Raw genomic sequence first — 45,435 nt, 5'->3', positions numbered from 1 at the left:
GAACTCCGGCGAGTACTTGCTGGGTGGCGCCACTTCTTCCTCGTTTCCTGTTCAGGACAACCCTATTGGATCCCTGTCCGGAAACTTCGTGGCCCCTCAGAGCCACGTCACTCATGGCCGCCCCCACTCTGCCCGGGGGTTTTCCCCCGGGCTGGGACTGCCCACAGAGTTGCTGCTGCGGGTAGGAGCTGCCGCAGACCGACGGGCCGCGGATCCAGGGAGGACAGGCGCCGTGGAAGCCGTCAGCTGCCGATGGTCTTCCAGAAGCCACACTGGTGTTCCTGGGCGAGATCGGCCGGTTCCGTCTTCCCCGGTTGCAGCGACTGGACGTGCCGCCCGGTTCCGAAGCGGGGCCAGGGCGCCGCGCCGTGGCCGTTCGGGTCGCCCGTGTAGGCGAACTGGGCCCAGTAGCGCACCATCGTGTCCGCGAGTTGGTGCTGAGCGGGTGTGGCCGGACCGGGGAGCTGCTCGTCGGCGAAGAGATACTGCAGTTCACTGCCGTGGAACGCTCCGGTGGGGAAATTGGGTTTCTTGAGGGTGCTGAACCAGGGAGCTTCGTCGTCGTCGAACTCGTAGGCGTAGGTCGGCACTTGCCGGTCCAGGGCCTGGTGCCGGTCGAGGACCGTGCACCCCCAGGCCCAGTCGCTGATGACGGCGGACAGCGCCTCGCCAGGGGAGTGGAAGCGGTCGGTGGGGTAGCGGGCCAGGACGCGGGCCGCGTCGGTCGGGGTGAAGAGTGTCCGGATCTGTTGCCGGTAGCCGGTGTCGGTCGTCGTCTGGCCGGTCACGGCTTCGATGGCCGCGGTGAACAGACGATGTTCGTCCCGGGTGGTTCCCTGGATGACGGGGACCCGGTTGAAGTGGCCGGTGGCGAAGGCCTGTTCGGGGCTCACGGGCAGTATGCCGGCGCCGACCGTGGGTCCGGATCCGAGTCCGTAGTCGGACCACTTGAGGAGTTCCTCCACGGGTTCGGCGCGCAGACAGGCCGCTGCTGTCCGGAGGTCGGAGCAGCCGACCTGGGCCGCTACGTCAAGCCCGTGCTGCTCGCGCTCCGCGCGCGGCAGCGGGAACCAGGTCGCCGGACCCGGTGACCATTTGCGTCCCGTGCACTGGGCGCTTTGCAGGATCGCCTTGTGGAAGAGGCCCGCTGACCCCGGCGCCACGAGATGCGCGCAGACGCTGGTGCCGCCGGCCGACTCGCCGAAGAGCGTGACGTTCGCCGGGTCGCCGCCGAATGCCGCCGCGTTGCGCCTCACCCACCGCAGCGCGGCCTGCTGGTCCTCCAGGCCGAAGTTGCCCGACAGGTGCTTGGCCAGCGTGGTCGAGCGCGGGATGGTCGAGGAATCCGAAGACACCGAGCCGGTAGTTGAAGCTGACGACGATCACCTTGCCCCTGCCGGCCAGGCGCTGTGTGTCGTAGAGGCTCCCGGCGCCGTTGATGAAGCCGTTGCCGTGGACCCACACCATCACCGGCAGATTGCGGGCGCTGCTGCGCAGAGGCGTGGTGACGTTCAGATAGAGGCAGTCCTCGCTGCTGCTCGGCTGGTCGATGAGCCCTGCTGCCTGTGCACACCGGTTGCCGGGTTCGGTCGCGGTCCGTACGCCTGGCCAGGACACGGCCGGCTGGGGCGATGCCCACCGCAGTTGTCCGACCGGCGGGGCGGCGTAGGGGATCCCCTGGAACATCCGGGTGTCCGTGCCGAAGCGGCCTTCGACCAATCCGGCGTCCGTCCTGACCACGGTGGCAGGACCGCCTTGGTCACCCTCGGCGTGATGTGCTGCCTGCGAGGATCCGGCTGCGCCGCTGATCATGGCGCCGCAGAGCACAGCGGTCAGCAGGGCCCGTAGCCGCGGCCGCGCCGTGACCTGCGACCTGCGCTGCCCTGGTGAGAGGTCCGGGCCTAAGGGATTCACGGGCGTTCACATCCTCAAACAGTTCGTGTGGGGTCCACGCTAATATAAAGTGTGAGGCACCCACAAAGTCAATGCCGTGTGGACGAGACATGGAGATGAGCCCGATGCCGACTAGTGACGAAGAGCGGCTGCCACCTGGCCTCGCCCTGGCCTGGGGGCTGACCAGCAAGACGGGGCGACTGGGCCGGAAGCCGTCGCAGAGCGTCGAGGCAATCGTCGACGCAGCTGTCGGGCTCGCCGACGAGGAAGGCTTCGCGTCCCTGTCCATGCCGAACATCGCCAGACGGGTCGGGCTCACCGCCAACGCGATCTACCGGTACGTCAGCTCGCGGGACGAACTGCTGGTGCTCGCCGCCGAGACCGCTTGGGGCCCGGCGCCGGACCTGGAAACCGGCACGGACCAGTGGCGAGCCGCGGCCGCCAGGTGGACCAGGGCAATGATCGAGCGATGCGACATCCATCCGTGGCTGCCCGACCTGCCCATCCGAGGGGCGCCCGCGACCCCGAACCTGCTGCGCTGGACAGAAGTGCTGCTCAAAGCACTCACCGGCGCCGGGCTGAGCTCTGCCGAATCGCTAGGGTGCGCGCTGCTGCTCGACGGCTACGCGCGGCGCATCGCCAGTGCCCGCCGCGACGTACGCAACAGCAGTGCGGCGCCGGTTCAGTCGGCCGCCGTGACACGGTTCCTTCAACCGCTCCTGCATGAGCACGGATATCCGATTCTGGCGTCCATGATGACGCACAACGAATACGACGACGCCATCGGCGACGACGACGTGGACTTCGGCCTGACCCGGATCCTGGACGGAATCGAGGTCCTGATCGCTCAACGAACGAAGGCCCGCTGAACTGCGCCTCAACGAGCGGGAAATCACAGCTATGGCAGCCGAAACCACGGAGGGGCTGTCGTGTTGCCGGCACGGCCCGGTTCAGCCGGGAAAACCCATGATCAGGCTGCCGCCCACTCGAGCCCGAGCGCGGCCAGCGCATGGAGCTTGTCGGCGGTGAGCTTGGCACGGCGGCTCTTGCTGTTCGACAGGAACACTCCGAGCTTCACAGGGTGTTCCTGGCCGTCAACCACGATCGTCTCGACGTGTCCCCTGGGGACGGTGACGGTACCGGTGCGGGTCTTGTACTGCGCCAGGGCCGCCACGCCCTTCTCGAAGGTGCCGGAGGCCGCCTTGGCGGGCGCCTCCTGCTCCGAGGGAAGCGGCGTGATCCTGATGCCGGCTCATGGTGTGCAGAAGCGCGGCCTGGAGCGTCCCGAGCCGCTGACCGCGCACTTCCTCGCTGCGCCGCTCCTCGCCCATCAGCAGCTCGGGCGTGACGACCGGGCCCTTGAGCTCCAGCACGATGATCTGGTAGCGCGCCAGCAGACCGCGCGAGACCGCCGACGCGAGGCTGAGCTTGTACAACACGGGCCCGAACACGGCCTCGTCATCCATGGACGCCGCCATCTCCTGCGCCAGCGCCACCCGCACCCCCTCAGCAACCTCCCAGTTCGGCCGCTCCTGCCAAATCCGCGGCGTCGCCGTCATGTACAACCGCCGGTACGCCGGGATGACCGTCTGATCGTGGACGTCCGCCCACGCTTTACCCATCGAACCCGACGTCCGGTGCGCCTCATCGACCACCGCGAGGTCCACCGGAGCCAACTGCTGCCCGTACGTGCCTTCGAAGGCCTCAGCCAGCACACCCAGGCTGGCGTACGTCGCGTAGATGGTGACCGGCCCTTGGCCGTGCCACAGCGCCAACTGCACCGGGTTAGTCGTGCAGCGCACCTTCAGACTCCACAGCTCCGGATCGTCCTGCAGTGAACACACCGCAACCGCCGGCCCCTTGTGCCCGGCCTCGTGCCACGCTTTCACCGTCTGCGCCAGCAGATCCAGCGTCGGCACCAGCACCAGGACGCGCCCCCTGGGCACCAGCCGCTTCGCCGCCGCGGCCGCCATGAGCGTCTTCCCCGTCCCGCACGCGGCGTGCACCTGCCCGCGCAGCCCATGAAGAGGGATACCGCCCGGCGGGACATCGAGACCGCGCACGATGGCGGCAACGGCCTCGATCTGGTGGTCACGCAACTTCACTGTCATGCCGCCATGGTCTCCTCATTGTGGAATGCGGCGCTTCGTCAGAAGAGAAGTCCAGCGCATGGTCGACGTAGGAGCGGCCGGTGCCGGGGCTGATGCCGGGCGCCGCGGCAGGGATAGCCAGAGTGCCGCTCGCCGGGCGGGCCGTGCATCCCGCTATCGAACGTCGACGTAGTCGCCCGCCGTCGTGAGGGGGGCCGTCGTCGAGGTGCCCGCGAAGGAGTAGCGCCAGTAGCCGTCTGTGGAGGCGGCGACCGTCGTCCTCAGCGTGCCGGACGCGTCGGTGTGCACGGACTTGACAGTGTTGTATGTGCTCGTCCCCGCTTTGCGGAACTGCAGCTTGACCGGCTGGCCGGCGTATCCGTGGTACGCGAGTTCGTCGTACCACCAGGCACGCGAGAGCTTCCCGGCGACCGTGATCGTCCTGCCCTTCGTCACCGGCTCCGGGGACGCGTTCACGGTCAGCTTCGACGCTCGCAGTACACGCAGGGCCGGATCGGGAGTCAGTGTCGTGTACGAGCTGGGGCCGGCGTATGCCTGGGCATAGACGTGCCAGGTTCCGGCGTCGGAATTTTTGATCAGGGTCGGATTGCCGTTGATGAGGAGGCTGCACTTCCAGGTGTGACCGCTCACTCGGGAGCAGGACGCCTGGTTCTTGGTCGCGCGGAGGACGGCGTCGAACTCGTCGTCGTTCATGTCGGTGCCGCCGTGGAACAGCGTCACCGAGCCGTTGGTGATCGTGGCTGCGTCGCTCGCGGTGACCGTGGCGGTGATCAGTTTGGTGGAGGTGCCGATCACCACGTCCTTTCCGCCATTGACGGTGACATCGAGGATGACCGGCGGCGCGCCGTCCGCATGAGCGACCGGCACACCGACAGCGGTGACTGCCAGGGCGCCGATCGTGGCACCGAGGACGGATATGCGCATGGCTTCCTCACAGGTCGAGTTACGACGGAACCCGCGTCGCTCCGGGGTGGGCGCATCGTATGCGCCCGGTCGTCACAACTGCCGCCCGGGGTACGACGACCGCGGTCCTTTGCACCCTCCCGTAAGGGGCGCCAACATGTCTGCGCCGTAGGTCACGTAGACCGCGCCGCCGGGCGCGCCGCGGCCGTCCAGGCGCCGCCGTCGTAGACGCGATCCGCACTGAAGCTGGGGCCCGGCCTCACCGATGCCGGTTGGGCCTGGACTGAGGACCTTGTCGCACCACGATCCGGCGGGGATCATGACCGCGTGCAGCACCAAGAGGAACTCCACGAGCTACTCGCACGCGCCGGACTCACGGTCGTCGAGGAGGTGTGCCCGGGCAGCCTGTTCCCGCCGGAGGCCGGCTGGCGGATCGCGCGGGGGATCGCGGCGCCGGACGGCGTGGTCCGGGAAGGGCTCGATGCCGCGTGGTGGCGCCGTCTTTGCGATGTCGACGGCGAGTTCCTGGTGGCCGTCCTCAGGCACCGGATCGGCGGCAACGACTCCTGGTGGACCCGGGTCCGGCATGCCGGTAGCAGCGTGCCGGAGTTGACCGGCGACCCCGGGTTCGTGGCGCTCTCCCTCGACGGGCAGGTGCTGCTGGCGGAGGTGCCCGACGTGGGCGGGCCTCGGGTGACGGCCCTCGACCGACTGCCGCAGCGGCTGGACGAGGCCGCCGCGGCCGCCGGGCGCGAGACGGAGGTCGAGCGCGCCGAGGTATGGGCGGCGGTGCCCGGCCGACGTGCGTGGCCTCTGCACTGGGCGGAGGGCATCGGGTTCAATTCGACCGCGACGGACGAACTGCTGATCCGGCTGCTGGATGTGGAGGACGGCTTCCTGCACGGATGCGACCGGCCCGCCGTCCTCGACGCCGCCCTGGCACACCCCGATCCGCGGGTGCGGTCAAGGCCCGCCGACACCTTCCGGCCCAAGCTCACGTCCGACCAGTGGGTACACCTGGTCCGCGCCGAGCCGTCGCCCAACCGGCGCGTGCTCTGGGCGGAGCGCGCCTGCCTCTGGGGCGCCGAACTCCCCGAGGCTCTGTACGACGACCTCCTCGCCGGCCCGTCCCGCGCGCAAGCCGCCGAACTCCCGGGGCTCCCCGCACAGCAACTCCCTGCCCTCGCGGCCGACACCGATCCCCGTGTGCGGGCGGCGGCCTGTGCCCGGTGGGAAGACCTCGCTGCGCCGCTGCGGGAGCGGCTGCTCGCCGACACCGACTACGCGGTGCGAACGGCTGCGCTGCTCGCCCACCACACCGGCGTACCCATGCCTCGCGAGGTTTTCGCCGCGCTGCCGGACCCACGGCGAGCCCTGGAACGGTGCCGGCTCACGCCCGGGCTGGAGGCGGAGCTGGTCCGGGACGGGGACGCGGAGGTACGTCGGGCGCTGGCCGCCAACCCGGGCCTGGGCCGGCCTGGCGTCGCCGCGCTGGCGGAGGACCCGCAGGACGACATCCGCTCCGCGGTGGCGCTGCGCCCCGACCTTACCGAGGAGCAACGTGCCACGGTTCGCCATGACTTCGACCCGACGTCGATGTCGCACACCGTGCCCTGGGTCGAGGCCCTGCACGGCGACGCCGACGCAATGCGCCGTCTCGCCGCGTCGTCCCACCCGCTGATCCGCCGCAGTGTTGCTCGAGCCCGGCACCTCCCGCCGGATGTTGTGGCGCGCCTGTCGCGGGACGGGGACCGGGTGGTCCGTCTGTTCCTCGCCGAATCGTGTGAGGACGCGCCGGCCGACCTGCTGCTGGAAGTCTGGCGCTGGTGGGACGGCAGCTTCAGCCACCCCGACCGGCCCCGCAGCCATCCCAACTTCCCCCGTGCGGGCCTGCTGCGCTACGCCGCCGACCCCAGCGGGCGAATGCGCCGCCTGGCCCTGGACGATCCGGAGTCGACACCGGCCGACGTCGCACGCCTGGCCCGGGATCCCGAAGCCGAGGTGCGTCGCCGCGCGGCTGAGGACCCCCGGCTGTCACCGGCCGACGCGATGCGGCTGCTGAACGACCCGCAGGCCCACGTCCGCGACACCGCGGTGCGCAATCCGCGGCTGCCGGCCCGCGTCCTGGCCGGGCTGTTGCACGACCGCGACACGGCATGCGCAGCGGTCACCAACCCGGCGATCCCACTCCCCGTCCTGCACCGCATCCTGTCCGCGGCCGAAGCGGCCATGGCAGCGCCGCGCTGAACACCGACACCCCGCACTGAGGCCGTGGCGGTCCGATGCCGAACTCCGGCACGCCGCAGTGGACCCCTGCCACCCAGCGGCGGTCCAACGGGTGATGTCGCGGCGCCGTGTGTCCTGTACCGCAGAGACCCGCGTCCGCCGAGCGGCATCACGCGAAGATCACGAGGAAACCCCTCGCGCCAAACATCTTCGAATGAGGTCGGTGGTAGAGACGCCCGCCGTGTACTCCACAAGCTGCAACTTCCCCGCAGCGGCCACCGGCCCGAAGACCTCATCGATGGCATCTGGCGAGATGTCGTCCCCGTGCACGACCACCGCGATGTCGTGTTCGTCCAGGAACTCAGTCGTCACGCGTTCCGGAGCGTTCGGTATCACTGCATCGACGTATCGGCATGCCTCGATCACCGTGACCCGCTCGGCCAGGGTCATGATGGGTCGTCGCTTGTACTCGGTCACGACCTCGTCCGAGAGCACGCCGACGATCAGCCGTTCTCCGAAGGTGCGCGCGGCCTTGAGGAGCGCCACGTGTCCCGGGTGGAAGAGATCACCCACCATGTCGACGTAGACATTCGTCTGGTTGCTCGTCTCAGCATGGTCGGCCACGGCTGTTGTTCCTCTCCGCATCGTCCGGCTGGCCAACGGCGAGATGTAAACCCTGTCCGCAACTTCCGCTCGCCCGCCCACCCTGGCAGCAGAGCAGGGTCGGAGACAGGGGCGGCGAGCATTGGTTCCGGCAGTGTCCACGTCACAGCCCCATGCGTCCCACTCAGCCAGCCCGTCGGCAAACCGAGTGCTCGGCATCAGCGGCGTCGCGCCGTCCGCGTCTGCCTCGGATCCAGTGTCGTTACGGGGTCTGCCGTCGCGGTCGCCCACCGTCGGCAACGGATCTCACCGAACCGGTGGTGCCGCCGGTACGGGATCAGGCCGCGACGAGTTCCCGCTCGCGGTCCGGCGTTTTGACCTGGGGCTTCTTGTTCGGCAGCGAGAGCCGGAAGACCTTGTGCCACGCGGAGAACACCTGCTTGGGCAGCGGTCCGGTGACGTACTCCAGCTCGTACTTCTCGAACAACGCGCGCACCTTCACCGCGACCTCGGCGTACCGGTTGCTCGGCAGGTCCGGGAACAGGTGGTGCTCGATCTGGTGCGACAGGTTGCCGGTCATGAAGTGCATGGCCTTGCTGCCGCTGATGTTCGCCGAGCCCATCATCTGGCGCAGGTACCACTGGCCGCGCGTCTCGCCCTTGATCGACCTGCGCTCGAAGACCTGTACGCCCTCGGGGAAGTGCCCGCACATGATGACCGAGTGGGTCCAGATGTTGCGGACCAGGTTCGCGGTGAACGTGGCGGCGAGGGTGGGGAGGAACGACGGGCCCGACAGCAGGGGGTGGATCACGTAGTCCTTGAGGACCTGCTTGCGGATCTTGCGGCCCACGGCCCTGGCCCGCGCGCGAAACTCCGGGCTGTTGCGGCGGCGCTTGTGCAGGTTCTTGCCGAGCTCCAGGTCGTACGCCGCGATGCCGTACTCGAAGAAGCAGGCGTTGAGGAAGTTCCACAATGGCTGGCCGAGGTGGAACGGGTGCCACTTCTGGTCCTCGTCGACGCGCATGATGCCGTAGCCGAGGTCGTTGTCCTTGCCGATCACGTTGGTGTACGTGTGGTGCAGCTCGTTGTGCGAGTGCTTCCACTGCTCGGACGGCGAGACGTGATCCCACTCCCAGGTGGTGGAGTGGATCTTCGGGTCCCGCATCCAGTCCCACTGGCCGTGCAGGATGTTGTGGCCGATCTCCATGTTGTCCATGATCTTTGCCACGGACAGACCGGCGGTGCCGATCAGCCACGCGGGCGGGAAGATCGAGAACAGGAGCACGCCCCTGCTGACCAGCTCGAGCCTGCGCTGCGCCGAGATGACCTTGCGGATGTAGGCAGCGTCCTTCTCGCCGCGGGCGGCGATCACCTCGTCGCGGATCGCGTCCAGCTCGCGGCCGAGCTCCTCGATCTGCTCCGCGGTCAGGTGGGCGGTGGGGTCGATGGCGGTCAAGGTGCTCCTACCGTTCGATGTCGCAGGGGCCCGCCGCGGCGGACACGCAGGTCTGGATGAGGACGCCCGGCTCGGCCTCGGTGATCTCGCCGGTGCGCAGGTCGCGAACGGCGCCCGCCTTGAGCGGCGTGACGCAGCCGAAGCAGATGCCCATGCGGCACCCGGACGGCATGAGCACGCCGGCCTCCTCGCCGACGTCCAGCAACGGCGTGGCGCCGTCCGCGTCGACGGTCTTGCCGGTGGTGCTGAACGTGACCTCGCCACCGTCGCCGGTGACGACGATGCTGGGGCGGAAGCGTTCGGTGTGCAGGCGCTCTTGGACGCCGTGCTCGGTCCAGTGCTCTTCGGCGGCGTCGAGCAGGCCCGCGGGCCCGCAGGCCCAGGTCTCGCGCTCGGCCCAGTCGGGCACGAGTTCGTCGAGACGGGCGATGTCGAGCATGCCGTCTGTGGCGGTGTGCAACTCGGTCAGACGCAGCTTCTTGTCCGCGACCAGGTCGTGCAGTTCGTTGCGGAAGATCACGTCGTGTGGCTGTGGCGCGCAGTGGACCATGACGACGTCGTCGAACTCGGTGTCGCGCAGCATGCCCATCACGGGCGTGATGCCGCTGCCGGCCGTCAGGTAGAGCACCTTGGCGGGCTTGGCCTGCGGCAGCACGAAGTCGCCGGTCGCCTGGTCGAGCTGGATCAGCGTGCCCGGTTTCGCCCTGCGGACCAGGTGGTTGCTGACCTTGCCGTCCGGGATCGCCTTCACGGTGATCGTGACGCGGCCGTCCGGGCGGTTTGTCGGCGAGGTGACCGAGTAGGCACGCCACAGGCGCACCCCGTCGACGTCGACCCCGATCCGCACGTACTGACCGGCCGTGTGGCCGCGCCAGCCCCGTCCCGGCCTGATCACGATGGTCGCGGCGTCACCCGTCTCGGGGTGCACGGCCTCGATGCGCCCCCGCAGGTCAGCGCCCGCACGCAGCGGGCTGACCAGGTCGAGGTAATCCGACGGCAGCAGCGGCGTCGTGACCATCTCCAGCAGTTTCCACGCCCTACTGCGGAGGGCTGCACTCGTCATGGCTCCAGCTTGCTGCGCCTCAAGGCGTAAAGTCCTGACCGCAGGACGTAAATCTGGTCGACTGAATTGTTCGTAGGGAACAAAAGATGAGCCATGCAATCCGCAAGGCCACCGAGCTGGCCCTGGATGAGACGACGGTCACCGTGCTGCGGGCCGCGCTGAGGACCACCGCCGACGAAATCGTTCAGGCGATCATCGACGAGGTCCCTCCCTACGCCAACGCCCTTTCGGGCCGCATGGGCGCCACCATCCGACGAGCCGTCCGCACCGCCCTGGGGCACTACCTGGATCTCGCGAGCGGGAATGTCACGGGCGCCGACGCCGGTGACGCGGCTTACGAGCTGGGCCGCGGCGAAGTGCGCGACGGCCGTTCGATGGACGCCCTGCTCAGCGCCTACCGTGTCGGCGCCCGCGTGGCCTGGCGATGCCTGGCAGCGGGTGCCGTACCCGCCGGTCTGCCCGCCGCCGAGGTCGCCAAGTTCGCCGAGCTGACCTTCGCCTACATCGACGAGCTCTCTGCCGCGAGCGCCGCGGGCCACGCCGACGAACTGGCAGCTCGGGGCCGGGCTCATGAACGCCACCTGGAGCACCTGGCCCGCGACCTCCTCACCGGCGCGAGCCCGGACGTGCTGCTGGCCTCTGCTCAACGGGCCGGGTGGCAGCCTCCGGTTTCGCTGACCGCGGTCCTGCTGCCCGCCGCCCAGGCCCGGCCTGCGTACCGCACCCTCGACCCGAGCACCCTCGTCCTCGACGATCTGCCGGACGCCCTTGGCGTGCTGCTCGTCCCCGATGCCGACCGATCACATCTCCTGCGGCGGCTGACCGACCGCACCGCCGTGGTCGGGCCCGCCCGGCCATGGACTCGTGCGTCCGCCTCCTACGCACGAGCCGTACGCGCGCGCTCCCTCTCCTCTGATATCCGCGACACCGAGGACCACCTGCCCGAGCTGGTGCTGAGCGCCGACGTGGAGGCGTTCGCGGACCTGCGTGCCCGAGCCCTCGCACCATTGCGGACCCTGCCTGACGCGACCGCGCGGCGGCTGGAGGAGACGTTGCGGGCGTGGCTGCTGCACCAGGGCAGGCGGGAGGAGGTGGCGGCGGCGTTGTTCGTCCATCCCCAGACCGTCCGGTACCGGATGTCGCAGCTGCGGGAGCTGTTCCCGGATCTCGCATCGCCGCACCGGGTCCTTGAACTGACGCTGGCGGTCGGTCTTCGGGGCAACTGACGCGTTCTTCGACCATCCGCGAGCGGTCCAGCTGTCCATGCCTCGTGCTCGGTGCCGTCAGCTGGCTCATGCGGCCCGGGGAAGAGCAGTAATAGCCGGGTGAGACTGGGGGCGTGGTGGCCGCAGAGGTGATGTAGCGGTGTGCGGCGGCGGTCCCGGTGCCGAACCCCGCGGCGAGCTGAGCGTACGAGCGACCTTACGCAAGTGGGCGCACGTGAGCAGGGTTTGCCGGCCTGCCTTCAAGCGTCACCCTCGGGTACCGAACTCCCTGCGGTGGTGGCGCAGTTCGGCGGACAGGAAGCGCAAGGCAGAGCTGGGCAGAGCTGGGCACGTCGGTGCTCGGACGGTGGAGAAGCATACGAAGCCTCTGGTGGAGACGGATTTCTTGGTGGAACACCCGTCTACCAGGGGCTTCACCGGTCTGTCAGCCCAACTCCCTAGGCGCTGTTTCTCGGATCTCCTTACGCGAGCAAGGTGTTGGGGTCAGGCTGGATGAATGGGACGCGGTGACCTGACGAACACGGAGTGGGATCGGCTGGAGTCGTTCTTACCGCGTGGTGGTGCTCGTGGTGGCCGGTGGAGTGATCACCGGCGGGTGATCAACGGGGTGTTGTACCGGGTGCGGACCGGTGTGCAGTGGCGGGACCTACCGGAGAGGTTCGGGCCGTGGGAGACGGTCTATAAGCGTCATCGCCGCTGGTCAGCGGATGGGACCTGGAAGATGCTGCTGTCGAAGGTCCAAGCCGCCGAGGACGCCGCCGGCCGGATCGACTGGGACGTGTCGGTGGACTCCACAGCGGTGCGAGCTCACCAGCACGCCGCCGGCGCGAGGAAGGCACCGCCTGCCGCGGTTGCTCAAACGGGGGCCCGTCAAGGGACGAACCATGCCGATCCGGTACTTCGGAAACTGGCCGTCCGACTGGAGGAGGTGGTCAGATCGGCGAATGCCTGGGACGCTCCCGCGGCGGCTTCACCACCAAAATCCATCTCGCCGCCGAAGGGCGATGCCGGCCACTCGCCCTCGTCCTGACACCCGGACACTACGGCGACGGCCCCCAGCTCGAGCGCGTACTGGAACAGGTGTCCGTGCCTCGCAGCGGAGTCGGACGGCCACGCACCCGCCCCGACCATGTCCTGGCGGACAAGGCCTACACGTCCCGAAGCAACCGCCGTTACCTGCGACGACGTGGAATCCGGCACACCATCCCCGAACGCCTCGACCAGCAACAGCACCGCCGCAACCGCGGTTACCGAGGCGGTCGGCCTACCGCTTTCGACAGCGAGCGCTACAAGAAACGAAACACCGTCGAACGCGCCATCAACAGGCTGAAGGGCTTCCGAGCCGTCGCCACCCGCTACGAGAAACGCGCCTACATCTACCTCGGCACCATCACTTTCGCAGCCCTCATGATCTGGCTCCGCACATGATCCGAGAAACAGCGCCTAGTGGTCGTTGCAACGCCCGATGTCAGGGTCGGGTCGTGGGCTTCGTTTCCCGGTCTGAGGCGGGATCCGGCCATGGGTCGGGCCGGGGTTCGTTGAGGCGGCGGAGTCTGGCCCGTATCTCCTCGGCGTCCGGGTGGTTGACCTGGTTGAGGATCGTGAGCGCCTGCTGCCAACTTGTGCGGGCCGCGTCCGGAGCGCTGGCGGCCAGGTGGACGTCACCAAGGTTGCCGAGTACGTGGGCTTGTCCCCACTGGTTGCTGATGTCCGCATGTGTGTCGAGTGCCTGACGGTAGTACGCGAGCGCGTCGTCGTGGCGCCGGATCTGGTGGTGGACAGTGCCGAGGATGTCGAGTGCGACGCCTTCGCCCCAGCGGTCGCCGATGGCGCGCAGGACGGTCAGTGCCTGTTCTAGGCAGTCGATGGCCTCGTCGAACCGGCCGAGTTGCTCATATGCGTCACCCAGGTTGTTCAGGATGGTGCCTTCGCGGCCCCAGGTTTCGCCGAGTATCCGGTGGATGGCCAGTGCCCGACGGCAGTACTCGACGGCTCTGTCCGGCCGGCCGATGCGACGGTAGGAGTAGCCGAGGTTGACCAGGGCCTGGTAGCGGAAGTAGGTGTCCCCGAGTTCCCGTCCGAGGGTCATCAGCTGCCGCAAGTGGTCGATCGCCTCGTCGAACCGGCGTAGCTGCGTCAGGGCGCAGGCCACATCGCCGAGGCTGTATGCCTCGCCTGTGCGGTCGTGGGCGTCGCGGGCGGCGTCCAGGGCGGTTCGCGTGGTGTCGAGCCAGTCGTGCAGATGGCCGCGGATATAGAAGAACCCCCACAAGACGGCGGCCAGTTGCCACGCGATGCCCGCCCGTCCGGCCGCGACGGCCTGGTGGACCGCGGCGACGAGGTTGGAGCGTTCGTTCTCGCACCAGTCAAGGGCCTGGTCGTAGGCGCCGAACGCCAGAGGGTGGCAGGAGGCGGGCAGGGGGTCGAGGGGAACCCGCCGGCGGTGCGGGGCGAGGAACGGATAGGCGGCGTCGGCGGTGTGCAGGTACCAGGTGAGGAGCCGCTCGAGGGCGCGGTCCCGCTCTGCCGCTGTCTCGGCCACGAGGACACGTTCGGCGGTGTAGACATGCAGCAGGTCATGCAGCGTGTAGCGGCCGTATGCGTGCTCGGTGAGCAGGTGAGCGCGGGTGAGTTCGACGAGCAGGCCACGGGTCTGACGGAGCGAAAGCCCGGCCAGGGCGGCCGCGGCGGGTGCGGAGAGGTCGGGCCCGGAGTGCAGGCCCAGTAGGTGGAACAGGCGCGCGGCCGGGGCCGTCAGGGCGTGGTCGGACCAGGAGAAGACAGCCCGTGCGTTGGTGGTGAGATCGCCTCCGTCGAAAGCGTCGAGGCTGCCGTGGCTGTCGCGTAACTCCGCGGCGGCAGCGCTGAGGGGGAAGCCGGGGTTTGCGGCGACGCGGGCGGTGGCGATGGCCAGGGCCAGCGGGAGTCTGGCGCACCGGGTGATGATTTCCTGAACGGCGTCCGGTTCGGCCGTCACCCTGTGTTCGCCGAGCCGACGGGCCAGGAGGTCGCGGGCCTCGGCCGGTGAGAGCCGGTCCAGGACAACGGCATGGGCGCCCTCGGCGGCGACCAGTCCCGAGACCTGGTTGCGACTGGTGATCACGGCGAGGCAGCCAGGAGCGCCGGGCAACAGCGGGCGGACCTGGTCAGTGTTGCGGACGTTGTCCAGCACCACCAGCACCCGCCGCCCGGCCAGCAGGCTCCGGTACAGACCCACCCGCGCCTGAAGGTCCGCCGGGACGCGCTGGGTCGGCACGCCCATAGCGTCGAGGAAGCCCCTCACCGCCTGATCGGGCGTCACCGCCGACCCGGACGGGTCGAAGCCGCGCAGGTTCACATACAGCTGGCCGTCCGGGAAACGCTCGGCCACCCGGTGTGCCCAGTGCACCGCCAGCGCCGTCTTGCCCACCCCCGCCGTCCCCGACACCACCACCGCGGCCGGCCGCTGCGCGGCCTCGGTCAGGATCGCGTCCAGCCGGGCCAGTTCCTCCTGTCGGCCGGTGAACCCCCGTACCTCCAACGGCAACTGCGCCGGAACCGGGTGGCCGGATCCCGCCTCGGCGGGCGGCAGCGTACCGCCAGCCGTGGGCGGCGCGAATTCGCCGCGCAGAATCGCCTGATGCACCTGCTGCACCTCGGCACCCGGGTCCGCTCCCAGCTCCTCGGCCAGCCGTTTCTGCAGCACGGTGTAGCAAGCCAGGGCCTCCGGGCCACGTCCGGTAGCCTGCAGCGCCCGCATCAGCGCCACGGTGAGCGGTTCCACCAGCGGATACTCAGCGACCAGACTGGTCAGCGCATCGATCACCCCCGCGTGATGGCCCACCCGGAATTCGGCTTCAGCCCACGCCAGCACCGCCTGGATGCGCTGCTGTTGCCAGCTGTGCCGGGTGCGCTCCGCCCACGCACCGGCAAGCCCCGCTAGCGGCTCACCGCGCCACAAGCCCAGCGCTTCACGCAGCATCACCACCCGTTCGGCATCCGTACGGCCCACGTCTCGGGCCTGGTCGACCAGGTGCCGGAACCGGTGCGCATCGACCCGGCCGGACGACACGTCCAGCAGGTACCCGCCGGGACCGCGCCGCAGCTGCGGCCTTGCGTCAGTGCCGCCCGCGCTCGCATCGACAGGCGCTGTCATGCTGGCCAACATCCGACGTATCCGGGCAATATGTGCATAGAGGGAGGGGCGCACCTTAAGGGGCACATGCTCCCCCCAGGCCCGGTCGATCAGCGTCTGCACCGCCACCCAGCGGCCCGCATCCACCAGCAACGCCGCCAAGACCGTGCGCTGTTTGGCCGGACCCAGATCCACGGCCGCGCCATCCGCGCCCTGTAACTCAACCGTGCCCAACAGCAGAAAATCCATCATGCACTGCCCCCGAAGTCACTCTGCACCATCCCGTGCACCGGGCTGCGGCGCGCGCCAGCCGACGCACGCTGACCAGTGAAGCAAGGTTTTCACAAGGTTCCTGCCCACGTTCACGCCACACCGTGTGTTCAACGCCCCTGACAACGAGGGGCACCAGCCCTCTTGCCCCGCCAGCTGGAAGGAAATGTTGAGCATGACCACACCCAGCGCTCCGCACTCGCTCTCGGCACCGCTGTATGCGCCGTAGTGATGGCCCCGGGGCCGACCACCGGTGCCTTCGCGAACACCGAACCGCAGGCCCCGACCCAGCAGCACGCAGAGGCCCACCAGATCAGCAGCGGCGCCCCGGGCGAGATACAGACGCAGCCTACGTACCCCTCATGCCCCCGCAAAGATCGCGCCCGGCCATTGTTTGGCCGTTGGGTCATCCCTGCCGAACAATGCGCCGGCCGCTGAACTCGATGTCGCGGGCCCCGAGAAGCACCGTCTGACGAGGCACTGCCGGACGGTCACGGGGCTCGCGCTTCAAGGGGGGAGCGGGATCGGCCTCCGCCGTGCAGAGATGTCGGCGGAGGCCGATCCCCAGTACGCCTCGCAAAACAGGATCGGAAACAAGTACTGACTCCGCAGAGCGGCGTCTTCTTCAAGATGCCGCCGACAGGAAAACCAGGGGGTGTCGCAAATGGCACGACCAGTCTGGCTGAAGAAAGCGCTCCTGCCGTGTGCTGTTGCCGTCACGGCAGTGATGATGCAGGCGGCTTCAGCGAGTGCCGGCACGTGGGAAAACAAGATCATTGCTGACTGGGGGTCGATGAGCGGTTACATCTCGCACGGCTCGTCCTCCAACACAGGCTGTTCCTACGCGAAGGTGAACAGCACGCAATACCAGTACCTGCATGACGGCGATGCAAACGACGGGTACGGAGTCGTCGGGTACCTCATGTACACCGACTGCGCCACCGGCAAGATCAAGCACCAGGTGATCGGTGAGGCCCACTACGGGGGCGACGTCCAGCTCAGCACCAGCCCTGTCTACAACGCCAAGCTCCCTCGGTTCATGCTGTGCAAATCTTCGACGGATGGCGGCAAGTGGATCGACTGCAGGACCTGAGGGGGACAACGATGAAACGAATTGCCCAAGTGATCGCAACGCTCGGGGTCGTTGTCGCCACCCTGTTCATCACGGCCACAGCGGCGCAGGCCTACTCCCGCCATTTCGGTCTGCACTCGACGGATGATGGCTACTCCGGAGCATGGGGGCAGGGGAATCTCAACACGAGTTCCGATGACTTCTCCAGGTGCTCCAGGCTCTGGGTCACCAGCGGAAAACTCTGGGACCTGGACGCTGACGGCAGCGGAGCCATCGCTTGGCTTGCCTACACCGACTGCGCCACTGGCGAGCGAGAATACTTCAAGCTGGGAAGCATTGCAGGAGACGGGGAGAGCACCGCGCTGACCACCGCTTCGGTGTACAACGCCAAACATCCGACAGTGATGGTCTGTCTCTACAAGGGGTCGTCTCAGATGCGGGACTGTGGCTCCAGTTGGTAAAAACCGCGAGCCAATACCAATGGGCATAGCCCGCCGATCTGGTCGGTCTTCCTGCGGCAGGTCCCTCGGTCCGAGGGACCTGCCGCAGGTCATTTTGTCTGCCTTGGCCCGTGCATCCAGACCGCGGGTCGCGGGCAGCGAGGAGAGGACCAGGTCGGCGTCCGCGCGGGCGGACGTCTCCCAGGCCACGACCCGCCGCGAGAACGCGTCGCGGATCGCGGACAGCCACAACGGGCCCTCGCCGGTGGCGATCATCGTCAGGTCGGTGACCCACAACCGGTTCGGCGCCGGTGCGGTGAAGTCCCGCTGGACTAGGCACTGTTTCTCGGATCATGTGCGGAGCCAGATGATGAGGGCTGCGACGGTGACTGTGTCGAGGTAGGTGTAGGCCCGTTTCTCGTAGCGTGTGGCGACCGGGCGGAAGCCTTTGAGACGGTTGATGGCACGTTCAACTGTGTTGTGCTTCTTGTAGCGTTCGCGGTCGAATTCGGTGGGCCGACCACCTCGGGAACCGCGGTTGCGTCGGTGTCTGCGTTGGTCGAGTCGTTCGGGGATGGTGTGCGATATGCCGCGTCGTCCCAGGTAGCGGCGGTTTTCGCGGGATGCGTAGGCCTTGTCGGCCAGGACGTGGTCGGGTCGGCTGCGAGCCCGGCCGACGCCGCTGCGGGGTACCGACACCTGCTTCAGGACGGGCTGCAGTTGGGGGCCGTCACCGTAGTGCCCAGGCGTCAGGAGAACGGCGAGCGGTCGGCATCGTCCGTCCGCTGCGAGGTGGATCTTGGTGGTGAAGCCGCCGCGGGAGCGTCCCAGGCACTCCCCGATCTGACCACCTCCTCCAGCCGGACGGCCAGTTTCCGAAGCACCGGATCGACCTGGTTCGTCCCCGGGCGAAGCCCCTTTTGAACCGCGGCGGGCGGCGCCTTGCTTGCGCCGGCGGCGTGCTGGTGAGCCCGCACCGCCGTGGAGTCGACGGACACGTCCCAGTCGATCCGCCCCGCGGCGTCCTCGGCGGCCTGCACCATGGATAGAAGCATCTGCCAGGTACCGTCCGCCGACCAGCGACGATGGCGTTTGTAGACCGTCTCCCACGGCCCGAACCGCTCGGGCAGATCCCGCCACTGAACCCCTGTACGGACCCGGTACAACACCCCGTTGATCACCCGTCGGTGATCACTCCACCGGCCCCCACGCGCACCACCGCGAGGTAAGAACGACTCCAGCCGATCCCACTCCGCATTCGTCAGGTCTCCGCGTCCCATGGAGTCAGCCTGCCCCCAACACCCCACCCGCGGAGGGAGATCCGAGAAACAGCGCCTAGCCCAACTGCCCACCCCAACTGGCAAGTTGGAGAACGCTCAATGGCTCCGTTCGTTGGCAAGCCCGCACACGACTGCCGTAGTCGATGCAACACTGGCTGCCTCGGCGACCTTCGTGCGCCCTGGCACGAGCGAGAGGGATTCGTTCTTGGACGAGGAGCGGCGATGAACGAGATCGAGTTGGTGGTTGCGGCGCTGGGGGCGGGAGCTGCGGCGGGACTGTCGGAGTCCGCCAGCAGTGCGGTACGGGAGGCGTACGAGAGGTTGCGCGTTGCGGTTCAGCGTCGCCTCGACTCACGCGGGGACCAGGACCTTGAACTGCCCGTGATGGGCGGGGAATCCGGGATCGACGACGAATCGCTCCGAGAAGCGCTTGTCATGTCCGGCGCCGACCGGGACGTGCAGGTTCAGGCTGCGGCGGAGGCGTTCTTGCGGGAAGTCAACGGCAGCGGTCCCGGTGCCGGAATCGGCGTGGTGCACGTCCATAACTCCCAAGGCGTGCACGCGGGGCAGGGGTCGCAGATCAATTTCTTCAACGCCGGAGGAGCATCCGGTGACACACCGAGGGACTGAAGTTCCCGTCGGCGGTGGGGACAATGATCCCGACGAGACCGTGAACCAAATCGAGATCACCGGCTCCAAGGGAGTGTTGGTACACGGCACGCAGATCAATCATTACCCGAGCGAACGGCAGCGTGCCCGGTCGCCATACCTTTATCTGGTGCGACAGATCGCCCCCGAGGAACTGAAGGACCGGGACAAGGAACTGAGGCAGCTCACAGCCTTCTGCTGTGAGTCCGAGCCGTCGCACGACTACCTCTTCTGGAAGGCGGGTCCCTGGGCGGGGAAGACCGCTTTGCTGTCCTCGTTCGTCCTCGACCCCCCGAAGGAGGCGGAGATTGTCTCGTTCTTCATCACCCGCCGCTTCCCAGGGCAAAGCGATCACGGCGCCTTCCTGAACGTCGTCATCGAACAGTTGGCAACGCTTCTTGGCGAGCCCATACCGGCGAACCTCGTCCCCGAGAGTCGACCGGCGTATTTCCTGCAGTTGCTGGACGCGGCGGCCAGGGCGTGCAGGGGGCGCGGAAAGCACCTCGTAGTGGTTGTGGACGGGCTGGACGAGGACACCGGAGCCGCCCAACACAGCATCGCCGCGCTACTGCCTCACCGGCCCCCGGCCGGCGTACGCATCGTGGCGTCCGGCCGCTCCATCCCCGCCGACGTGCCCCCCGGGCACCCGCTCCGTCCCTCCGAGCAGATCCTGGCGCCGTCGGTGCACGCCGAGGGCATTCGCATCGCCGCCGAACCCCAGCTGGATCGCCTGCTGCAGGGAGACAAGACCGAGCAGGAACTGCTGGGCCTGATCGCCGCGGCCGGGGGCGGCCTCGACGGAGAAGATCTCTCCGAGCTCACGAACCGCCGACTGAGCGAAGTCCAGGAGACGCTTCGCTCCTCGTCGGGGCGGGTGATCACACGTACATCAGTTGCCAGCCCCATCAGATCCGTGGGGTCCCGTGAGATCTATCTTCTCGGTCATGAGGAGCTCCAGCAGGCCGCAGTCAAAGGATTCGGCCGAGAAGGAATTCAGGAATACCGTGAGCAGCTCCATGTCTGGGCCGAGCGTTACCGCGAGCTGAGCTGGCCCACGGATACTCCCGAATACCTGCTGCGCGGTTACTTCTCCATGCTGCAGGCCGATGGCGATCTGTCCCGGATGGCCGATTGCGCTCTGGACGTCGCACGACACGACCGATTGTTCGAGGTGACCGGCGGCGATGTCGCCGCGCTTGGTGAAATCAGCGCCACGCAAGACGGGTTCCTCAGCCGGAACGAGCCCGACCTGCGCGCCTTGACCCTGTTGTCAGTGCGCAAAGAACAGATCACCGGCCGCAACAGCGACATCCCCTCCAACCTGCCGGCTGTATGGGCGCTGACGGGGAAGCCCGAACGCGCCGAGGCACTCGCCCGGTCCATTCCTCATCGTGGTCCTCAACTCGTCGCACTGGCCGCTGTTATCCGCGCCTTGAACGACCGGCAAGAGGACGCTTACGTGCACACGCTGGTCGAGGAAGTGGTCACGTTCTCGGCGACGGTTCCTGTGTCGGACAGGGGCGCGTCCTCGGGGCTCATCGATGTCTCCATCGCGGTCGCGAAGGCCGGCTACCACGAGGAAGCGTACAAAGTCGCCGCGGCGATCGCCGACCTCCTGGATCGGTCCAGCGCCCTGGCCGGCGTGGCACGAGCGGCGGCCGAGGCGGGCCATATCGACTTCGCCGAGCGAACAGCCCGGAGCGTCAGCGCGGAAGACCGGCTGGGGATGGTGCGAGCGCAGCAGGAAATCGCGGAGGCACTGGCCGGGACGGACGCAATCCGGGCCAGGGCAGCGGCACGCAGGGCCGAGACCATCGCGCAAAGCATCACCGACCCGCTCCAAGGGCCCTGGGCGTTGGCGCGGGCCGCTTCGACGCTGGCGGCGGTGGGGCTGGACAGGCGAGCCGCAACGGTTGCCGAGCGAATGGAGAATCTCGCGAGGAGCAGGGCGACCTACGTCAGACTGGACCATTTCGCAGGGCAGTTGGGCAATGCGGCGAAGGCGTGGGCGCAGGCCGGTCGCGCCGAGCGCGCCCACGCGGTGGCTGCCGAGGCCGAGCACATCGCCAGGAGTATCACCACGGGCGATGCGTACGAGAGTCTGGCCTGGGGGCACGTCGTTCGGGCCTGGGGAGCTGTCGGGGACCCGGGCCGAGCCGAGCAAGTTGCCCGGAGCATCACCGATCCGCGGACCCGGTTGCTGGATCTGGCCGCGGTGGCCCCGGAATGGGCCAAGAAAGGTGACTTCGACCGCGCCGAGGAGATCATCCGGAGCATCAGCCGTTCGACGCACCGCTCGGGGGACTCTGACGCCGTGGACAGAGCCACGGCTCAAGTGGTGCAGACCCTGACCGAAGCAGGGGAGATCGCACGCGCCGAGGAGACCACCAAAATCATCACCGATGCTCGTCAGCGGGCACGGGAGATGGCCGGGGTGGCGTGCGCGTGGGCCGAGGCAGGAGAAGCTGCCCGCGCCAGGGCCGTAGGCAGGATGGCCGAGCAACTCGCCCGCGGAAGCACCAAGCCCAGCCGAATGCTCTGGGACCTCGAGGCAGTGGTGGACGCGCTGGCTGCATCGGGACATATGGCTGAAGCGAAAGTGATCGCCCGACGCATCTGGGATCTGGCGAACCGGATACCCGAACCCAAGAACCAGGTGCGGACGCTGAGCCGCACAGGGGGAGCGGTTGTCGCGACCGAGGTGGTGCAGCGGGCGGAGAAGGCCGCCCGGACCATCACAGATCCTGAGGAACTCGCGAGCGCTCAGAAGGAGATCGCTATGGCCTGGGGGAGGCTGGAGGACTTCGACCGCGCCGAAGACATGCTGTCCGACATCTCGGAGAGTGACGGACTGCCTTGGGCGTGGCAGGAGGTTGCTTGGTCGGCTGCCCGGACAGGTGACTTCGACCGCGCCGAGGAACTCGCCTTGAGCATCACCATGGCCGACTCACCAGAACACGCCCTGGCAGTGGTAGCCCACACACTGGCAGGTGTGGCGCGGGCGGCAGCCAAGGCGGGCGACGCCGATCGTGCCACCGCTCTGCTGCGGCGGGCCGATCAATGCGCGAGGGATGCCGCAGACCCGTTGGAGCGAGCCCGGGAACTCTCGGAGGTCGCTCGGGCATGGGCTGATACGGGCGACACCGACCGAGCAAGAGCCGCGGCCCTCGACGCCGAGGCCATCATGGCCGGGTTCACCGATGCACTGCTTCGCTCTCGGGACTCGGCGGGCCTGGGGTGGGATCACGAGATGGCGGATTGGACGTGGTCGACGGTGGCACCGGCATGCGCGGCCGCAGGAGACATCGCCCATGCCGAGGAGATCGCCTGGAACCTCGCCGAACCCGCCTACCGCGCGGACGCCTTGGTGGGCATGGCCGAGTACGCAGCCCCGACACAAGCGCGCAGGCTCGTTGCGCACGCGCTGCAGACGGGCAGATGGCAGCGAACGGTCCGAGCCCTCGCCACCATGTCCCCCGAAGTGCTCACGGACATCGCTCAGGAAACGCTCACCAGACTGCACGAGACCCTCCCAGCGTGAGGGCGTACAGCACCGAGGTGGCCGGGGTGATGGAGCGGAGCAACCACCCATCGTCTGCGACGCCACCGCCTTCACCCACTCTTGCTCCCCGCCCCACACGGCCACTGAGTGCTCGATTGGTCTGTCCAGCCGCACTTTTCGGTTCCTGGGCCGGGCAACTGGTGGCCAGGCGGCGGGAGATCGGGGCGCGGTGGCGGTGCTCCCGCCGCGCGACAGGCTTGTTGCCCATGCCCATCTGCGTGCGGTGACACCTACGGCCAGCCGGCAGCTCGGCATCGGGACCGTCTACCGCTACATCCGCGAAGCCCGTCGAGGCCCTGGTTGCCACGGCATGAACGTCCAGGTTCTGACCGATCCGTTCGGGCGACTACTCTGCCCGGCTCGACTCACGACCTCACCGCCGCCCGAAGAGATGGAAGCGCCGCCCCCCGGGGTCGACCGGCCGTGGCCTGTTTGATCATTGCGTGACTTGCGTCCGGAACTGAGACTGCTGTGAGCGCAACAGGGACGTGTAGGACGGGGTGCTCGGTGAAACGCATTCACTTCACAGCGGAGGACTTGGCGCGGACCCGTGTGGCCACGACGATCGGCGTGGCGGCGGAGACGTTCGACAGTGTGAAGCTGTTGAAGGACCGCGATACCTCGCTTGCCTTCCGCCGCTGGCACGTATCGGTACGTGGACGGCTGGGCGGCCAAGCCGGTCCACTGGCCGCGTTGATGCCCCTGCGCGGTCCGCTGGTCGACGCGATGAGCCTGATGGGAGACACGGCGTCCATCGACGAGGCGGTGGACAACCTGATGGCGGCTCCCCGTGCCCTGATACGCCTGGAACTGGAGAACATCGACTTCCATCCCGCGCATCGCTCCTGGGCCCGAAACCTGGTCGGCGGCGACCGGGAAGCTCGCCGCCAGGTGGCCTTGGCACTGCGGGCCTGTCACAGCGCCACTGTCGCCCCCTACTGGAGCAGTGTGCGCTCGCGTCTGAGCGAGGTCCGGGCCGCGTACGTGGGCACGATGGCCGACGGCGGAGTCGAGCAACTCCTCACCACGCTCTGCGGTCCGTTGGTCCGCTGGCGGCCGCCCGTGCTCGAAGTGGTCCACCCGCGCGATGCGGACATCCACCTGAACGGGCGAGGTCTCGTCATCGCGCCGACGATGTTCTCCACGCAACAGGTCGAACTTCTGCAAGCGCCACTGGACCCGGCCCGGGCACCCATTCTGGCCGTCCCCACCGTCAGGACCACGTCACTCGATACCGCGTTGTGGGAGGGCACCGGCGAGTCCACCACCCCGTCACTCGACGACCTGTTGGGGCGGACCCGGGCCGCGGTGTTGAGAGAGACCGTCGACGGGTGCGGCACCACGGAGCTGGCCCGCCGCCTGAACATCTCACCGGCGACCGCGAGCCACCACGCGACGGTGCTGCGCAATGCCCACCTGGTCACCAGCCGGCGCGAGGGCAAGGCGGTCGTCCACGCTGTCACGTCGCTGGGCATCGCCCTGCTGGACCAGCGGCACCCCCTGACCTGACGGGACGACCGGGTCGAAACGGTGCCTTCCAGGGCGTCAGGACCCGCCGCGGCATTCCCGAGAGGGCGTGGCCCTGTTGCGCGGTCGCCGTCGCCGCGCCCGCTGTCGTGGACGTACAGAGCCGATCAGCTCACCGGGTCACACGGGGGAAGAGCCGTTCGACGGCGGTGACCACGGCGACGCGGCGAGCGGCAGGGGACGGATCCGTGGCGTGTTCCGCCGCGACGGCGCCGATCTCGGTCTGGGCCGCCCACGTGGTGGCGATCTGGTTGACCAGGGCGAGGATGTCGACCGGGTCCCAGGCCGGATCGAGCCGACCTGCCCGCTGCGCGTCGCGCAACTGGCCGATCTTGCCGGCGATGGTGTCCCGAACCGTGTCAGCGCTGGACGAAGCGGCGGTGCCGGCGAGTTCGAGGCGCCCCCAGGTGATCAGCCGGTGGTGGTCGGGGCGGGTGATCGTGAAGTGGTCGTAGAGGCGGCCCGCGTAGCCCGGCAGATCGGCCGGGTCCATGGGGGTGGCCTGCGCTACCCGGGCCATTTCAAGCAGGGACACGTATGCGTAGAGCGCCTCCTTGCCGCGGAAGTACGCGTAGACGCGCTCCTTGCTGGTCCTGGCCTGTTTGGCGATGCGGTCCACCCGGGCGCCGGCGATTCCGTGGCGGGCGAACTCGTCCGTGGCCGCGGCGACGATCCGCTCACGGGTGGAGTCGGCGCTTTCCGGAGCGGCGGGCAGGGAGGTCGGGTCGGCTTTCGGGCTGGGCATAGGGCCAGGATAAGTGACCAAACTGTTTGGTTTGGAAATGTGGTGGGTCGGCGTTACAGTCAAACCGAACGGTTCGGTTTGGAACTGGCCGGACTCGTACCCATGTCTGGAGAGAACTCATGCACCACCGTGATCTGGGATCCCAGGGCCTGCGCGTCTCGGCGCTCGGCCTCGGCACCATGGGGATGACCCTCGCCTACGGCTCCTCGAACGACGACGAGAGCACCGCCACCATCCGCCGCGCCCACGAACTCGGGATCGATTTCTTCGACACCGCCGAGCTGTACGGCCTCGGCACCGGCAGCAACGAGATCCTGCTCGGCGAGGCCGTGAAGGACTTCCGCGACGAGGTGGTCCTGGCCACCAAGTTCGGGTTCGACATGACCGCGCAGCAGATCGGCGCCGGCTTCAACAGCCGACCGGAGAACATTCGCAAGGTCGCCGAGAACAGCCTGCGCTATCTGCAGACCGACCGCATCGACCTGTTCTACCAGCACGCCGCCGACCCCGATGTGCCCGCCGAGGAGGTCGCGGGCGTGGTCGGCGAACTGATCGCCGAGGGCAAGGTCAAGTATTTCGGCCTGAGCAACGTGGGCCCCCAGTACATCCGCCGCGCCCACGCCGTCACCCCGGTCTCGGTCCTGCAGTCCGAGTACTCGCTCTTCGAGCGGGCGGTGGAGGAGAAGATCCTGCCGGTGCTGCGGGAGCTGGGCATCGGCCTTGTCCCGTACTCCCCGCTCGGCCGCGGCTTCCTGACCGGCGTGGTCAAGCCCGCCGCCGAGTATCCGGCGGACGACATGCGCAGCTGGGACGAGCGGTGGCAGGGTGACAACTACACGTACAACCTCAACGCCACCGAGCAGCTGAAGAAGCTCGCCGCCGCCAAGGGCATCACCGCCGCGCAGCTCGCGCTGGCCTGGCTGCTCGCCCAGGGCGACGACGTGGTCCCGATCCCCGGCACCCGCAACGCCGGCCGCCTGGCGGAGAACGCCGCCGCGGCAGACGTCGAACTCACCGACGCCGACCTCGAGCAGATCAGGCAGATCCTTCCCCGGGGCTCCGCGGGAAGCCGTTACCCGGCCGCCATGCTGGCCACGATGTCGACCGACTGACTCCGAGCGCCCGAGGAGCGTTCGGGCGTCAGCGTCCCGTACGGCCCTCGATGCGGGGGAGCCGGCAGTCCGGCTCAGGAGAGGTGGACCGGCAGCTCGTCGCAGGCGGCCGGACGGTCGGTGCGGACCTCGAGCGGGTCGTCGGCGAGCTCGACCGAGGAGTACCGCTCGGCGGGCACCGGCCGCGCCGCGCCCGAAGAGGCGCACGAAGCGGGGTCGGCACGCATCGCACGGCGGTCTGGAGAGACGGGCGGCTTCTGTTCATCGGCGCGATGGCGATGGCGCTGGCCGAGGGGTCGGCGAACGACTGGCTGCCGCTGATGTGGCCGATGGACATGGCATGGACGCTACGGCGGGCTCCCTCGTGTACGCCGGTTTCGCCGCAGTGATGACGCTGGGCCGCTTTGGTGCCGCCTTCTTCCTTGACCGCTTCGGCCGTACCGTCGTCGTGCGCGCCAGCGCCCTCTCCGGTGCGCTCGGCCTGCTCATCGTGATCGTCTCTGACAACGCTGTCCTGGCCGGAGTCGCCGTGCTGCTGTGGGGCTGGGCGCCTGGCTCGGCTTCCCTCTCGCGCTCTCGGACGCCGGGGAGTCCGGCCCGGACCAGACGGCCCGGGAGCGGGCTCGGCGTAGACCGCACCGGACCGCTGCTCGGGCTGTTGCTTGATCAAGGGCTTGCGTCGGCCCATCGCTGGGCGGTGGTGAAGGCGAGAAGAGGGTCGCGGCCGTCGTGACCCCAGGGGAGGGGGGTGACGATGCCGGCGATGGTGCGGAAGACCGGGGCCGCGCGGGCTGGTTCTCTGGCGGCGCAGAGGGCGTAGGCCACAAGGTTGAGGTCGGCGATGGCCGCCGCGTACGGCAGATAACCCGGCCGGGGCCAGTCGGCCTGGGCCGGTTCCAGAATCCGGGTGGCTTCGTACCCGCTCCACAGGTGGTCGGCTGTGAGTGCGTGGACACCGCCTTTGGACCGAGCGGTGTGGAAACGGTCGATCAACGCCAGCAGCGTGAGGCCGACTGTCGGTGCCGTGGCCGGTGCCGTGGCCCTTACCTGGTCGACGAAGTCCATGGACTGGGCGAGGGAGCCGCACTCCCGGGGCGAGAGGTATCCGTACATCTGCAGATGAGCCTCGCGGTGCCAGGCGTCTCTCGCGACGATCTCCCTCCACACGGGGAAGACCTCCGTGCGCGGCCTGCGCCACTGGCGGAGCAGCCCGAGGCGCACCACCCACGGATTGGGGTCGTAGGGATCCAGGCGGGCCGCCGCCGCGCAGGCGCGGAAGGCCTGCTCGAACTCGTCGTGGTGCAAGGGTGTGCGGGTGCCGCGCGCCATGATTCCCCAGGCGAACAGGGTGTGCGCGTCGGGGCGGTCGGGACGCAGTTCGGCCCAGGAGCGCTGGACGCTCGGGCGCGTCACGGCGGCCAGGGCGGCCAGTCGATGGGCCTGGCGGTCCCAGTCGCGACCGGTGTCGTCGAGCAGCCGCTCGACAATCGGGGCGGCGAGCGTCCGTGCGGTGGCTCTGCCGGTGAGTTGCCGGCACGCGCGGCCCAGTTCGGCGTCGTCGAGTTCCGCGGCGAGGCGCGGTGTCGGCTTTCTGCCCAGGCCGCGGATCATGACCGTTCACGCTCCTCGTGGGGCGTCTCGTGGGTCGGACGTACGGTGCGGGACGGTCCCGTGTGCCGGCCTGAGGCCGGAAGCCGGGACCGCCCCTGTCCTCACGTCAGGTGGCGTCGACGTCGGTGGTGGCCAGCTTGGCGTAGACGTCGGGCCGGGTGCGGCGGATGTGCGCGGCGAGGGCCATGCCGGCCAGGAACACTGCCGGGGTGAGCGCGACCAGCGCCCAGTTGACGGTCGGGCCCGCGCCGGTGAACAGGTCCAGGCGCTTGCAGACCAGCACGGTGACAGCGGTGAGGAGGACGCCGGCCGCGGCGGGCGCGAGGAGGGTGCGCATGCGTCCCTCGCCGTGCTCGGCGGAGTTGCGGCGGAAGAAGGAGACCACCGCGAAGGCCGCCAGCGCCTGCAGGACGAGGATGCCGACCACACCGGGAGTGTTCACCCACAGGAAGAACTTGGTGTAGGGGTCGACGCCGATCATGGCGAAGACGGCGACGACCACGACCGCCAGGAGGCTCTGGGCGATGCCGGCCATCCACGGCGAGCCGTGCCTGGGGTGCACGCGGCTCAGCGCCGCGGGGGCGACACTCTCGACGGACAGGGCGTAGACGTAGCGGGTGATGGCGTTGTGGAAGGCGAGCAGGGCGGCGAGCACGCTGGTGACGATCAGGACGCGCTGGACGTCGGTCGCCCAGCCGCCGACGTACTGGGTCATGGCGGTGAAGAACATCTCCGCCGGGTTCTTCGCGGCGACGGCGACGGCCTGGTCGCTGCCGAAGGCCTGCACGATGATCCAGGCGATGAAGGCGTAGAAGAGGCCGAGGAAGCCGACGGCGAGGTAGGTGGCGCGGGGCACGGTGCGGTCGGGGTCGCGGGCCTCCTCGCGGTAGATGGCGGTGGCCTCGAAGCCTATGAATGCGGCGACGGCGAGACCGAGGGGTCCGCTCATCCCCGAGACGAAGATGTTCGAGGGGGCGAAGGAGTCGAAGCTCAGGCCGTGCGCGCCGCCCTTGACCAGGACGGCGCCGGCGAGCAGCACCAGGATGGCGGTCTCCGCGATCAGCAGGGCGGCCAGGACCTTGGCGCCGAGGTTGATGGAGCGGAAGCCCAGGAACCAGACGACGGCGATCCCGGCGAAGGCGTACACCGGCCAGGGCAGGTCGACGCCGAGGAGGTCGTTCGCGGTGGTGGAGGCGAAGAAGCCGAAGGCGCCGAACATGCCGATCTGAAGGGAGTTGTACGAGAACACCGCGAGGAGCGCCGCCCCCAGCCCTGCCGGACGTCCGAGGCCTCGGGCGATGTACGAGTAGAAGGCGCCGGTGTTGCGGATGTACGGCGTCATCGCGGTGAAGCCGACCGCGAAGAGGACCAGCACCACGCCGATGGCGAGATAGGCGACCGGGGCGCCGATGCCGCCGAAGAGGATGGCGAGGGGGGCGACGCCGGCCATCACGGTGAGCGGGGCGGCCGCGGCGACGACGAAGAAGACGATGTCGGCGACGCCGAGGCTGCCGCGCTGGAGGTGATGGCCCTGATCGGTCCCGGCGGCCGGTGGGGGCTGCTGCGGAGCGGTGGGGACGAGGGGCTCGGTCATGGAGGTCTCCGCGTGGTGTGTGGTCGGGGAGCGGGTGGAACGTCCAGGAGACGCAGACCGGTCGTGACGACGACGTGGGTCTATCGTCTCCCGGCACGCGTGCTGCGGGGGGTGGTGGCGTCGTGAGTACGCCGGCCGGCGAGCCAGGTGCCCAGGACGGGGAGGCGCGCGAGGTCAGCTGGGGCGGTCTCGGCCGGGTCGGCGGCGAGATGCACCAGGTCGGCGCGCATTCCGGGACGCAGCGCGCCCCATTCCTTCTCCTCGAACGCCTGGTGGGCGCATCCTGCGGAGTAGGCGGCGAGAGCGGTGTCGAGGTCGATCCGCTCCTCGGGGAGCCAGCCGCCCTCGGGAACACCCTCGGGCGTCTGACGGGTCACTGCGGTGGCGATGCCCCGCAGTGGTTCATGGGCGGTGACCGGCCAGTCGCTGCCGAACGAGAGCCGGGCGCCGGAGCCGAGCAGGGCGGCGATCTGGTACTGCCGCCCGCCGCGTTCCGGGCCGATCCTCGGCAGCGTCAGCTCGGTCATCAGGGGGTCGGGCTGGGCCCACAGCGGCTGGAGGTTGGCGACCACGCCGAGTGCGGCGAACCGGGCCAGATCGGTGGGGTCGATGAGCTGGGCGTGGGCGATGACCGGACGGCGGTCGCGGGCGCCGTTGGCGCCGACGGCGGCCTCGATTGCGTCCAGAGCCGTCCGGACTCCGCCGTCGCCGATGGCGTGGAGGTGCGCGCGGAAGCCGAGTGCGTCGACGGCGGTGACGGCCTCGGCGAGTTCCCCGGGGGTCCAGTTGGCGATGCCGTGCGAGTGCGGGCAGTCGGTGTAGGGCTCGAGGAGGGCTGCGGTGCCGGACTCGATGACGCCGTCGGCGAAGAACTTCACGGACCGCGCGGTCAGTAGCCCGGGAGCGGAGCTCTCCACCTTCTCCCGGTCCGCCGTGAACCGGAGGAGGCGCTCGCGCCAGCCGTCGGGTTCCAGGACGAAGGCGAGGTCGGCTCGCAGGGGAAGCCCCGGCTCTGTGGTCGCGGCGGTGACCCAGACGTCGGCCTGGTGCGGCTCGACCCAGGCATCCTGTACCCAGGTCACGCCGGCGGCGGCGAACCGGGCTGCGGCTTCGCGCAGCGCCGCCACCTGTGCCTCGTGGGACGCCGTGGGAATGAGGGCGAGCACCGGGCCGAGAGCTCCGAACTCGCGCAGGGTGCCCAGCGGCTCGGATGATCCGTCCCGGCGCAGGATCTCCCCGCCCGTCGGGTCCGGGGTGCAGGCGGTGTAACCGGCCCGGCGCAGGGCCTCGCTGTTCACCCAGGCGGTGTGGTGGTCCATGGTGCGCAGGACGACGGGACGGTCGGGTACGGCGGCGTCCAGCCTCCGGGCGTCGAACCGGCCGTCGGGGGCGAGCCACGGGTCGAAGCCGTCACCGGTGATCCACTCCGTCTCCGGGTGTTCGGCGGCCCAGGCTCGTACGGTCTCGACGATCTCCTCGACGCTTCCACGGTCCCGGACCGGCACGCCGGCCAGACCCAGTCCTCCCATCACGGGGTGCACATGTCCGTCGCCGAACGCCGGCAGCAGGGCCCCGCCGGCCAGGTCGACGACGGTGGTACGCGGTCCCCGGGCGGCCAGCGCCGGTGCTCCGAGGGCGGTGATCCGGCCGCCGGTGACGGCGAGGGCGTCGTGGACGGGGGCATCTGCGGCCCCGGTCCGGACGGTCCCTCCGGTGAAGACGATGTCGGCGTGCATGGCGTGTGGCGGTGCCTTTCCTTCGGCCGGCCGCCTAACTGAAAGGCGTTCGGTTTCCGGTAATGTAGGCGCCGTCCAGGCGGCTGGGAAGAGTTTTACTGAATGCCATTCGGTAACGTCTGGGTTACGACCAATGAAGACGATTTCTCCGAGGAGCCACCGTGGGACGGCCGCGCACACCCCTGCTGGACCGCCGGCGCATCGGTGCCGCGGCACTGCGTCTGGCCGACGAGAAGGGCGCCTTCTCCATCCCGGCCCTGGCCAAAGCCCTGGGCGTCGCCCCGTCCGCGCTCTACCACCACGTCGCCGGCCGCGACGACATCATCTCGCTGATGCGCGAGGAACTCGCCCTGACAACCGGAGACGACCAGGACTGGTCACAGCCCTGGGACAAGTCCCTGGAGGGCTGGGCCCGTTCCTACCTCGCCGCCTTCGCCGCCCACCCGGGGGCGGTACCCCTGCTCGCCACCGCCCCGCTGGCCGAGCCGTTCATGCACGCGATGTACGAGAAGGTCGCGGAGCTGCTCCTGGATGCCGGTTTCGCCACGCATGAGGTCATGCCGCTGATCACCGCACTGGAGAGTTTCGTTCTCGGCTCCGCCCTCGACCTGGTGGCGCCGCCCGTGATGGTCTCCGACGTCGCCCGCGACGCGACTCCGCACCTCAGCGCCGTACTTGACCAGACCCCCGCCGACCGCAGCCGCGCCACCCTGGCCTTCGACCTCGGGCTGCGCGCCCTGCTCACCGGATTCCGCGACCTGCTGCGTCACTGACGGCAGTCGTGCACGTCGCCAGGCTCGGCCGGTCAACACAGCACCACGGCCCCCTCGGCCAAAAGGCTGCGGCCTGCCTCGCCACCTGGCGTCCGCATCTGCTCAGGAGGTCGATGGCACGTGGCAGCATCCAACAGCTGCTGCCCAACGGGACCTTCTTCTCGTACGTGGCCGACTGGGCCTTCTCGACCGCGGCCACCGGATCATCCGCATCTGCGAGCGACAGTCTCAGTCCTGGCCGACCGGGCTTACCAGGGCGCCAGCCCGCGGGTTTGGCGCCGATCGCGACCTGGTGAGTGCCGCAGCTTGAGCGGGTGTGGCCCGCTCGGATCGGGGAGTTGCGGCGGCTTCTGCCCCGTGACGGGTCTGGTCGTTCATCGCGTCCAGGAGCGCGGCCTTGACCTCGGGCTTGTCGTGGACGAACCAGGTCGACACGTTCGCCTCCCGTGAAACACGGGCGAAGGTGATGCGCTGTCCGGCTTTGAGCAGGTCACTGATGGCGCTTGGGGCCCGTGTGGTCTTGGCGACGCTGTCTGTCTGTCTGGCGCGGCGCAACCGGGCCACGCGTGCGTCTCGGTACGACTCGGTCCCACTCACCCGCTGTTCGCGCGCCGGCGCAGGAGGAAACCGCCGTCCGCCATTGTGAGACCCCGAACGAAGGTCACTACGAGTGCGGCAGCCGGGCCGCCGCCCTCGCGATGGTCTTCAAACTCATCTAGTTGACTTCTCCCGCGGCTGAAGCAGGGGGATTCTTCCCTCGCGGGTTGAGCTTTCTGCTTCTCAGGCAGCAGCTGCCCCGAATCAACGGCAAGGGACGTTGGTACGTCCAGCAGTCTTACGCCAGCTCCACAGACCTGACATCCCGCCAGCCCGGCGGTAGGCCCAGCCAGCTTGGTTATCGCCGACCGGACGGCATGCAAACCACCACCCGCCTGCGGGTCGTTGGCAGTGAACGCCGATCCTCCCTGGCGGCGAATCGGCTATCCCTGCCCTGCTCCGCAGGAGTCCGTTTCCTCCCCCACCCGAAGGCGGGGGTATCCACGGAGGAATCCCGATGATTGAGTCCAAGGGCTCGTAGCCGTAGGCCGCCAGTGAGCGGTGTCGCATGTCGCTGGCATCGCTCGCCCAGCACGTGCAAGGCGTGCCCGATTCATCCTGGCGGCCCGCGGAGAGCACACGACGCATGCTTCAGCAACGCGGAGGACGTCTCGGTCGGGGCCCCGCTTGGGAATGGTGTTGAGTCTCCAGTGACTGGAGACAGCAGAGTGGGGGACATGGACGTTACGACCCTCTACTCGATCGGGGAGCTTTCCCGGCGGACCGGCTTGTCCGTGAGGACCATCCGGTTCTACTCCGATTCGGGGGTGGTAGCGCCGACCACCCGTAGTCCCGCCGGTTACCGGCTCTACGACCTCGACGCACTGCTTCGTCTGGAACTCCTCCGCACACTGCGCGAGCTGGGCATGGACCTGGCCACGATTCAACGGGTACTGGACCGCGAGCTCTCGGTGGCGGAAGTCGCCGCGGCGCACGCCGACGCCATGGACGTCCAGATCCGGGTGCTGCAGCTGCGTCGGAGCGTTCTGCGAGTCGTGGCCAGACGCGGGGCCAGTCCCGAGGAGACCACACTCATGCACAGGCTCACGCAGTTGTCCGGCGAGGAACGCCGACGTTTGATCGACGATTTCGTGGATGGCACCTTCGGCACAGGGGACGCCGACCCGGCCGCGGTGACCATGGTTCGCGCTGCCACTCCCGACCTCCCCGATGATCCGACCAGCGATCAGATCGCCGCGTGGGTGGAGCTCGCCGAGCTGGTCGGCGACGAGGATTTCCGTACCAGGATGCGCCGGACGGCCGTACGTCAGGCCGCCGGGCGCCCGCTCGGCATCGAATGCGATGCCGGCGAGGAACTGATGGAATTCACCCGTCAGAAGGTGGCCGAGGCCATGGAGTCGGGCATCGACCCGCTCAGCGACAGGGGCGCACCCGTCATCGACGACCTCGTGCACCGCTTCGCCGAGGTGCTCGCGCGCACCCCTGACACGGAATTCCGGGACTGGATGGCCCAGCAGTTCGAAGAGGCGCACGATCCCCGGGTCGACCGATACTGGCGGCTGGTGTGGATCGTCAACGGCTGGCAGATCGTACCGAACCTGATCCCGGTGTACCCCTGGCTCATCCAGGCCCTGCGAAAGGACCGTGACGCATAGTCACCGCAGTGGGCACGCCCTGGATCCCTGAATGAGTCCAGGGGATCGCCTGCGGACATGGGACGAGGGCGTCCAACGTCAATGTGTGACGAACGACCTGGACACCCTCGCAACGGCACTCTCTGCCCGGATTGACGACGAGCTGAAGGCTTCGCCGTGGCTGGCGCCGTGACGGCCTACCGTCGGAATCACGCCCACGCTCAGTGACGCCGAGCCGACAGCCGCGCAGGGCAACTCCCGAGGAGGCATCGAGCGATGAGTTCCGATACGAAGAGAGGTCTCCTTGGGCGGACGTGCTCATGAGGTGCCGGTAGAGGCACCGGTCGGTCCTCGGATCGTGGGCACGTGCGAACTCGACCAAGCTTGATGACTGGTGAGGAGATTCCAGCGTGAGCGACATTGTGGTCCAGAAGATCGTCCGACCTGAGCGCGCAGTATCGGGCCCGTGGCTGGAGGTGATCGCCTCGAATCTCGACTACCACCGAGCGACTTTCTTGTGGAAGTGCGAGGGCCTCTCGGAGGCACAACTGCGGCTACGTCCTGTGCGGTCGTCGGCGTTGACCCTGCTGGGGCTCATGCGCCATCTACAGGGGGTTGAGCGTGCCTGGTTCCAGCGGACGTTGGCCGGCACGACGCCTCGCTTCTTTCCCTATCGGACCTACGTCACCGCTGACAGTGGCGAGTGGTACGACGAGTCGGACGCTACGCCGGCCAGGGATGTCTACGAGGACTACCTCAAGGCGTGCGAGGAGTCGCGGCAGGCATTCGCGAAGGTGACCGTCGACGTCGCGCGTATCGTGCCGAACCCGGAATTCGGTGACACCGATGTGCGGTTCGTCCTTGAGCACGTGATCGAGGAGTACGCCCGCCACGTCGGCCATGTGGATCTCCTCCGTGAGGCCATCGATGGCGTCACTGGCGAGTAGCCTGCCGCTGCGCCCCACGAAGCATGCCGCAGCCCAGCATGCGATGAATCGGTACCGTACTGGCCGGCTACCGCTGAGCAAAATTGCCAACCACCCGTGAGTACAGGCTGGTCATCAGGAGTCTTGCGGACCGAACCTGGCCACACATCGCTGACGGTCACACCGCCGGGGCGAGGGGCCGACCGCCCCAGCGGATGCCTTTCTCGCAGCGGATGCGGGCGCGTTCCTTGCGTTCGGCGGCCAGGACGTCGCGGTGTCGGGCGTTGGCATTGCGCCACCGCAGGTAGGCGTGCAACGCCCGGCTCTGCACGGTGTGTTGGGGTAGTTTGAGTTGGCGCTGGTGGACTGCCCGTGTCGTGCTGCACCTGCCTGATCGACGACACGATCGTGAACCTGGGGAACGTGGGCACACTCACTTCGGCGGCAGCCGTTCGGCGTCGCGCTCTCGCCTTCCAGCCGCTTCGCCTTGCGGATGACGTAGTCGCCGCGCAGGAACTTGAACGCGCCGAACAGCAGCATGCCCCAGGATGTAGAGGCCGGTCACGGGGCGAGCACCAGCTTTCGCAGGGATTCGGTGTCGGGCTGGTCCGCGACGGCCGCGTCCAGGGCCAGGCCGAGCTGGTCCTCGAAGCCGTCTGCGGGATAGCGCAGGGTGGCTGAGTCGGACCAGGACAGCTGCCAGCGTGCGGCGCCGCGGGCCGTCAGTTCCCTGGTGACCAGCTGGTTCAGGGCCCGCCGCAGCGCCAGGCGGGAGAACTCGCGGGCAGTGCTGCCGGTTGCGGCCGCCGCCTGCTCGGACTTCGGGAACCGGTCGGCGATCCGCCAGCGCACGGCCGGGTCGGCGTCGATCGCGTCGAGCAGAGCCTGGAGGTCGGGGCCCGCGCCCTCGGCGGAGAGGGCCTCCCGGATGTCCGCCGTGCCTTGGGTGACGTACAAGGTCATCGACTCGTGGACCAGGTCCTCCCAGTCCACCCGCTTGAGTGCGAGCGCCTCCGGGGTGAGGACGGCCTGCTCCAGCGCGGCCAGCACCGCGTCCGGGTCGGCCAGCAGCTCCAGAGCGGGCCGCGCTGCCTGTCGGCCGCGGCCGTCGTCGGGCATGGCCTCGATCCGGGCCACCCGCTCGGCGAGCGAGGGGTGGGAGTCGTACGGGGAGGCGGGCTCGGTCGACAGCTCCCGGCGCAGCTCCTCCAGCTCGGCCGAGCGGGCGTCGAGGAGCCGGCGCAGGCCGCCGAAGACCTCGCCGGGCCGGGGCAGCAGACCGGCGCCGACGCCGAGGGTGGCGTACGAGCTCATGTAGAACGCGTGCGCCGAGCCGAGGGCATTGAGCTCGCGCAGCGCGGACGCGGCGGAGTCGCGTCCGGCGACCCGGGCCGAGGCCAGGTCGGCGGCGAGCTCCTGGCGGCGGGAGGTGGTGAGTGTGGCGCGCATGTAGAAGTTGCCGTACGCCGTGTAGATCCTGGCCATGCCGCGGTACGTCGCCCCCAGGCCCGGGGTGTCGACCATCAGGGTCTTCTTGCCCTTGGCCGCCCGCTTGGCGGCCTTCTTCTCCTGCCTCTCGCGCTCCTTGGCCTGCTTGGTGTCGGAGCGCTCGTGGAAGTGGGCGACGGTGTGTATCAGTTGGGCGCGACCACGGGCGATCAGCGGGGTGAGGAGGGTGTCGAAGTTGGCGTAGTGGCCCATCTCGTGTGCCAGTACGGCGCGCAGCTGCATCTCGTCCAGGCCCATCATCAGCGGCAGGCCGAGGTAGAGGCGACGGGCACCGGGCCGCAGGCCCAGCAGCGAGGAGTCCTCGCTGACGGCCGCGTTCACGTGCTCGATCAGCACGATCTCGTCGGGCGCTCGCGTGCCGACCTGGCGTGCGACATCGCGCATGGCCTCCCACAGCGCGGGCTCCTGGGCCTCGCTGACGGTGACGGTGATGCCGGCCGGAGGCTCGACCTTGGGGGTGCGCAGCATGAACAGGCCGCGCACGACCGGGATCGCGAGGACGACGGAGAAGACGACGATGCTGTCGGCGGTGTCCTCCGGCATGCTCCTGATGGCGGCGTAGTCGATGCCGGCCAGCGCTGCCAGCAGGACGACGCCCAGCAGGTAGAAGCCCGCGAGCAGGACAAGGGCGCGCAGAGCGCGCAGCGAAGCGCCCATATGGACAGATCCCCCCCCGGGATGAAGTGCGGTGCGGATCGCATCATGCGGCCCCAGGGGCGCTTACGGCAACTTGATCGGCGGGCCGTTCCCCCTGGTGGCGCCCTGTGCGGCGGGGACGCCCCGGCAGGCCGGGCGAACCTACCGCCTGGGCGCGACCGGCCGGTTGGGGCGGTGCCCCGCCGGAGTGCCTCCTCGGCCGTCGTCCTCCAGGGCCCGACCCCGGTGGCCGCCCGGATGCTCGGCTATAACGACGACACGACAGCCCGCCTCGCCGAAGAGGCCGGAGGAACCTGGCGCCACGATGCCCCCGGCGACCACTCACAATGACCACGAGCCCTCAGCAACTGAGGAATACGCGACTCCCGATTACGCGAGGTCGCCAGTCACACCCCGACGCCACAGGGGAGGGGCCGCCCGATAGCCAGCCAGGTCCAGGGGCGGGTCGGACTGTCCCGGGCGGGCGGAGCCCAGCGCGGAGGGCCGCCGAAGGCGCCCTTGAACGCCCCAACTCGTCGCCCTCGTCGCGCCGGAGCCCGCTTCGAACGGGGGCAACTCGTCGAACGCCCCAAGGATCAGGCAGCCTGATCTTCAGCGGGTTGGAGCCCCGTCTCGCTGATCGCGGAAGTCCACGGATACGGGCCACCGTCACGCTGCCGTCATGCCGAGTCAGACGCCTGACCGACGCCCGTCGGGACACCGACGAGGGATTGCAAGGTGCGGATCAGGTGCGCGGCGTCGGTGCTGGAGAGCGGGGCGAGGAATCGACGTTCCATCTCCTGGCGGGCCGATTCGGCATCACGCAGGCCCTCTTGTCCGGCCGACGTCAGCTGCACGACGTTTTTGCGTCGGTCCTTGGGGCTGCGCCGCCGCTCGACGAGTTCCTTGCCCTCCAATGCGTCGATGAGGCCCACCATGGTGGTGCGGTCGATGCCCAGCTTGCCCGCCGCTTCCAGTTGAGACAGCTCGTCATGTGCGTCGAGGACGGCGAGAACCGCCAGTTCGCGGCCGTCGATGCCGTACGGCGCCAAGGCCCGCGCGGACTCCTCGGTCAGACGCAGGTACGTGTGCTTGAGCAGATAGCCGAGACGGGAGGAGAGGACCTCGGGCGGTGCGTCGCGAGTCATGGCCGAAGCGTATCCGTAGGGCTGATAGTCAGCGATACTGACGATCCGCTACGGTGATGATGGCATCGCCGTCAACGGCGACGTGTCGACTCGAAGGACGCGTGGCAACCCATGTCCGACCAGAACCTCCCTTCCGTAACGTTCGGGATCAAGACCACCCCGATGCGGGTCCCCTACAAGGACATCCTCCGTGTGTGGCAGGAGGCCGACGAGCTGCCCGAAATCAAGGACGCCTGGCTGTGGGACCACCTCATGCCGATCGCCGGCCCGAAGGACGGGCAGATCCTCGAAGGGTGGACGCTGCTGAGCGCCCTGGCCGCCAGAACTCAGCGGCTGCGTCTGGGCCTGCTCGTGACGAGCAATCGGATCCGGCCGCCCGCCGTCCTCGGCAAAATGGCCACAACAGTCGACGTGATCTCCGGGGGCCGCTTGATCATGGGCCTCGGCGTGGGCGGTACCGTGCAGCCACCCAACGCGGGTGGCATCCCCGGCGACAACCCGGCCCTCGCGGAGTACGCGGCCTACGGCCTCACACTCGTGCCGCCCGCCGAAGGCATCGCCCGCCTGGAGGAGACCATCAGCATCCTCCGTGGCATGTGGACGCGGGATGTCTTCGACTTCCACGGGCGCTACTACACGCTGACCGGCAACTACAACGAGCCGAAACCTGTTCAGCAGTCAGGGCCGCCCCTGTTGATCGGCGGCTGGGGAAACAGGACGCTCCGCCTGGTCGCCGAGCAGGCCGACATCTGGAACATCCCTGGACCGCCGCACAACACGCTGGACTACATCAACGAGCGCAGTGCCGTCCTCGATGACCACTGCGCCGCCATCGGCCGTGATCCGCGGACAATCACCCGCTCCGTGCAGTACATCGTCTCCTACGACGACCCGGCCACCGACCGCAAGGCAATCACGGAGCTCATCGCCGCAGGCGTGACGCACATCGTGCTGAGCCTACGGAGCCCCTACCCCTCACGAGCCGCCCGGTGGCTCGCCACCGAGATCATCACACCCGTACGCAGCGCAACGGGAAGATTCTTATGACAGGGCCGCCCGCCACCAAAGGTGCTCCTCCCGGCCTGTCCGCCCGAGCTGACTCACCTCAACTGATCCACAGGTCTTGACTATTCCTGTGGTTGTGGCGAAGGGCGGCGGTACTGCTGCAACCGCCGCTTCCCACGACCAGAAGCTGCGCCTGCAGGCCGGACCGACGAGAAACACAATCGGCGGACGGTCGGCTGTCGGCTGTCGGCTACGCCAGCGCGATGTCCGCCTGCGGGGCGTTCAACCGGCCACTGCCGCTGTCTTGTGCCGAGGCTCGGCCGCAGCGGACTCCGCAGTGGCTGCAGCGGTGTAGAAGACGGATGAGCCCTGCTTGGCGCGATGCGCACGGCTTTTGGCGACCAGATTTTCGAGGGTGGTGCGCACGACGGTCGCCTTGATGTTGCGGTCGGGGTGGGCCTGCGCGAGCGCTGTAGTGATTTCGGCGGCGGAACGCGGCTCGCTGTGCTGCTCAAGATGGCCGTGGATCAGATCGACAAGGCTCGGCTTGGCGGCTGTGACGGTGGCCTTGGCGGCTGAGGAGGCCTTGGCTGCGGTCTTCTTGGGCGCCGCCTTCTTCGGCTTGTTCTGCCGGGGCGTGGGTGATGCCTGGCGCGGCATGGTCTGGGCGCCTGCGGAGTTGGCCCCGGTGGTGGGGAGTGCGCTGCCGAGGGCCTGCTGCATGTTCACCAGTACGGAGTGGTCACCCTGCAGGGCGCGCATCTGCTCCTGCAGTGCTTCGATGTCCGCGGCGATACGTTCCTGCTCCTTGGCGTTGCGCTCAAGGTCGCCGGTCACCTGCGCGGTGTACTGCGACATCAGTTCTGTGGCCGGGGCTTGCACGTCAGACATGACAGGGGGCCTTTCTTCATTCGCGGCCACGGCGGTGAGAGACGATGAGCCGAGGCCGCGCATAGATGGGGGAGCGGGTTCCGCTAGTGATGACGGGGATGCCCGCGGGAAGCAACTGCGCGGCTCGCAGCCGCGTAGTGATAGTACGCACGAACGGAACCCAACGTTCCAGCCGGGCGAAATGCCGCACATGCTCGTCCAAGAACAGCGGCCGGCGGTTGCGGGGCATCGTCAGCGCCGGCGTGGTCTGCACGGCACCACGCCTTGACCCGTGGTCACAAACGATCACGATGCAGATGGCCGCACCTCTGCCCTCAGGCACCCCACCCACCAAGCTGACCAGCTACGGCTTTCTACGCCTCACGAACTACAGCTGCCGTGTCCTTGCGCCAGGCCAACTGCCTGGCCGATGCGGGAATTCGGAAAGGCTCACGGCCTCAGCTGTGGCGGCAGAAAGGAGTAATTGTGTGCCGGGCTGCGCAGAACATTAAGCATGGCCAGTTCAGTGCTTCTCTCCTTCATGGGATTGATCGGAACCTTGATCGGTAGTGGCCTGACGGGGTTCCTCGCCCTTCGGTCGGAACGCACGAAGCATCAAGCCCTGGAGCAACAGGAGGAGCGTCAGTCTCGTAGGCAGGAGAGGCTGCAGGCATTGGATCTTCGCCTGGAGCATCACCGGTGGAGACGAGACCACAGGAAGATGATCTATCAGGAGTTCGCCGAGAAATCTCAGATGGCCCGGATAGCGGCCCTTGACCATCACCGGTCATGCCTGCCGGATGCTTCCGAATCAGAGCACGTGGGAGAGATTCGTTTGCGGGGTCGGAACGCATACAGGAATGCGTTGATGACTTCCTACGCGGTCGAGTTGCAAGGGCCTGAAGAGGTGGCTGCTCGGGCGAACGAATGTATCTCGAGTCTCCGGGACCTGCTGAACTGTGCGGAGGAGCATGAGTCGAGGTCCACGTCAGGGGTGCTGACCCCGGAAGACGTCGCGGAAATGGATGAGCAGATATCAGTGCGCTTCAACGAGGCGCAGAGGAAGCTTCAGCTCTTCATCCGTGCTGGGTGCGCGGCTTTGGATCGGCCCATGCCGCCCAATTGACCCGTGGCCGAAGCCTTGTATGTGCGATTCAGGTCCCATGCCGGTACATGTGACGGGTGCCGCACCGGGGGCGTGCCGACGTATGCGGAGGCTGTTGGTCAGCTCGGCTGCGGAGACCGATCCGGGGGCGGGGGCGACGCTTCGCACATGGCCAGCGCGGTTCGCGCCAGCCCGCGCAGCCAGGCGTGGGCGTGGTCGGTGTCGTAGCGCTGATGCCACGACAGGTATATCGGTGCCGACGGCAGTTCGAGCGGGAGGGGGAGCACGACCAGGCCGAGGTCGGCGACCGCTGACCGCGTGGTGGCTTCGGGGACGCTGATCAGGAGATCGGAGCCGCGCACGAACTCCAGCGCGGCCGCTTCCGTGGGCGCGGTCGCCACGACGTGGCGGGTGAGGCCGAGCTGCGCGAGGGCGTCGTCGAGGGCATTGCTGAGGTTGCCGCGCCGCGAGACGGTGACGTGCTCGGCGGCGGCGTACTGCTTTGCGGTGACGGTCCTGACACGGGTGAGGGGGTGCCCCTGCCTCACGACGATGACGAGGCGGGCCTCGCCCACGTTCTCGGCACGGATCTCCGGTGCGCTCGGGCGGTTGGCGTTGGCCTCCAGGTCGACCTCGCCGCGCCGCAACTCGGGGGTGTCGATGCTCGATTCCGCGACGAAGCGCAATCGCACGCCCGGTGCCTGTCCGCGCACGGCCGCGAGCAGTGCGGGGCCGCTCAATGCGACCAGGGAATCGTGCCAGCGGAGTGTGAATGTGCGCTCCAACGTTGCCAGATCGAGTTCACGGCTGGGTGCCAGCACCCCCTGGACCTGGTGCAGCAGCTCGTGCACCTGTTCCCGGACGGCGATGGCATACGGGGTGGGGGTCATCGTGCGTCCGGTGCGCACCAGGATCTGGTCCCCGGTCGTGCGCCGGATTCGGCCCAGACTCCGGCTCATTGCGGGGGCGGTGACGTGCAGGCGTGCGGCCGCCCCAGCCACACTTCCCTCCTCCAGCAGTGCGTCGAGCGCGGCGAGCAGGTTCAAATCCAATTGCATGTGAGTAATCCTAGCCGTGCTTTACATGCATTTGAAGTTAATCAAAGGGCTCTATACCTTCGAAACAAGAGCGCAAGACGGAACGCAGAGCTCGGCCCGACCGGCCTCATCACCCCTCCTCGACACGGGAGTTCCACCATGTCCGAAATGCTTCAGACCACTGACGCCGCCGCCTCCGACGCCGACCTGCTCGGCCAGACCGCGATCGCCGTGCGCGCGGCCGGTTCGGCGCTGCGCGAGCGCTTCGGCGAGGTGGTCGGCTACCAGACCCGTGAAGAGCTGATGCGCGCACTCGCCGCCAACGACAACACGGCCCTCGACATCCTGCGCCCCCGCCTCACGCACCTGCGCCCGGACGCCGGCTGGGTGGAGGACGAGCTGGACGGCGGGGCGCTGCCGCCCGGCGAATGGTGGGTCGTGGATCCGGCCGAAGGCAACGTCAACCACCTGCACGCCCTGCCGGAGTGGGCGGTGACCGCCACCCTCGTGCGCGAGAACCAGCCGGTACTCACCGTGGTCCACCTGCCGTTGACCGGCGAGACCTACACCGCGCTTGCCGGTGCGGGTGCCTACCTCGACGGCCGGCCGCTGCGCGTCTCCCAGGCCGCGGACCTCGGCCTGAGCATCGTGGCCACCAGCCAGGCCCGGCCGGACGAGGACGAGAAAGTCGTGCGGCGCGTCGGCTCCTCGATCACCGCGATGCTCTTCGACGCGCTCGTCGTCCGCACCGCCGTGCCCGCGACCCTGCACCTGGTGAACGTGGCCGCCGGCCGGATCGACGCCTTCTGGCAGTTCGCCGGCGCCCGCGCGGACCTGTTGCCCGGGGCGCTGCTCGTCACCGAGGCCGGCGGACAGATCTCCGACGCCGAGGGCCGCCCCTGGACCCCGCAGAGCGAGAGCTTCCTGGCCGCCGCGCACGGCGTCCACGCCGAAGCCGTCGCCACGCTCTCACGCTGACCGCGCACCACAACCTGCACGCATGGAAGGACCAGATCACCATGACCACGATCGCAGTTCTCGGAAACGGCCGAGTCGGCGGCAACCTGGCCACAGCCCTCACCCGGGCAGGGCATGAGGTGACCGTGGCGGACCGCGCGCCGGGCGCCGCCGCCGACGCAGCCCGGACCGCCCAGATCGTCATCAACGCCACCCCGGGCGCCGGCTCGCTGGACGGGCTCGTCGCCCTGCGCGAGGAACTGCGCGACAAGATCCTCGTCGACGTCTCCAACGCCACCGTCGACGGACCGGACGGGCTGCCCGCCGACCTGATCTACCCCGGCTCGAGCCTCGCCGAGCAACTCCAGGAAGCGCTCCCCGAAACGCGCGTCGTCAAGACACTCAACACCATGCTCTTCCCGGTGATGACTGCGCCGGCCATGCTCACCCGGGCGCCCGACGCCTTCCTCTCCGGCGACGACCCGCAGGCCAAGCAGACTGTCCGCGAACTGCTTGCCAGCCTCGGCTGGCGCAAGGAGTGGATCACTGATCTCGGCGGGATCCAGACCGCCCGCGCCACGGAGGCCGCAATACTGTTCGTGCCGCACGTGATTCGGTCCAGCGGGTTCGCGCCCTTCGCGATCTCGATCGCCCGCTGATCCGCACACAGTGGACCGCCCCCGGCGGGCCCACCGCGAGGCCTTCGGCATACCCGTCAGAACAATCAGCTCATCGCGAACCTCCCCCTCCGCTCGGCGCCACGACGACCCCGCCGGTTACCCCGGGAGAGGGAATCCGGCGGCACGCATGTGACGGACAAGGGTCCCCCGAGTACATCGCCCCGTGATGGTGAAATGGCCCCGAGGTGTGCTGTGAGCAGCAGTTTCATGCCGCTCCCAGCCCCGCGGCGGGAAACGTTGCACGGCTTTGACGCGCCAGCCGCTGTCAGACCCCCTCCCTAGGTTCAGCTGCGGCTGCCCCATCCCGGCGGCAGGCACCTCTCATCCCGGAGACGAAGATGACACCCCGTCAGCCCGCGACCGTTCCCACCGACGACCTGCCGACCGTGATTCGGCAATGGGCCGAAGACCGCTCCGTGTATCTGCTGCCCGCTCTGGCAACGGCTGACGAACAGCACACAGTGCACCTGGAACCCGAGGACATGACGATCGACGCATACTGCGGCCTGGCCGACGCGTTGGGCGTCAAGGTGGTCTACCAGAACATCGAGCGCTTCGAGGCCGACTCCTTCGCCCAGGTCGTGCTCACTGCGACGGACAGCGACGAAGAGGAGCAGACCCCCGACATGCTGCTCGACGAAGCCTCCCTGAGGCAATACAAGAGCCTGCGTGCACAGGCGCGCCCTCACGACGGCCGCACCCTTGGCGTCGAACTGTGCTTCGTCCACCACGGTGTCGCCCACCTCTGGGAGATGACAGCACCCTGGTACGAGGACCTGGACGCCGGGTTGCAGGACCTGCTGGCGCTGAAGGAACACGCCGAGGAGGAACGCCTCAACCAGACCGAAGACCCTGCTGTCGAGGAGGCGCGGCAGACGGCCATGACCCAACAGCTCAGGCAGCTGCCCGAATTCCGCTCGGCCAGGACCGCCGCCGACCGATGTGAGATCGCCGAACGCCTCTTCCCCGAACCGGACGACGAGGACGACTACCACCACAGCCGGCGAGTGCGTCGCGTCCTTGCCGACGCCCACGCCGCAGTGCAGCGCGACACCAAGACCGTCTACGAGGACTACGAGAACGGACTCGATCAGCTCGCAGAGGAGCTGATCAGCAGCGGCCTGCTCGACCTCACGCACGGAGCCGCGCCCCGGCGGATCAAGACAGCCGACTTTCTGACGGCGCGCTCCGGCGGCTACCCGCCTCCGGTGCGCACTGTGACGCTGCTGATGGACCGGCTGAAGAACAGCAAACTCCCGACCCAGGGCATCCTGCCTTTGTAACCCCCGGCCCGGACCCGCGGCGGTGACGGTGAGCACGAGAACCGTGCCGACCGGCCACAGCCGCAGGCCGCTCCGCCCGGTCCGGCGCCTGGGCAGATGTGCGGGAGGGGGGGCCCGGGATC

At 68.6% G+C, this 45,435-nt stretch carries 35 protein-coding genes and 6 pseudogenes; 19 read left to right on the top strand and 22 right to left on the bottom strand.

The features are described from left to right. Positions 1 to 242: 242 nt before the first annotated feature. A complete protein-coding gene (locus tag ACN6LB_RS37945) occupies positions 243 to 1,355 on the bottom strand; it encodes a carboxylesterase family protein (protein ID WP_445029825.1) in 1,113 nt (370 codons plus the stop codon). A 40-nt stretch (positions 1,356 to 1,395) separates the two neighbouring features. Then, a pseudogene (locus tag ACN6LB_RS37940) lies at positions 1,396 to 1,686 on the bottom strand (carboxylesterase family protein); the annotation flags it as partial. A 332-nt stretch (positions 1,687 to 2,018) separates the two neighbouring features. Between ACN6LB_RS37940 and ACN6LB_RS37935 the strand changes: the two are divergent. Continuing rightward, positions 2,019 to 2,762, top strand: coding sequence for a TetR/AcrR family transcriptional regulator (locus ACN6LB_RS37935; protein WP_445029824.1), 744 nt, complete (start codon positions 2,019 to 2,021; stop codon positions 2,760 to 2,762). A gap of 101 nt (positions 2,763 to 2,863) precedes the next feature. Here the strand turns inward: ACN6LB_RS37935 and ACN6LB_RS37930 are convergent, their stop codons facing one another. The 3 genes and pseudogenes from ACN6LB_RS37930 to ACN6LB_RS37920 all read right to left on the bottom strand — a co-directional run bounded on the left by ACN6LB_RS37930 (position 2,864) and on the right by ACN6LB_RS37920 (position 4,928). Next, entirely contained in the window at positions 2,864 to 3,067 is a 204-nt protein-coding gene (locus ACN6LB_RS37930; protein ID WP_445029823.1) for a helicase associated domain-containing protein, read from the bottom strand. Between the two features lie 70 nt (positions 3,068 to 3,137). After that, positions 3,138 to 4,004, bottom strand: a pseudogene (locus ACN6LB_RS37925) (DEAD/DEAH box helicase family protein); the annotation flags it as partial. A gap of 153 nt (positions 4,005 to 4,157) precedes the next feature. After that, entirely contained in the window at positions 4,158 to 4,928 is a 771-nt protein-coding gene (locus tag ACN6LB_RS37920; RefSeq protein WP_445029822.1) for a calcium-binding protein, read from the bottom strand. Between the two features lie 306 nt (positions 4,929 to 5,234). Here ACN6LB_RS37920 and ACN6LB_RS37915 point away from each other — a divergent pair, with 306 nt between their 5' ends. Beyond that, on the top strand, positions 5,235 to 7,154 hold the full coding sequence (locus ACN6LB_RS37915) for a hypothetical protein (RefSeq protein ID WP_445029821.1): 1,920 nt from the start codon (positions 5,235 to 5,237) through the stop codon (positions 7,152 to 7,154). Between the two features lie 159 nt (positions 7,155 to 7,313). On the opposite strand, the gene ACN6LB_RS37910 is transcribed toward ACN6LB_RS37915, so the two are convergent. The 3 genes from ACN6LB_RS37910 to ACN6LB_RS37900 form a co-directional block, all read right to left on the bottom strand. After that, the gene (locus tag ACN6LB_RS37910; RefSeq protein ID WP_445029820.1) at positions 7,314 to 7,757 is read right to left on the bottom strand and encodes an adenylyltransferase/cytidyltransferase family protein; all 444 of its coding nucleotides are present in this window, start codon (positions 7,755 to 7,757) and stop codon (positions 7,314 to 7,316) included. A 316-nt stretch (positions 7,758 to 8,073) separates the two neighbouring features. Continuing rightward, positions 8,074 to 9,192, bottom strand: coding sequence for a fatty acid desaturase family protein (locus ACN6LB_RS37905; RefSeq protein ID WP_445029819.1), 1,119 nt, complete (start codon positions 9,190 to 9,192; stop codon positions 8,074 to 8,076). A 7-nt stretch (positions 9,193 to 9,199) separates the two neighbouring features. Continuing rightward, positions 9,200 to 10,255: a ferredoxin reductase gene (locus tag ACN6LB_RS37900; RefSeq protein ID WP_445029818.1), complete on the bottom strand. Its 1,056-nt coding sequence runs from the start codon at positions 10,253 to 10,255 to the stop codon at positions 9,200 to 9,202. Positions 10,256 to 10,341: 86 nt separating this feature from the next. Between ACN6LB_RS37900 and ACN6LB_RS37895 the strand changes: the two genes are divergently transcribed. After that, the gene (locus ACN6LB_RS37895; RefSeq protein ID WP_445029817.1) at positions 10,342 to 11,481 is read left to right on the top strand and encodes a PucR family transcriptional regulator; all 1,140 of its coding nucleotides are present in this window, start codon (positions 10,342 to 10,344) and stop codon (positions 11,479 to 11,481) included. A gap of 496 nt (positions 11,482 to 11,977) precedes the next feature. Next, positions 11,978 to 12,909: pseudogene (locus ACN6LB_RS37890) on the top strand (IS5 family transposase). 40 nt (positions 12,910 to 12,949) lie between these two features. On the opposite strand, the gene ACN6LB_RS37885 reads toward ACN6LB_RS37890, so the two are convergent. Beyond that, a complete protein-coding gene (locus tag ACN6LB_RS37885) occupies positions 12,950 to 15,847 on the bottom strand; it encodes an AfsR/SARP family transcriptional regulator (RefSeq protein WP_445029816.1) in 2,898 nt (965 codons plus the stop codon). Between the two features lie 682 nt (positions 15,848 to 16,529). Here ACN6LB_RS37885 and ACN6LB_RS37880 point away from each other — a divergent pair. Beyond that, complete coding sequence (locus ACN6LB_RS37880) at positions 16,530 to 16,958, top strand: hypothetical protein (protein ID WP_445029815.1); 429 nt, start codon at positions 16,530 to 16,532, stop codon at positions 16,956 to 16,958. Between the two features lie 11 nt (positions 16,959 to 16,969). Next, positions 16,970 to 17,398: a hypothetical protein gene (locus ACN6LB_RS37875; protein ID WP_445029814.1), complete on the top strand. Its 429-nt coding sequence runs from the start codon at positions 16,970 to 16,972 to the stop codon at positions 17,396 to 17,398. A 147-nt stretch (positions 17,399 to 17,545) separates the two neighbouring features. Here the strand turns inward: ACN6LB_RS37875 and ACN6LB_RS37870 are convergent. Together ACN6LB_RS37870 and ACN6LB_RS37865 are read right to left on the bottom strand one after the other, a co-directional pair. Next, a pseudogene (locus tag ACN6LB_RS37870) lies at positions 17,546 to 17,677 on the bottom strand (DDE-type integrase/transposase/recombinase); the annotation flags it as partial. 51 nt (positions 17,678 to 17,728) lie between these two features. Beyond that, positions 17,729 to 18,657, bottom strand: a protein-coding gene (locus ACN6LB_RS37865; protein WP_445029813.1) for an IS5 family transposase whose coding sequence is annotated in 2 segments (ribosomal slippage) — positions 17,729 to 18,259 and positions 18,262 to 18,657 — 927 coding nt in all. Because the reading frame shifts where the segments join, the coding sequence is not laid out codon by codon here. Positions 18,658 to 18,879: 222 nt separating this feature from the next. Between ACN6LB_RS37865 and ACN6LB_RS37860 the strand changes: the two genes are divergently transcribed. From ACN6LB_RS37860 to ACN6LB_RS37850, 3 genes are all read left to right on the top strand, one after another. Beyond that, a complete protein-coding gene (locus ACN6LB_RS37860; protein WP_445029812.1) occupies positions 18,880 to 19,287 on the top strand; it encodes a hypothetical protein in 408 nt (135 codons plus the stop codon). 40 nt (positions 19,288 to 19,327) lie between these two features. Beyond that, positions 19,328 to 22,846, top strand: a complete 3,519-nt coding sequence (locus ACN6LB_RS37855; protein ID WP_445029811.1) for a hypothetical protein — start codon at positions 19,328 to 19,330, stop codon at positions 22,844 to 22,846. A 528-nt stretch (positions 22,847 to 23,374) separates the two neighbouring features. Further along, complete coding sequence (locus tag ACN6LB_RS37850; protein WP_445029810.1) at positions 23,375 to 24,376, top strand: ArsR/SmtB family transcription factor; 1,002 nt, start codon at positions 23,375 to 23,377, stop codon at positions 24,374 to 24,376. A 130-nt stretch (positions 24,377 to 24,506) separates the two neighbouring features. Here the strand turns inward: ACN6LB_RS37850 and ACN6LB_RS37845 are convergent, their stop codons facing one another. Beyond that, positions 24,507 to 25,139 carry a TetR family transcriptional regulator gene (locus tag ACN6LB_RS37845; protein WP_445029809.1) on the bottom strand — a complete coding sequence of 211 codons (633 nt, stop codon included), beginning with the start codon at positions 25,137 to 25,139 and terminating at the stop codon, positions 24,507 to 24,509. A 119-nt stretch (positions 25,140 to 25,258) separates the two neighbouring features. Here ACN6LB_RS37845 and ACN6LB_RS37840 point away from each other — a divergent pair, with 119 nt between their 5' ends. Then, positions 25,259 to 26,251: an aldo/keto reductase gene (locus tag ACN6LB_RS37840; RefSeq protein WP_445029808.1), complete on the top strand. Its 993-nt coding sequence runs from the start codon at positions 25,259 to 25,261 to the stop codon at positions 26,249 to 26,251. Positions 26,252 to 26,325: 74 nt separating this feature from the next. Here ACN6LB_RS37840 and ACN6LB_RS37835 read toward each other — a convergent pair whose 3' ends face one another. Next, positions 26,326 to 26,478 (bottom strand): hypothetical protein, encoded by a 153-nt coding sequence (locus ACN6LB_RS37835; RefSeq protein WP_445029826.1) that lies wholly within the window; start codon positions 26,476 to 26,478, stop codon positions 26,326 to 26,328. 6 nt (positions 26,479 to 26,484) lie between these two features. Here ACN6LB_RS37835 and ACN6LB_RS37830 point away from each other — a divergent pair. Continuing rightward, a pseudogene (locus tag ACN6LB_RS37830) lies at positions 26,485 to 26,866 on the top strand (MFS transporter); the annotation flags it as partial. A gap of 51 nt (positions 26,867 to 26,917) precedes the next feature. Here ACN6LB_RS37830 and ACN6LB_RS37825 read toward each other — a convergent pair. The 3 genes from ACN6LB_RS37825 to ACN6LB_RS37815 form a co-directional block, all read right to left on the bottom strand. Further along, positions 26,918 to 27,862 carry a hypothetical protein gene (locus ACN6LB_RS37825; RefSeq protein ID WP_445029807.1) on the bottom strand — a complete coding sequence of 315 codons (945 nt, stop codon included), beginning with the start codon at positions 27,860 to 27,862 and terminating at the stop codon, positions 26,918 to 26,920. A 106-nt stretch (positions 27,863 to 27,968) separates the two neighbouring features. Next, entirely contained in the window at positions 27,969 to 29,456 is a 1,488-nt protein-coding gene (locus ACN6LB_RS37820) for an APC family permease (protein WP_445029806.1), read from the bottom strand. 80 nt (positions 29,457 to 29,536) lie between these two features. Beyond that, the gene (locus ACN6LB_RS37815; protein ID WP_445029805.1) at positions 29,537 to 31,192 is read right to left on the bottom strand and encodes an amidohydrolase; all 1,656 of its coding nucleotides are present in this window, start codon (positions 31,190 to 31,192) and stop codon (positions 29,537 to 29,539) included. Between the two features lie 161 nt (positions 31,193 to 31,353). Between ACN6LB_RS37815 and ACN6LB_RS37810 the strand changes: the two genes are divergently transcribed. Then, positions 31,354 to 31,965, top strand: a complete 612-nt coding sequence (locus ACN6LB_RS37810; protein WP_445029804.1) for a TetR/AcrR family transcriptional regulator — start codon at positions 31,354 to 31,356, stop codon at positions 31,963 to 31,965. A gap of 228 nt (positions 31,966 to 32,193) precedes the next feature. Here ACN6LB_RS37810 and ACN6LB_RS37805 read toward each other — a convergent pair whose 3' ends face one another. Then, positions 32,194 to 32,529, bottom strand: coding sequence for a DUF6262 family protein (locus tag ACN6LB_RS37805; RefSeq protein WP_445029803.1), 336 nt, complete (start codon positions 32,527 to 32,529; stop codon positions 32,194 to 32,196). Positions 32,530 to 33,239: 710 nt separating this feature from the next. On the opposite strand from ACN6LB_RS37805, the gene ACN6LB_RS37800 reads away from it, so the two are divergent. Together ACN6LB_RS37800 and ACN6LB_RS37795 are read left to right on the top strand one after the other, a co-directional pair. Further along, positions 33,240 to 34,178, top strand: a complete 939-nt coding sequence (locus tag ACN6LB_RS37800; protein WP_445029802.1) for a MerR family transcriptional regulator — start codon at positions 33,240 to 33,242, stop codon at positions 34,176 to 34,178. Between the two features lie 389 nt (positions 34,179 to 34,567). Next, entirely contained in the window at positions 34,568 to 35,104 is a 537-nt protein-coding gene (locus tag ACN6LB_RS37795; protein ID WP_445029800.1) for a DinB family protein, read from the top strand. Positions 35,105 to 35,261: 157 nt separating this feature from the next. Here the strand turns inward: ACN6LB_RS37795 and ACN6LB_RS37790 are convergent. From ACN6LB_RS37790 to ACN6LB_RS37780, 3 genes and pseudogenes are all read right to left on the bottom strand, one after another. Further along, positions 35,262 to 35,452, bottom strand: a pseudogene (locus tag ACN6LB_RS37790) (IS630 family transposase); the annotation flags it as partial. A gap of 192 nt (positions 35,453 to 35,644) precedes the next feature. After that, positions 35,645 to 37,249 (bottom strand): M48 family metallopeptidase, encoded by a 1,605-nt coding sequence (locus ACN6LB_RS37785; RefSeq protein WP_445029799.1) that lies wholly within the window; start codon positions 37,247 to 37,249, stop codon positions 35,645 to 35,647. Positions 37,250 to 37,908: 659 nt separating this feature from the next. Further along, the gene (locus ACN6LB_RS37780) at positions 37,909 to 38,376 is read right to left on the bottom strand and encodes a MarR family winged helix-turn-helix transcriptional regulator (RefSeq protein WP_445029798.1); all 468 of its coding nucleotides are present in this window, start codon (positions 38,374 to 38,376) and stop codon (positions 37,909 to 37,911) included. Positions 38,377 to 38,487: 111 nt separating this feature from the next. Here ACN6LB_RS37780 and ACN6LB_RS37775 point away from each other — a divergent pair, with 111 nt between their 5' ends. Next, positions 38,488 to 39,423 (top strand): LLM class flavin-dependent oxidoreductase, encoded by a 936-nt coding sequence (locus ACN6LB_RS37775; protein ID WP_445029797.1) that lies wholly within the window; start codon positions 38,488 to 38,490, stop codon positions 39,421 to 39,423. 240 nt (positions 39,424 to 39,663) lie between these two features. Here the strand turns inward: ACN6LB_RS37775 and ACN6LB_RS37770 are convergent, their stop codons facing one another. Continuing rightward, positions 39,664 to 40,272, bottom strand: coding sequence for a hypothetical protein (locus ACN6LB_RS37770; protein ID WP_445029796.1), 609 nt, complete (start codon positions 40,270 to 40,272; stop codon positions 39,664 to 39,666). Between the two features lie 493 nt (positions 40,273 to 40,765). Here ACN6LB_RS37770 and ACN6LB_RS37765 point away from each other — a divergent pair, with 493 nt between their 5' ends. After that, positions 40,766 to 41,377 (top strand): hypothetical protein, encoded by a 612-nt coding sequence (locus ACN6LB_RS37765; protein ID WP_445029795.1) that lies wholly within the window; start codon positions 40,766 to 40,768, stop codon positions 41,375 to 41,377. Positions 41,378 to 41,475: 98 nt separating this feature from the next. Here ACN6LB_RS37765 and ACN6LB_RS37760 read toward each other — a convergent pair whose 3' ends face one another. Continuing rightward, on the bottom strand, positions 41,476 to 42,414 hold the full coding sequence (locus tag ACN6LB_RS37760; RefSeq protein ID WP_445029794.1) for a LysR family transcriptional regulator: 939 nt from the start codon (positions 42,412 to 42,414) through the stop codon (positions 41,476 to 41,478). Between the two features lie 138 nt (positions 42,415 to 42,552). Between ACN6LB_RS37760 and ACN6LB_RS37755 the strand changes: the two genes are divergently transcribed. The 3 genes from ACN6LB_RS37755 to ACN6LB_RS37745 all read left to right on the top strand — a co-directional run bounded on the left by ACN6LB_RS37755 (position 42,553) and on the right by ACN6LB_RS37745 (position 45,313). Continuing rightward, complete coding sequence (locus tag ACN6LB_RS37755) at positions 42,553 to 43,371, top strand: inositol monophosphatase family protein (protein WP_445029793.1); 819 nt, start codon at positions 42,553 to 42,555, stop codon at positions 43,369 to 43,371. Between the two features lie 41 nt (positions 43,372 to 43,412). Then, entirely contained in the window at positions 43,413 to 44,009 is a 597-nt protein-coding gene (locus tag ACN6LB_RS37750) for an NADPH-dependent F420 reductase (RefSeq protein ID WP_445029792.1), read from the top strand. 359 nt (positions 44,010 to 44,368) lie between these two features. Next, on the top strand, positions 44,369 to 45,313 hold the full coding sequence (locus tag ACN6LB_RS37745; protein WP_445029791.1) for a hypothetical protein: 945 nt from the start codon (positions 44,369 to 44,371) through the stop codon (positions 45,311 to 45,313). Positions 45,314 to 45,435 lie beyond the last annotated feature (122 nt).

It is taken from the genome of Streptomyces sp. SAS_270 (assembly GCF_052543295.1).
The sequence above is the reverse complement of the archived record's forward strand: the minus strand, read 5'-3'. Positions and strand labels throughout refer to the sequence as shown.

Bases quoted from the DNA above. Each gene is read 5' to 3' on its own strand.
- ACN6LB_RS37845 (WP_445029809.1), bottom strand. From the start codon at position 25,139: ATGCCCAGCCCGAAAGCCGACCCGACCTCCCTGCCCGCCGCTCCGGAA.
- ACN6LB_RS37815 (WP_445029805.1), bottom strand. From the start codon at position 31,192: ATGCACGCCGACATCGTCTTCACCGGAGGGACCGTCCGGACCGGGGCC.
- ACN6LB_RS37765 (WP_445029795.1), top strand. From the start codon at position 40,766: ATGGCCAGTTCAGTGCTTCTCTCCTTCATGGGATTGATCGGAACCTTG.
- ACN6LB_RS37900 (WP_445029818.1), bottom strand. From the start codon at position 10,255: ATGACGAGTGCAGCCCTCCGCAGTAGGGCGTGGAAACTGCTGGAGATG.
- ACN6LB_RS37875 (WP_445029814.1), top strand. From the start codon at position 16,970: ATGAAACGAATTGCCCAAGTGATCGCAACGCTCGGGGTCGTTGTCGCC.
- ACN6LB_RS37750 (WP_445029792.1), top strand. From the start codon at position 43,413: ATGACCACGATCGCAGTTCTCGGAAACGGCCGAGTCGGCGGCAACCTG.
- ACN6LB_RS37895 (WP_445029817.1), top strand. From the start codon at position 10,342: ATGAGCCATGCAATCCGCAAGGCCACCGAGCTGGCCCTGGATGAGACG.
- ACN6LB_RS37860 (WP_445029812.1), top strand. From the start codon at position 18,880: ATGAACGAGATCGAGTTGGTGGTTGCGGCGCTGGGGGCGGGAGCTGCG.
- ACN6LB_RS37840 (WP_445029808.1), top strand. From the start codon at position 25,259: ATGCACCACCGTGATCTGGGATCCCAGGGCCTGCGCGTCTCGGCGCTC.
- ACN6LB_RS37745 (WP_445029791.1), top strand. From the start codon at position 44,369: ATGACACCCCGTCAGCCCGCGACCGTTCCCACCGACGACCTGCCGACC.
- ACN6LB_RS37920 (WP_445029822.1), bottom strand. From the start codon at position 4,928: ATGCGCATATCCGTCCTCGGTGCCACGATCGGCGCCCTGGCAGTCACC.
- ACN6LB_RS37775 (WP_445029797.1), top strand. From the start codon at position 38,488: ATGTCCGACCAGAACCTCCCTTCCGTAACGTTCGGGATCAAGACCACC.
- ACN6LB_RS37935 (WP_445029824.1), top strand. From the start codon at position 2,019: ATGCCGACTAGTGACGAAGAGCGGCTGCCACCTGGCCTCGCCCTGGCC.
- ACN6LB_RS37770 (WP_445029796.1), bottom strand. From the start codon at position 40,272: ATGTCTGACGTGCAAGCCCCGGCCACAGAACTGATGTCGCAGTACACC.
- ACN6LB_RS37800 (WP_445029802.1), top strand. From the start codon at position 33,240: ATGGACGTTACGACCCTCTACTCGATCGGGGAGCTTTCCCGGCGGACC.
- ACN6LB_RS37780 (WP_445029798.1), bottom strand. From the start codon at position 38,376: ATGACTCGCGACGCACCGCCCGAGGTCCTCTCCTCCCGTCTCGGCTAT.
- ACN6LB_RS37825 (WP_445029807.1), bottom strand. From the start codon at position 27,862: ATGATCCGCGGCCTGGGCAGAAAGCCGACACCGCGCCTCGCCGCGGAA.
- ACN6LB_RS37885 (WP_445029816.1), bottom strand. From the start codon at position 15,847: ATGATGGATTTTCTGCTGTTGGGCACGGTTGAGTTACAGGGCGCGGAT.
- ACN6LB_RS37785 (WP_445029799.1), bottom strand. From the start codon at position 37,249: ATGGGCGCTTCGCTGCGCGCTCTGCGCGCCCTTGTCCTGCTCGCGGGC.
- ACN6LB_RS37760 (WP_445029794.1), bottom strand. From the start codon at position 42,414: ATGCAATTGGATTTGAACCTGCTCGCCGCGCTCGACGCACTGCTGGAG.
- ACN6LB_RS37880 (WP_445029815.1), top strand. From the start codon at position 16,530: ATGGCACGACCAGTCTGGCTGAAGAAAGCGCTCCTGCCGTGTGCTGTT.
- ACN6LB_RS37820 (WP_445029806.1), bottom strand. From the start codon at position 29,456: ATGACCGAGCCCCTCGTCCCCACCGCTCCGCAGCAGCCCCCACCGGCC.
- ACN6LB_RS37755 (WP_445029793.1), top strand. From the start codon at position 42,553: ATGTCCGAAATGCTTCAGACCACTGACGCCGCCGCCTCCGACGCCGAC.
- ACN6LB_RS37835 (WP_445029826.1), bottom strand. From the start codon at position 26,478: ATGCGTGCCGACCCCGCTTCGTGCGCCTCTTCGGGCGCGGCGCGGCCG.